Below are 55,558 nucleotides of genomic sequence, written 5' to 3' on the forward strand. Positions count from 1 at the left end.
ACTTCATGGACAAGACCGAGAATGCCGACATGACCCTGAAGGTGATCGGACACCAGTGGTACTGGGAATACCAGTACCCGGATCATGAAGACCTGACCTTCAGCAGCTACATGATCCCGGACGAGGACATCCAGCCCGGCCAGCACCGCCTGCTGGAAACGGACAACCGGATCGTCCTGCCGGTCGACAGCAACATCCGGATCATCATCACGGCCGGCGATGTGCTCCATAGCTGGGCGATGCCGGCGCTGGGCGTCAAGAAGGACGCCATTCCGGGCCGCCTGAACGAGACCTGGGCGCGGATCGACCGCGAGGGCGTCTACTATGGCCAGTGCTCGGAGATCTGCGGCACCAACCATGGGTACATGCCGATCACGATCGAAGCGGTTTCCAAGGAACGGTTCGCTCAGTGGCTTGTCGAAGCCAAGGAAGAGTTCGCGTCGAACTCTGATCGCAAGGCGCCTGCCGTACAGGTTGCACAGAGCGTCGGCGATCAGGTTCCGGCGGCAGCGACTCCGTCGGCGAAGTAATGAAAAGGGGCGCTCGGCTGCGCGGCACCGGACGAGGGGTGCGGCGTATCGCCGGGGCCAATGACAACCCGAGGGTAAGGGACTGACACCATGGGTCACGGAGCGACCGGGGCATCCGCCCACGACGACCACGGCCACGATCACAAGCCGGGATTCGTGGCGCGGTGGTTCTTCTCCACCAACCATAAAGATATCGGCACTCTCTACATCATCTTCTCGATCATCGCCGGCCTGATCGGCGGCCTGTTCTCCGTCATCATGAGAATGGAGCTTCAGAGCCCCGGCACCCAACTCGTCACCGACGGTCAGCTCTGGAACGTCATCATCTCGGCCCACGGCCTGATCATGGTGTTCTTCGTGGTCATGCCGGCGCTGATCGGCGGCTTCGGCAACTGGTTCGTGCCGCTGATGATCGGCGCGCCCGACATGGCGTTTCCGCGACTGAACAACATCAGCTTCTGGCTGCTGGTGCCGGCCTTCTTCCTGCTGCTGAGCTCCGCCTTCGTCGGGACCGGCGCCGGCACGGGCTGGACCATTTATCCGCCGCTGAGTTCGGCGGTCGGACATCCGGGGCCGTCGGTCGATCTGGCGATCTTCGCGCTGCACCTTGCAGGTGCGTCGTCGATCCTGGGCGCGATCAACTTCATCACGACCATCTTCAACATGCGCGCGCCGGGTATGACCCTGCACAAGATGCCGCTGTTCGGTTGGTCGATGCTGGTCACCGCGTTCCTGCTGCTGCTGGCCGTGCCCGTCCTGGGCGGCGCCATCACCATGCTGCTGACCGACCGCAACTTCGGCACCACCTTCTTCGACCCGGCCGGCGGCGGTGACCCGGTGCTGTTCCAGCACCTGTTCTGGTTCTTCGGCCACCCCGAAGTCTACATCATGATCCTGCCGGGCTTCGGCATCATCAGCCACGTGATCTCGACCTTCTCCAAGAAGCCGATCTTCGGCTATCTCGGCATGGCCTACGCCATGGTCGCGATCGGCGTGGTCGGCTTCGTCGTGTGGGCGCACCACATGTTCACGGTCGGCCTGGACGTCGATACCCGCGCCTACTTCACGGCAGCGACGATGATCATCGCGGTCCCGACCGGCATCAAGATCTTCTCGTGGATCGCCACCATGTGGGGCGGCTCCATTGAGATGAAGACGCCGATGCTGTTCGCGGTCGGCTTCATCTTCCTGTTCACCGTTGGCGGCGTGACGGGCGTGGTGCTGGCGAACGGCGGCATGGATATCGTGCTGCACGACACCTACTACGTCGTCGCCCACTTCCACTACGTGCTGTCGCTGGGCGCGCTGTTCTCGATCTTCGCCGGTTTCTACTACTGGATCGGCAAGATGTCGGGCCGGCAGTATCCGGAGTTCTGGGGCAAGGTCCACTTCTGGATGACGTTCGCGGGCGTGAACCTCACGTTCTTCCCGCAGCACTTCCTGGGTCTGGCCGGCATGCCGCGCCGTATCCCGGACTATCCGGACGCCTATGCCGGCTGGAACATGGTGTCGTCGCTGGGTGCGTACCTGTCGTTCGCGGCGGCCGTGCTGTTCGTCGGTATCGCGATCTACACGATCACCCGCGGCCAGCGCGTCGGCGCCAGCTACTGGGGCGATGCGGCGACCACGCTGGAATGGACGGTCAGCTCGCCGCCTCCGTTCCACCAGTTCACCGAACTGCCGCGCGTGAAGTAAGTAAGTTAAAAGAAGACCGGGGAAGAAGTACGAGACATGACGGACATCACCATGCGGCCCGACGCCGAGGCGTCGGTCGGCGGCGTCGCTACAGGCAGCGTCCGCGACTATTTCGAACTACTGAAGCCCCGTGTCATGTCGCTGGTGGTGTTCAGCGGCTTTGCCGGGATGATCGTGGCTCCCGGCCACCTCCATCCCGTCTTGGCCCTGACCGCCATCCTCTGCATCGCGGTGGCCGCCGGGGCGTCCGGCGCCATCAACATGTGGTACGAGCGGGATATCGACGCCGTCATGCACCGGACGTCGAACCGTCCGCTGCCGGAAGGCCGGGTCGATCCGGACGAGGCGCTGTCGTTCGGCGTCGTCCTGACCATTGGCTCCATCGCCCTGATGGGGCTGGCGGTCAACTGGGTGGCGGCCGGGCTGCTGGCACTGGCCTCATTCGTCTATGTCTTCGTCTACACGATCTGGCTGAAGCGCCGCACGCCGCAGAATATCGTGATCGGCGGCGCTTCCGGCGCCTTTCCGCCGATGATCGGCTGGGCGGCGGTGACTGGCGACGTCAGCGTCGCATCGGTCCTGCTGTTCCTGCTGATCTTCATGTGGACGCCGCCGCATTTCTGGGCGCTGGCCCTGTTCCGGAACGGCGACTATACCCGCGCCGGCGTTCCCATGCTTCCGGTCGTGGCCGGCGAGCGCGAGACCAAGAAGCAGATGCTGATCTACACGCTGCTGCTTCTGCCGATCGCGGTGTCGCCGTACTTCGTCGGCATTGCCGGACTGCCGTATCTGGCAGGCTCCACCGTGCTGGGTGTTCTGTTCGTCGTGTTCGCGGTGCAGGTCTGCCGCGACAAGACGGACCGTTCGGCCAAGCAGATGTTCGGCTTCTCGATCCTCTACCTGTTCCTGCTGCTTTCCCTGCTGATCGGGGAACAGCTTTACGGACCGCTGATCCGGTTCGGCTGATCCGCCCGACCAAAGAAGTGCAAGGACTACCACCATGAACGCCGACCGTATTCAGATCACCCGGCTGACCGATGAGCAGAAGCGCAAGCGGCGCGGCAAGAACATCGCCGTGATGGTGGCGCTGCTGGCGCTGGTGGCGCTGCTCTACGTCATCACCCTGGTCCGGATCGGGGGGAACGCATGAGCGAAAACCGCGACCCGCGGGACATGCGCCGGCGCAACCTGACCGTGATGGTCAGCCTGGTCGGCTTGGTGTTCGGCATGATTGGGCTGTCGTTTGCGTCGGTGCCGCTCTACAACCTGTTCTGCAAGGTTACCGGTTTCGGCGGGACGACGCAGGTGGCGGAAGGTCCGGCGGGCGAGATCCTGGACCGCACGGTCAAGGTGCGGTTCAACGCCGACGTCAACGGGGCGCTGCCCTGGGGCTTCAGGCCGGACACCCACGAGATGGAAGTCCGGATCGGCGAGTCCGCCATAACCAGCTACCGCGCCACCAACCATTCCGACCAGCCGATCGTCGGCATGGCGACGTACAACGTGACGCCCGACAAGGCCGGGATCTACTTCAACAAGATCCAGTGCTTCTGCTTCGACGAGCAGCGGCTGGAACCGGGGCAGACGGTGGACATGCCCGTCTATTTCTTCGTCGATCCGGCAATGGCCGACGATCCCAAGCTGGACGACGTCTCGACCATCACCCTGTCCTACACCTTCTTCCGGGCACATGACGATCCGGGGCTGGTGTCCAAGGCGGGGCCTAATCCCAATGCAGTCAACTGACTGAAACGTCCAACTGACTCAAACGTCATCCAACGATAAGAGCAAAGAACGAGGGTTACACAGCATGGCCGAGTTGAACGCGCACAATCCCGGCGTCTACCCCGGAGGCGTTTCGGCCGCCGACGGCCATGGCGCCGAGGGCGGTCACACGCACCAATACCATCTGGTCAATCCCAGCCCGTGGCCGCTGCTGGGCGCATTCTCCGCCGGCCTGATGGCGGTCGGCGGCGTCATGTACATGCATGGCAGCGGCTGGCTCCTGGCGGCCCTGGGCTTCCTGTGCGTCCTGACCGTGATGGCCGGGTGGTGGCGCGACGTGGTCCGCGAGTCGGTCCACGAGAAGGCCCATACTCCCATCGTCAAGCTGGGCCTGCGCTACGGCATGTCGCTGTTCATCGCCTCTGAGGTGATGTTCTTCGCGGCGTTCTTCTGGGCCTTCTTCGACGCCAGCCTGTATCCGAAGGAAGCGATCGGGGGCGTCTGGCCGCCGGAGAACATCGAGACGTTCAACGCCTTCCACCTGCCGCTGATGATGACCCTGATCCTGCTGCTGTCGGGCACCACGGTCACCTGGGCGCACCATGCGATCGTCGAGGGCGACCGGAAGACGGCGAGCGTGGCCTTGGGCCTGACGGTGATCCTGGGCATCCTGTTCAGCTGCTTCCAGGTCTACGAATACAGCCACGCCCATTTCGGCTTCTCGGATGGGATCTATCCGTCGACCTTCTTCATGGCGACCGGCTTCCACGGATTCCACGTCCTGATCGGGACGATCTTCCTGGCGGTCTGTTGGTTCCGGGTAAGGTCGGGCCACTTCACCCCGAAGAGCCATTTCGGGTTCGAAGCAGCCGCCTGGTACTGGCACTTCGTCGACGTGGTCTGGCTGTTCCTGTTCGTTTCGATCTACTGGTGGGGAGCCTGACGCCCTGACATCGAACCCTTACCCCAAGTTCTCCCCGGTCGCGGCGGCGCTGAAATGCCGCTGTCCGCGATGCGGGAAGGGCCGGCTCTACAAAGGGTTCCTGACCGTCGCCGACCGGTGCGAGTGCTGCGGCCTCGCACTGGCGCGGGGCGACAGCGGCGACGGTCCCGCCGTTTTCATGACCTTCATCCTGGGCTTCACGGTTGTCCCGGTGGCCCTATGGGTCGCGATGTCGGTCGATTGGCCGCTCTGGCTTCACGCCGTCGTCTGGACCGTCGTCATCCTGGGCTTGTCGCTGGGCATGCTGCGGCCGGCCAAGGCCTACCTGATGGCCTTGCAGTTCCGCCACCGGTCCAGCGAATACGATCTGCCCGACCTGCCGGGCGATTTCCCCCGTAAAACTCCCCCGAACCCGCGGGACTGACCCATGCCTGCGCTGGTTGAGAAAGAACAAGACGGACGCCGCTTCCGTCCCGGTCTGGCCGCAACCCTCTTTACCCTTGCCGCCGTCGCCATCATGCTGGGTCTCGGCACCTGGCAGGTCGAGCGGCTGGCCTGGAAGAGCGCGCTGATCGAGCGGATCGAGAGCGGCCTGCGCGCCGCCCCAGCGCCCCTTCCGACCGAAATCGAGAACCCCGCCGACTGGGACTTCCGTCGCGTCGCCGTCACCGGCCGGTTCCTCCACGACTTTGAGCTGAACCTTGCCGCCCGCAGCATGAACGGCCAGATCGGCTACCAGATCGTGACGCCGCTGAAGCGCGACGACGGGTCGCTGGTGCTGGTCAACCGGGGTTGGGTGCCGCTAGACAGGCGCGCTCCCGAGTCCCGGACCGAGGGGCTGCCGGAGGGCACCGTCACCGTCGAGGGCGTCGCCCGTGTCCCGGCACCCCAGGGCTGGATGCAACCCGACAACGATCCAGCGGCCAACATGTGGTTCTGGTACGACGTGCCCCGGATGGCCGCCCAGGTCGGGCAGGCGGGAGCGGACCCCGGAGCCGGCGTCGGCGAGCCGCTTCCTGTCATCGTCGAGGCGGGAGACGCCCCGAACCCCGGCGGGTTCCCGATCGGCGGCCGGACCAACGTGAACATCTCCAACAACCACCTGCAATACGCCTTCACGTGGTACAGCTTGGCGGTTACGCTTATCGTGATCTACTTCGTGTTCCACTGGCGGCGCGGCTCCGAGGATAGGGAGCCCTGACCGCCGGAACACCCCCAACGAACGACTTCAGGGAGGCTCGGATGTCCGCCTATCAGACGCTGGAACGGCGCTTCGCCCGGCTCGCCGCGATCAACGACGCGCTCGGCATCCTGCACTGGGATACCGAGACGCTGATGCCTCCCGGCGCCGCCGACGGCAGGGCGGAGCAGCTTGCGACCCTGAAGGTCCTGAGCCACGAGTTGCTGACCGACGACGACAACGCCGACCTGCTGGCCGACGCCGAGCACGAGCGCGAGCTTTCCAACTGGCAGGAAGCCAACCTGCACGAGATGCGCCGCGCCTATCTCCATGCGACGGCGGTGCCGGGCGATCTGGTCGAGGCAAGCTCCCGCGCGATTTCCCGCTGCGAGATGGTCTGGCGCGAAGCCCGCCCAGCCGGCGACTTCGCGATGCTGCTGCCCAGCCTGTCGGAAGTGCTGAACCTCCAGCGCCAGATCGCTGCCGCAAAGGCCGAGGCGCTGGGCTGTTCCCTGTACGAGGCGCTGCTGGACAGCTACGAGCCGGGCGGCAACACCGACCATATCGACAAGGTGTTCGGCGACCTCCGGGCCTTCCTGCCGGGCTTCATCGGCGAGGTGCTGGAGCGCCAGAAGAGCCGACCGGACATCCTGCCCCTCCAGGGGCCGTTCCCCATCGAAACCCAGCGGGCGCTGGGCGTCCGGATGATGCAGGCCGCCGGCTTCGACTTCAACAAGGGCCGGCTGGACATCAGCCTCCACCCGTTCTGCGGCGGCGCCACCCATGACGTGCGGCTGACCACCCGCTACGACGAGGACGACTTCACCAAGGCGCTGATGGGTGTGATGCATGAGACGGGGCATGCCCTGTACGAGCAGAACCGCCCGGCGGATTGGCTGGGCCAGCCGGTCAGCGAGGCACGCGGCATGAGCCTGCACGAGAGCCAGTCTCTCATCATAGAGATGCAGGCCTGCCGCAGCCGCGCATTCCTGGAGTTCGCCGCTCCGGTGATGCGCGACAGCTTCGGCGGGACGGGACCGGCCTGGGACGCGGCCAACCTTCACCGGCTGTACACCAAGGTCGAACCGGGCTTCATCCGGGTCGATGCCGACGAGGTGACCTACCCCGCCCATATCCTGATCCGCTACGACCTGGAAAAGGCGCTGATCGCTGGCGACATGATCCTGGCCGACCTGCCCGGCGCCTGGAACGAGGGAATGCGCGACCTGCTTGGGCTGAAGGTCACGACCGACCGGCTGGGCTGCCTTCAGGACATCCACTGGCCGGGCGGCGCCTGGGGCTATTTCCCGACATATACGCTGGGAGCCATCACGGCGGCCCAACTGTTCGACGCCGCGACCCGAGCCGACGACAACGTGCTGCCGGGGCTGGCGCGCGGCGACTTCTCCCCCCTGGTCAACTGGCTGCGGACCAACATCCATTCCCAGGGCAGCCTGCTGCCAGCCGACCAACTGCTGACCAAGGCGACCGGGCGTCCGCTGGACGCCAGCGTCTATGAACGTCACCTGCGGCGGCGGTACCTGGAGGAAGCCTGAGGGCAGGGGGCTTGCTGCTTGGTCCGAGAGCCGATGTAGACACCCCCTACAAGGCCGCAATTGTCATCAATTGTTGCAAAATGTGATGGGCTGCGGTGCTGTGACGAGGTTGGCCGGTGGGATGACAGGGGCAGGTCATCCGTGGAAAAACGCGAGCGAGTGATCGAATGTCACTATCGCCCGCGCGCGGCGGCGGGCCGGTGCTGTGTGTGCTGTTCACGATGTCGAAAATCCGGCGCTGTAGCGCTTTGGTCTTGTAGCACGAGCCGGTTAAGGAATTATGTCCTGGTGCTTGTTCGTGTTCATTTCCCAGGAGAGCTCCCCTTGCAAAACGTAACGCTAAACGTTACGTTCATCGCAATGATCAAGTCCTTTGCCGATAAGCGCACTGCCGCTCTTTTCTTCGACCTTCCGACAAAGGGTTTGCCAGCGGATATTCGAAAGCGGGCGCGTGCAAAGCTGATCGCAATGGATCAGGCACAGGCGCTGGATGATCTCAGAGTACCTCTCGCCAATCGGTTGGAGGCGTTGCGGGGTGGCAGGGCTGGTCAATACTCGATCCGTGTCAACGACCGATGGCGCATTTGCTTTTTCTGGCAAGAGGGCGATGTTTACGACGTAGAGTTCCTGGATTATCACTGACTTAAGGGAGACAACCCAATGACCATTTCCCGTGCGGACCTGGACGCTGGCCGGGTCGATCTGACCGATGTGATTGACCCTGAAGCGCAACCGGTTGGTCCTATTCACCCCGGCTACATCCTGCATGTCGATTTCATGGAGCCGCTTGGGCTGAGCGTCTACGCTCTTGCGCGGGCATTGAGCGTGCCACGGACCCGGCTGAACGAGATCGTCAATGAGCGGCGGTCGGTCACTGCCGACACGGCGCTCCGGCTGTCGAGGCATTTTGGTACCAGCGCCGATTTCTGGATGGGATTGCAGGCTCAGTACGATCTGGAGGTCGCGCGCCGTGACCTGGGTGAGCGGCTGATGTTGGAAGTGGCGCCGCGAGCCGCATAGGCAATCCATTTCGCGCAGGCGCCACGCATGGATCAAACCAGATCGTCGAGGCCGATCCGGAGTGCTTCCGCGATCCGCTTCAATGCTTCGACTGAACCGGGGTTCTTGCCGCTTTCGATTTCCCTGAGATAAACCCGGTTCACGCCGCTGGCGTCGGCAAGGGTAGTCTGTGTCATCTCCCGATATTCGCGCCAGACCGGCACCAGACTTTTCCCGGCTCGTTGGGCGTCGGTCAGCTTCACGCCCAATTCGGCAGGGAACGCTTCTTCATTTCGGCTCGTCGCGGCATCGAAGGCTTGGATATCGGTCAGCATTTCAGCGTCTTTCTGCAAATCTTCGTAGACGTCTTCCGGGACGAGAACGAAGGTTCGACCATCCTTGGTCAGGCGTTCGAAGTTCCTACCCATAAGGTCGTCTCGTCAAGCCTTGTGAGCAATGCATGTAGCGCTACTCCGGGAAACGCTCGATGTGGGTCTCGGCGGTGCGGCCAAAATAGACGACGCGGCGGCCGAGGAACGAGACGAGATAACCCGCGCATCCCGCCCCCTTCGCCTTTTCGCAGAAGCCGCTGTAACTGTAGTCGGGCTCGCCCCGCTGTGCCCATCGCACCAGTCCTTCGATGGCTGCCGCATCGAAGGTTGCCGCAGTGATCCCGTCCGAGTGCGGCATGTCCAGCGCCACGCTGTCGCCGTCGGGCAGGTAATAGGTCTGGGTGTTGCGGCGGTAGTCGACCGTGTATCCCTCGAACCGGGCGGCAATCAGTTTGCCGACGATGGCGGGAAAGCCGAGGCTGCCATCGTGCGCCGCATCGAGGCATGATTGAGCAATAGAGATCCGTTCCGCGTCCATGGCGCGTTTCCTTATCCGATCTTGAGTTGCTACGGACCCGGCGGTCAGTCCACCGGGATAGTCTTCAGCCCACGCCTGTCGGCGAGAGTTCTTAAGAGGCGATGGAGCATCTCGCGCTCCTCCGTGGGCAAGATGCCGAAATACTCTGCATCGTTCTTATCGGCGAGCGCCGCCAGAATCGGCACCTTGCTCCGGCCTGCTCCCGTCAGGGACAGGGTGTGCGCCCGCTTGTCACCCGGATTGTCGGCGCGGGTGATCAGCCCCTTGCCGAGCAGCCGGTCGGCAAGCTTGCTGATGGCGCCTTTCGTCATTCCCATCTTCTCGGCGAGCGCCGATGGCGCCATCGCGTCGGCGTCGTAGAGGGCACGCATGAAACTCCACTCCGCCACCGTCACGCCTTCATCGGCAACCTTGCGGGCGAAGTCTTGCGAGACCGCGTTGGACACCATGCGCAACCAGTAGCCGGTGTGGGCAGTCAGGTCAGAGGCCGGCGGCATAGGTAGCTCCATTATGTTGACTAGGAAACTACCAGCGTTATTATTTCCTAGTCAACTTGATTCTGATCGGCTGAGGAAGGTTCTCGTCAATGTTTCGGGGTGACGTGTCAGCTTCCCTGAGAGCGTCCGTACGTAGACGCGGCTGGAAGCCGCGTCTACGATGCATGTCACCGCGAAACCCGATATGAGCCTTTTTTCCTGCTTGGCGTGAGATTGCCCTTTGGTGCCGGAGCCGCTAATCTGACCAGCAATCTGCTCAGGAGCCGCCGCCATGAACACCGTGAGCCTAACCGACGCCAAGGCTCATCTCAGTGAACTGGTCTCGCGGGCAGATTCAGGAGAGGCCGTTTGCATCACGCGCCGAGGCAAGCCGGTTGCCAAGCTGACGGCGGTTCAGGCTCCGCGTCGGTCTATCGACCTTGCCACACTCCGAACCCTTACCGACTCCATGCCGATGCAGGCGGAAACCGCCGGCGAATTCATCCGCCGGATGCGGGACGGCGAACGGTACTGATGCTGCCGGTTGTCCGATAGCTTGCCGTCAGACCAGATATCGATGGTACATCAAATTCTATTTTGTCGATCCAAATACGGTCTTTATCTGCGTGCATCGCTAATGGGTGATTATGAAAATCTACCACGAAGCCGACAAAAGCCGGGCTATGTGCGAAAACGACGGGCTGGTCACTACGACCTTTGCCTACCGCGACGTACCGTTTCGTGACGGCTCGGGCATTGTTAAGGACATCCTTGTCGCCGTTTGCGACAAATGCGGCGATGTCGTCGCAATCCCCCCGCAATCTTCACTTGCGATCAAGGCAACTCGCGAAAAGGCCGCCGTGTCGGTAGAGGCCAATTTGCCTGCCATCTACATCGACACGCTTGACCTTGCAGCTCTCCGTATCGATCCGAACCTGACGTTGGATTTCCGCAAACGCCTTCTCCTGTACTACGTCCACACCTATGCGGCGAACAGGAAACTCCTTGCCCAGCTTATCGAGAACCTGCGGGAGGAGAATATGTTCGTAACCGCAGACAAGAACAGCATGCGCAAACGGTTGTCGATGAAGGTTACACCAGCCATGTCGCGCGAGATCGAGGCTGTGATGCAGGCTACCTCGCTCAGCAAAACCGAATTGATCAAATCAGTCATAAGTCAAATCCACAAGGACATCGTCCAACCCGATAGACCCAAGCAGATGAAGCTGCTTAAAACGCTGGCTGCCGTCGCGGCCTGATACCGTCACTCGATATCTTCATCAGTGACTTGGCCGGTTCGTAGTCTGGTTCGTGATGCATCATGCGGAAGTCGAGGAGCCCTTGGGAGCGGCGTACCTGTCCCAAGGGCCATGCTGCGCCTTGGACTGCGACAGCAACTCGGCGGCATCAATGCTGCGGTTTCATCACCACAAACAAACGCGGCGGGCCGAGGCCCGCCGCACATCTTGTGCTGCAAGGAACTTGCGTTCCCGAGCGTGTTAACGGAAGGACCCCGATCCCCCAGCGGCTACGCAAAGGTGATTGTCTTTCCGCAGCAAGAATGCGGGATGCATTTTCGCGTGTCAATAGTCAGTGGTGACTTTGCTGGTCTTTTTTAGCGCCAGTAAAACTTACATTTCAAAGTAAATGATCAGTAAACGATAGCCGGCTTCCAAAGCTTAAGTGCTCGGCATGCAGGGAAATTTTCTTGCAATCCTACTCCTGAAATTCCCGTAATGGTAGTTTTGTGAGCCACTGCCGTCCTCCCGATCCCTCAACCTCCCATTTCCGAGCCTTTCCATGTCGAACCGCGTTCCCTATCGCCTCGCTCTCGATCTCGGTACCAACAGCATCGGCTGGTGCCTGCTGGACCTCAACGGCAACGGGGACCCCTGTGGGGTCCGGCGCATGGGGGTCAGGATCTTTCCCGATGGGCGCGATCCGAAGTCGAAGGAGTCGCTGGCGGCGGACCGGCGGCTGGCGCGGTCGATGCGCCGCCGCCGCGACCGTTACCTGCGTCGCCGCTCGGCGCTGATGAATGCGCTGGTAGCGGCGGGGCTGATGCCGGCCGATCGGGCCACGCGCAAGGCGCTGGAATCGGAAGATCCTTGCGAACTGCGGGCGCGGGCGCTGTTCGAGCCTTTGACGGCCGGGCAGGTCGGGCGGGCACTGTTCCATCTCAACCAGCGCCGGGGGTTCAAGAGCAACCGCAAGGCCGCCGGGGAAGAGAACGAGGCCGGCAAGATCAAGGCCGGCATCTCCGCGCTGAAGGCGGAAATCGAGGCCAGCGGCGAAACCACCCTGGGCGCGTGGCTGGCCGCGCGGCACCGCAAGCGCGAGACCGTGCGTGCTCGGCTGGACGGCGCCGGGGCCAAGGCGTCGTACGAGTTCTATCCCGAACGTGGCCTGGTCCATGACGAGTTCCAGGCTATCCGGACGGCGCAGGCGCTGCACCATCCCGCCGTCACGGCGGAGCAGTGGGACCGGGTCGAATCGGTGATCTTCCGCCAGCGTCCGCTGCGCCCGGTACGTCCCGGCAAATGCACGCTGTTCCCCGATCAGGAACGCGCGCCCTGGGCGCTGCCGGTCGCCCAGGAGTTCCGCATCCTGACGGAGATCGGCAACCTGAAACTCTATCGCCCCGGTGAGGAACCGCGCGAACTGTCCGCCGACCAGCACGCCCAGCTTTTCGCCAAGCTGTGCCGAAGCGCCGACCTGACCTTCGAGAAGATCAGGAAGGAGCTGAAGCTCGACCCCGGCCTGAAGGTCAACCTGGAAGGGGAGAAGCGCGACCGGCTGAAGGGCGATGCGGTGACCAGCGCGCTTTCGGCCAAGAAGCGTTTCGGGCCGAAGTGGAACGCGCTGACGCCGGACGACCGGCGCGATATCGTCGGCCGCCTGATCGAGGCCGAGGACGAAGCCGAACTGGCCGGCTGGCTGGAATCCGTGCATGGGCTGCCAAGCGAAAACGCCGCACATACCGCCGCGTCTCCCGGTTTGCCCGACGGCTATTGCCGCCTGAGCGAGAAGGCGCTGGTAAAACTGGTGCCGCTGATGCGCGAGCAACGGCTGCGCTACGACGAGGCCGTTCTCGCGCTCAACCTGCACCACTCCGATTTCCGCCCCGAGGGCTTGCTGGATGAGTTGCCGTATTACGGCGAGCCGCTGGAGCGGTTCATCGCCTTCGGTTCCGGCGAGCCGTCTGACCCGCCGGAGCAGCATCTTGGGCGCTTTCCCAACCCGACCGTCCATATCGGGCTTAACGAACTGCGGAAGCTGGTCAACCGCATCGTCGAGCGCTGGGGCAAGCCGGCCGACATCGTGGTGGAACTGGCCCGCGACCTTAAGCGCAGCCGCGACGAGCGCGACACGATCCAGCGCGAGCAGGCGCAGAACCAGCGGAAGAACGAGGATCGTTTCGCCAAGATCAAGGAGCTGGGGATCGATCCGCGTCCCGACTCGATGCTGCGTCTCCGCCTATGGGAAGAACTGCCGAAGGTCGGTGTCGGGCATGTCTGCGTCTATACCGGCGAACCGATCGGCATCAGGCGCCTGCTGGAGGGGGATGTGGATATCGACCATATCCTGCCGTTCAGCCGGACCTTGAGCGATGGCGCCGACAACAAGATCGTCTGCGTCCGGCGGGCCAACCGCTTCAAGCGCGACCGGTCGCCCTGGGAGGCCTTCGGGGTGACCGCCGTCGATGGATACGATTGGGCCGCCATCGCGCAGCGGGCGGAGGAGTTGCCGAAGAACAAGCGCTGGCGCTTCCTGCCGGACGCGATGGACCGGTTCGAGGGCGAACGGGGCTTCCTGGACCGCCAGCTTGTCGAAACCCGCCATCTGTCCAGGGTGGCGCGGCAATACCTTGCCAGCATCGTCGACCTGAACAAGGTCCGGGTCGCGCCCGGCAAGCTGACCGCCATGCTGCGTGCCCGCTGGGGCCTGAACAAGATACTGTCCGACGGCAACCTGAAGAACCGCAGCGACCACCGGCACCACGCGATCGACGCCGCCGTGCTGGGCATGATCGATCAGCGGCTTGTCCAGCTTGTGGCGCAGGCGGCGGCCAGGGCGGAGGCGAACGAGCTGGAACGGCTGTTCGACGGTCTGCCCGATCCGTTCGACGGCTTGGCCGCGACATCGTTCGGCGATCAGGTGCGGGAGAAGATACGCGGCATCACCGTGTCGCACCGGGCGGAGCACGGCTGGCAGGGCCGCATGCACAACGATACCGCCTATGGTCCGGTCGAGGCGGTGAACGGCGTCCATACCGTCGTCACGCGGAAGCCGTTGTCGGGGCTGACGGCCAAGGACTTCCCCAATATCCGCGACCGCGTGCTGGCGAAAGCGCTGGAAGACCATGTCGCGGCGGAAGCGGCGGCGGGCAGGAGTTTTGGCGATGCGCTGGGCAGCTTCAAATGGGGCGGCCAGCCGGTCCGGCGCGTCCGCATGCTGGATGTCCTGGGCAACCCGATCCCGATCCAGGACCCGTCGGGCACTGTGTTCAAGGTCTACAAGGGCGACAGCAACGCCTGGTACGAGATCCTGCGCGATCCGCGCGGGCGCTGGACCGGGAAGATCGTCAGCACCTTCGAAGCCTATCGCCTGCACCGGGAATGGCTGGCGGAGACCGGCGGCGATTCGGGCCGGGGCAGCGGGGTGTTCCTGGACTGGGCGGCCAAGCGGGTGGTGGGGGAGGCCGGGACGCCGCTGTTCCGCCTGTTCAAGGGCGACCTGCTGGCGCTGGGCGAAGCGCCGGACCGGCGGATCGTGCGGGTGGTCAAGTTCAGCGAGGGGCAGGTGGCGCTGGCGCTCCATCTGGAGGCCGGCAACCTGAAGGCCCGCGACGCCGACAAGGGCGATCCGTTCAAATACCAGTACTGCTCCCCGGACAGCCTGCGCAAGCAGGCGGCGCGGCCGGCCGGGGTCGATCTGCTGGGCTATGTCCATGACAAAGGCCCGCTGGAGTAGGCCATGGCCGAAGGTGCTGCGGGAGTCGTCATCGAAATCGCCGAGAACGGGCGCCATCTGGCGCTCGACCGGGGTTTCATGGTGGTCAAGGGAGACGGCCGGGAGATCGGGCGCGTCCCCCTGGACGATCTGGCCGTGCTGGTCTGCACGGCCCATGGCCTGACCTATTCCAACAACCTGCTGCTGGCCTTGCTGGAACGGGATTGCGCCGTGGTGCTGTGCGGCAGCAACTTCAGTCCCGCCGCCATCCTGTGGCCGGTGGACGGCCACCATGTCCAGGCGCAGCGCATGCGTGCCCAGGCGGAAATGACGGAGGCGTCGAAGGGCCGGCTGTGGCAGGTGATCACGCGCGCCAAGATCAGGACGCAGGGCGCCGTGCTGGAGTCGCTGGGCGTGCCCGCCGGGGCCTTCGTGGAACTGGCGAAGAAGGTCAGGTCGGGCGACCCGGAAAACATCGAGGCGCAAGCCGCGCGCCGCTACTGGCCCCTGCTGTTCGGGACGGAGTTCCGCCGCGACTCCGATCATCCCGGAACCAACAGCCTGCTGAACTACGGCTACGCCATCCTGCGCGGCGGCACGGCGCGGGCCGTGGCGTCCGCCGGGCTGCACCCGACGCTGGGCCTGAAGCACAGCAATCGCGGCAACCCCATGTGTCTGGTCGACGACCTGATGGAACCGTTCAGGCCGCTGGTGGACATCCTTGTCCACGGGATGGTCCGGGAAGGCCGGGTCGAGGTGGACCGCGACGCGAAGCGCGAACTGGCGGGGGTGCTGGTCCGCGACATGCGGACCGAAGCCGGCGTCACCCCGCTCGCGACCTGTCTGTTCCGGCTGACTTTTTCCCTGGCGCAACTGCTGCTTGGCGAACGCAAGGTGCTTGACCTGCCGCTGTTGCCGCTGCCGCTGGATCTTGTTGTCTCACCGACCGGCAAGGAGGACGCGCATGGCTCTCAGCGCGTATCGGCTGATGTGGATGATGGTGATGTTTGACCTGCCCGTATCCACCAAGGCCGAGCGGAAGGCTGCGACAGGATTTCGCAACTTCCTGCTGGACGAGGGCTTCGAAATGTCGCAGTTCAGCGTCTATATGCGCTTTTGCGCCGGCTCCCCGCAGGTGGACGCGCGGATCAAGCGAATCAGAGGGCAGGTGCCGGCCAAGGGCAAGGTGCAGATCTTGACCTTCACCGACCGCCAATATCAGACGATGGTGTGCCTGGAGGCACGGACAAAACGAGAACCCGGAACCAAATATGAGCAGTTCAAGCTGTTTTGACGGTGGTTTGTCGTTGGGAACTGGAGAAAAAAGGCCGCATAAGCCTTTTGGGATCAAAGGCTTATGCGGGGATCTATTGTAGCCGCTGGGGGATCGGGGTCCAGCCGCAACTGATCTCGACCTACGCCGCGCGAACGAAAGATTGTAGCCGCTGGGGGATCGGGGTCCAGCCGCAACTCGATCTCCTGTGCGTATCTCTGGTCGGACATTGTAGCCGCTGGGGGATCGGGGTCCAGCCGCAACTCTTCGGCGACTACATCGCCAACGGCACCAATTGTAGCCGCTGGGGGATCGGGGTCCAGCCGCAACCGGTCAGGATCTCGGCCGCGCTTGGGTGTGATTGTAGCCGCTGGGGGATCGGGGTCCAGCCGCAACCGCTTAGGATGGTGAGGTTGGTTTGCATGGATTGTAGCCGCTGGGGGATCGGGGTCCAGCCGCAACTACGGTACCGTCAAGACCATGCTGAACCGCATTGTAGCCGCTGGGGGATCGGGGTCCAGCCGCAACTGCACTACTGAGGGTATGTACGGTGATGAGGATTGTAGCCGCTGGGGGATCGGGGTCCAGCCGCAACACAGGTTACAGGCGGTCAGGGTAACGTTCGATTGTAGCCGCTGGGGGATCGGGGTCCAGCCGCAACTGACCGCAAAGACTACTGCATCACCCATAAATTGTAGCCGCTGGGGGATCGGGGTCCAGCCGCAACGCGGTTCGGCCTTGTTCGGGCGGTGAAGGCATTGTAGCCGCTGGGGGATCGGGGTCCAGCCGCAACTCTCAAGAGTTGCGCGTTATGGACGGCCCCATTGTAGCCGCTGGGGGATCGGGGGCCGGCCGCAACTGGGGCGTCGAACGTCGTCCCGGACGGGGACTGCCTTGCCTGCTCTCCGGTAATGACGGAAGCTCTCGGCGTGCTCGACGTCATCAGGAGGGCCGGGCTGGTGGTGGTGCCACCCGATCCGACCGATGAGATGGTGGAAGCCGGAATTGCGGTTTCCGGCATCGGGGCGGACCGGGTCCGCGCCGTCTTCCAGGCGATGCTCGCGGCGGCGCCGTAGAAGCGGCGGTTCCCTCCCGTTCGGGGTTACAGCGGCGCAGCACCGCCGTCGCCGCCGGTCATCCGGCGGGCCGCCGCGCGCATCGTCCTCACCAGGGCTTCCCAGGGGGTGACGCCGGCGCCCAGCAGGCGGCGTTCGACCCGCGCCGCTCCCAGGATGGCCCCAGGGCGGCCCTCGGCGTCGAACTCCTGGACCAGGACGGCGACGCCGTAGCCGGCGGGGGCCATGGGGACGCGCAGGTTCCGGGCGGAGCCGGTCCAGGCGCCCATGTCGACGATCTCGCGCACGACGTTGCTGTGGCGCAAGCGCTGGCCCCGGTTCTCGCCGGCCTTGACCGACTTGCCGCGCCCAAGCTGGTAGCGGACCATCAGGACGCGGGCTTCGCCGCCGTTGGGGCCGCGCGGGATCGGGCCGCGCGGGATGCCGACGCCGATCATGCCCTTGCCGGCCTCGACCGCGATGTTCAGCCGGCGGGCCTGGGGCTGCCCAAGGCTTTCCGCCATCGCTTCGCCGACCGCGCGCGGGCGGTCTCCGGCGGTCTCGAAACGGCCGTCGACGATCATCTGCGGAGTGTAGACGCTGTCGCGGCCAAGGGCTTCGTTGTAATCGCGCTGGCGCCGCGTGTTGTTCTCCGTCGCGAACGGGTCTTTCCAGCCCATCCGGTCCCAATAGGTCACATGAAAAGACAGCGCCAATACATCGGGCCTGCCCGCCAGTTCGCTCAGAAGGGCGTCCGCGACACGGGACTTCGAGCATCCTTCCGACGTGAACAGTTCCACGACGGTCGGCTGGTCGGCAAGAGCCGAGTTGAACAGGCGGCCGAGCGGCAGGGCAAACAGGATCACGCCCAACATTACTTATTCCTCTTCAGGTACCTGGCGGTCATTCATCTTGCGGACGACGGCTTATAGCGGGCCGATACACGGCTGGCATACTTGATCGTTGTATTAAGACCGAAGATAGAAATTGGCGTCGGCGGCCCGAGTTTTACGGGTCATTCAGGTGGCATCTGAGAATTCTTCCCACTGCGACCGGGATGTCACACTTTTGACACCCGTTTGAATCATTTCCATAACTAGCATCGGACTTCGAGCGGGAGGGATCGAAATGAATAACCAATTCGAAGTGAACGAGATGCTGCGCCGGATCGCCGGCGACCGCTTGATGTCCCGGTTTTCCGAGGGACCCGAAGAACAGCTGCCCGTCCAGATGCAGGCGATCCTGGCGCTGACTGCCGCCGTCGCCTGCTGGGGGTTCGTGGGAGCCGTGCTTTACCTGGGGTTTTCAGCGCTGCGGACCGCGCTGGGACCGCTCAGCGCCTTTATGGCCTGAGCCGGCTTGCCGGCGGCGGGCGGCTGGATCGCCGGGATCGCGGTCGGTACGATCGCATCCGCCATCAGCCGAGCAAGGCAGTGGTAGCTGGCGTCGGTCATGTGAAGCTGATCGGATGACAGCATGGTCGCCGGCGTGAACTGCCGGGTGTCCAGCCAGTATTTCATCACCTCGCTCCGCCGGAACACCGGCAGCCCATGGGCGGCGCCCAGGGCGCGGACCGCATCGACATAGGCGGCGTAGGTCGCGTTGCCTGCCTGCTTGGGCAGGAACTGCGGCTCCAGCAGGAGCAGGTCGGCGCCGCTCTCCCGGATGCGCCGGATACCTTCGACCGCCTGGGCGCCGAAGGCCTTGGCGTCGACGTTGCGCAGGGCGTCGTTGGTGCCGAGCTGCCAGATCACCAGATCGGGATGGAGCGACAGCACGTCGCGGTCCAGCCTCGCCAGCGTGCCGGCCGCCGTCTCGCCGCCGATGCCCTTGTTGACGACGTCGATCCGAGTTCCGGGGAAGCGCTGCTCCAGGATGGCGTCAAGCTGGGCCGGGTAGGTCCGGGACGGAGCGGACGCGCCGATGCCCTCGGTGCTGGACGACCCGACCGCGACGACGCGTAGGTCGTGCTTCTGGCTGAGCGCCACGCTGGTGTGGGGCAGCTGCCGCACGGACGCCGCCGAAACCAGCGCCGGGGCGGCGCACATGTCGGCGGCCGGCGCTTGCGCCTGAGGCTGGGCCGGCGCCTGGGTCGGCGATTGGGCCGATACGGGCGCGGTCCCCGTCATCAGGCCGGCCAGACCAGCGCCGATGCCGGCAGTTCCAAGGCAGAAGGCGACGAAAGCTCTTTTAACCATAATCCCGGATCACTCGCTCGGTTGCCGTTGCAACGGACGCCAACCGGCGCCGACCATGCGTATTGATCCACAATATGGTTAAAATGTGATTTCAGGGGCAAGGAAAAGCGTTCGCCCGGCCGGTGTGGCCGAAACGCAACCGCTCGAAGGATGCAAACGCATTTCCTTGCGGCAAGGTTCCTTCGAAAGCGCACAATTATCGTTTTTATCATTCGGGGGAATGGTTGTCTATTTGTGGTATTGAATTACCATTCCCGGAATAAACATGAACAACATCCGTTGAAACTGCTGTGTTGCCGGCGTGTCGAAGGGCCGGAACATGATTCTATTCGGCCGCGGAGAGAGAGCCATGAAGCGTTTTACTGTCCTGGACGGACTGCGCGGTTATTTTCTTGTATTTATGATGCTTAATCATCTCCTTTTTCAAGGTGATCTTTTGTTGCAGAAGATCAACCATGGAGAACTCGGTTATGTCCAGGACGCGCAGGGGTTTGTCTTCCTGTCCGGCATCATCATCGGGCTGTACTACACGCGGATGATCGGGCAGGGCCGCACTGGCCTGATGGACGCCAAGATCCTGAGACGCGCCTACGACCTTTACGTCTATGCGGTGATGGTGCTGGCGGTGATCCTGATCCTGGCCATGGTGGTGCCGAATTCCCGGCCGCTGTGGGGCCAGTTCATGTGGGAGATGTACCAGACGCCGTCGGTAACCGCCGTCTCGGCGTTCCTGCTGCTCTACCAGCCGATCTTCATGGACATCCTGCCGCAATACATCGTCTACCTGGTGGCGTCGCCGCTGCTGCTGCGCTGGGTGGCGCGCGGCTATTGGCGGGAAGTGCTGGGCGGCAGCATCCTGATGTGGCTGGGGGTGCAGCTCGGCTGGCACCTGCCGGCGGTCCGCATCGTCGAGCAGTCGGTGGCGGAGATCGTGCCGGGCTTCGTCCTGCAAAGCCACTTCAACCCCATGGCATGGCAGGTCGTGTTCGTCACCGGGCTGCTGCTGGGGGCCGCCGATACGCGGGGCGGGATGGACTGGAACCGCTGGTTCTCTCCTGAACGGACCGACCTGCTGAAGGCGTCGATCGTGATCGTTGTCCTGTTCCTGTTCTACAAGCTGGGCTTCACCTATGGCTTCATGCCGGACAGCATGGCCCTGCGGTTCGACGGGTTCAACAACCGGACCGAACTCAGCCTGGTCTATCTGCTCAACTTCGTGGCGCTGGCCTATCTGGTGACGTGGCTGCTGGTCGCGGGCCGGGACAGCGCCTTTCCGGCGGCGCGGCGGGCGGGGGACCTGCTGAACCGGCTGTTCCGCTGGCGCTTCCTGACCTTCCTGGGCAAGCACTCGCTCCAGGTCTACGCTTGGCACGTGGTCGTGGTCTATGTCGTGCTCGGGTTCGACGCCCGGATCGGCCCGTTCTCCGAACTGACGAAGACGCTGATTGCGCTGGGCGCCATCGCCAGCCTGATCATCCCGGCCTGGATCCACGCCAACTATGCGAACTGGACGGAAGCGGGGCGTCTGGCGGCCCAGCCGGAGCCGGCCCAGGGGCGGTCGCGGAACTAACCCCGAGGCGTTCGGGTTGCCATGGGGTGCGGGACCACCGCACCACATTGCTATTCGATGGAAGGCTGGAGATGGCGAACTCGGACGACAGGACCCCCGAACAGATCGAACGCGAGATCGAGCAGACCCGCCGCAACACCGCGGCAACCCTGGCTGCCATCGAGGACCGGCTGGCGCCGGGCCGCCTGATGGACGAAGCCTGGAGTTATCTGCGCACCAGCGGGCAGGGTCAGACTTTCGTCTCGAATCTCTCGGCGACGGTACGCGACAACCCGATCCCGGTCGCGCTGCTGGCGATCAGCCTGGCATGGCTGGCGATTGCCAGTTCGAAGACCGGTACGCGGCGCGAGGAATTTTACGGTGATGGCTACCGGGGCGACGGCTACCGGGGCGATGGATACCTTGGGGAGGACGACGCGATCCTGACCGAGGATGCGTTCAGGTCGTCGCATGCGCCGGCGCATTCCCACAAGGTCGAGTATGTCGATCCCGATCATCACCACGAGCATGTTTCGCGCTCGCGCGCCGATGCTCCGGAAGGCGTTTCGCCCAGTGCCGACACCCTGCTGGGACGCGAACGCGGCACCTTGTCGGCGAGCGAGGCGGCGAAGGTGTTCCAGGCGCCGGGAAGCGGTGCCTGAGCGCCGGCTGAGAGAGCGGCTGACGAGGCAGACAAGGCTGACATGAAAAAGGCGGCAGGGTGAACCTGCCGCCTTTTTCTTTTGCCGGCGTGTGCCGGGTGGACGCTTACTGCTGGGCGGGAGGCGCCGGCTGTTCCGGAGCGGCTTCGGGGGCCGGCTCGGCGGCGGGGGCGTCGCGGCGCTGTTCCAGCGCCTGGAGTTCGGCCGATTGCCGGGCGATCTGCTCGCGGAGCTGGGCGAGGCCCTGCTGCTCGTTCAGAAGGTTCTGGCGGGCTTCCTGGATGCGCTGGTCGACCTCCTGAAGCTCCGTCGTCCGCTGCGTCACCTGTTCCGACAGGTCGGCGACGTCGCGGCGGGCGGTGACTTCGGTGTCGCGGGCCTGCGCCGCGGCCTGGGTCAGTTCCTCGACCCTAGCCTGCGCGGTCTCGGCCTGTGAGGTCAGGTCGGCGACGCGCTGTTCGGCCTGGGCGGCCTCGGCGGTGCGCTGCTCGATGGTCTGGGTGACCTGGGCCAGTTCCTGCTGCCGCTGCTGGAGCTGGGCTGCGGCCTGGGTGCTCTGCTGGGTGACGTCGGCGAGCTGGCGCTGGGCGTTCTCGAGTTCCTGGCGGGCGCCCGTGAGCTGGTCGTTGGCGGTGGCGAGTTCCTGGCGCGACTGGGCGAGGTCCTTGCGGATCTGGTCGAGCTGGGCGGCGGCTTCCTCCGCCTGCTGGCCGGCCTGCGCGGCCTGATCGGCCTTGGCCGCCGATTCCTGGCTGAGGGCGGCGATGCTGTCGCGGAGCTGGGCTTCCTGCGCGCGGACTTCCTGCACCCGCTGGGCGATCTGCTCCGTCTCGGCGGTACGCTGGGCGATCTGCTCGGTGATCGTGGCAAGCTGGTCGCGCGCGGCGGCCTGCTGCTGGCTGGTCTCGCCAAGCTGAGCCGTGCCGCGCTCGATCTGCTGCGTCTGCTGGCGGATCTGCTCGGCGAGTTGGTTCGCCTGCTGCTCGGCCTCGGCGCGCTGCTGCTGGAGCGTCTGGGTCTGCGCCTGGGCGGCTTCGGCCTGGGTGTTGAGATCCTGCAAGGTCTGCTGGCGGCCTTGGATCTCCTGGCCCAGCCGGTTGACCTCGCCGGTCAGGCGCTGTTCGTCCTGGACGGTGGTGCGCAGGCGTTCAAGGTCGGCTTGGAAGGTCTGGCGTTCGTCGCGGGCCGTGTCCCGTTCGGTCGTGACCGCGGCGAGGGTCTGCTGGTGTTCGCGCTGGCGCTGGGCCAGCTGTTCCTCGAGGTTGCCGTTCTGGACCGCGTACGAGATCGCCGCGATCACGGCGATGACCGCCACCACGGCCAGTCCCAACAGGTAGTATCGCAGGTTTCCCTGGCCAGCCGCCGGGCGGCTGTCGGGATTTTCGTGCGAGCTGGTCATGGATATCCTCTTTGCTCACTGGCATATCACCCGAGAACGCGGCGGCCATCGGACTTGTTGCCGGCCTTCAGGCGCCCCGAACGGAGCGTGCCAGAAGATCCAGCCACAGCTTGCCCGCCGCCTCCAGGATGTCGGCGTTCGATCCATGGACGAAGGCGAAGCCGGAGACCATCCGGCCGGCCACGCTGTCGCGTCCCGTTCCCAGCCGCTCCAGCGAGTCCCAGGCCCAGCGGTGATGGGTCTCCTCGTCGCGGGCGGCCCGGTGTAGCACCGCCGCGACATCGGCGGGATGGCCGGCGGTCCGGGCGTGCCGCTCGTACTTGTCGCGCGCCTGGGTCTCGTTGGCGACGAAGGCGAGCAGGACGGCGCGGTCGCCGCCGGCAAGGCCTCCCAAGGGTCCGAAGCTGGCCATCATGCCGCCGCCGGAGCCGGCCGCCTGGACCAGCAGCTTGAAGATGCCGGTAGGGAAATGGGGCATCCGGACCGGCAGGCCGCCGCGCGCCCGGATCATGTCGACCAGTTCGCCGATGTGCCGTTCGTGGTCCTGCCGGAAGCCGATCAGGGTATTACGCAGGTTCCTGTCACGCAGTGCCGAGATCGCCAGCGTATAGGCGCCGACCGCGTCGTAATCGAGCTGGAGAAGGTCGTTCAGCTCGCCGATCAGGGCCGCTTCGCGGACCGTCGCGGAATGAACGAAGGGCAGGGGCGAAGCTTCGCCGGCGAAGGAAGCGATTGGGCTGGTCATATCGGCAGGCTCATCTGGCAATTCCCCATAAATTCGGCCCTGGTCCAATCATCTGGCCCCGGTATCCGGGGAGTTAAACATCTGACTGCGACAATGGTCCCACCACGGATACGCTACCCGGCTCTTGCCGATTAAAAATGATATGGCATTCTTGTTTTTGTTGAAGTGTCTAGAAAAGCCGGACGCGAATGTGCATCCCTTGAAGCTTTCAGCCACCTGTCAGTGCGGTATGGGATGAGCGGATGATCGCGAGAATATACAGGCCCAAGATCGGCATCCTGATGGGAGAGGGTAATCTTTCCGTCCGGATCGCGCTGAAGTCCCTGCTCCAGGCCGAGGGTTTTTCCAACATCGTCGACGTTCCCGACGTGAAGAACCTGCGCTCGCTGCTGGAGGAAAGGCGCGAGCCGCCCGACGTCGTGATCCTGGACGCCGACCTCGAGGACGACAACCCGTGCGAGATGGTCCGGTCGATCCGCCACGGCAGGCTCGGCACCAATCCGTTCCTGACCGTCGTCATGACGACCTCGATCGCCAGCAACGACCGGGTCCGCGCCATCGTGGAAAGCGGCGCCGACGGGCTGCTGCTGAAGCCGATCTCGCCCGCCGCCGTGATGGAGCGGCTGGCCGGGCTGGTCCGCCAGCGCAAGCCGTTCATCGTAACCTCCGCCTATATCGGACCGGACCGCCGCAAGGACCCGGCGCGCGGTCCAAGCTCCATCCCGCTGTTCGACGTGCCGAACACCCTGCGCGCCAAGGCGGAGGGGCGCCCGCCCCGGCTCGACGAGCTGGAAGCGACCATCGCCCTTGCGCAGAAGGCGATCGACGAGGAGAAGCGGCGGCGAGACGCCTTCCAGATCACCTTCCTGGCCGGGCTGATCGTTTCCGGCACACCCGGTCTCAACGACGACGCCACCAACCACGACTATCTGGAGTCGCTGATCGACGCCTGCTCCGACTTGCTGGAGCGGATTTCGGGCACGCCCTTCGCCCGGCTGGCCGAAATCTGCACCGAACTCCGCAACCTGGCGCAGCGGATGGTGTCCACGGGCAGGGTGAGCGAACCGCAGGCGCTGAAGATGCTCCGGCCGATGTCGGACGCGCTGATGGCGGGACTCAATCCCGGCACCGCTTCGGCCGAGTTGGCGGAGCAGGTCAACGCGGCGATCCGGGGATACCGGGAGCGGATGCGGGTCGGTTGAGCGTGCCGGACGGTTCCGGTCAGAACATGTCCGACAGCCAGGGTTTCGGCCCGGCGAACAGGGTGGCGGCGGTATCGAGCGCCGCCGGCCGTGCTTCCAGCAGGCCCAGGTCCGCCATGGTCCGGGGCGTCAGGTGGCCGGTATACAGCGTCGCCAGCGCATCGACGCCGAGCGAGATGCCGGCGGCGCTCTGACCGGAACCGGCGCCGGAAGCGGGACTGGAACCGTGACCGGACAGGCGCTCGACCGTCGCCGCGCCGTCCTCCACCTCCAGCCGGTAGCGGCCGCCGTTGCCGGCAAGCAGGGGATCGTTGACGTCGAGGGTCAGGCCGGCGCGGACTCCCATCGGCCAGCCGCGCGCGGTCAGGGCACCGGCGACGTCTGTGATCCGCAGCATCCACTGCTCCCACGAGGCGATGGCGGCGCCTACTTCCGGCATCAGGTGGATCAGCACGTCCTCCGGCCCTCCCGCCCAGGTAACGGCCTGCGCCTGGGAATGCCAGCCGGCCAGGAAGGCCAGGATCGCCCGCCCGGCGCGGGGCGTCAGGGCGGCCCAATCTTCCACATGCAGCGTGCGGTCGGACGACTTGGGACCCAGGGTCAGGTAGCCTTCGGGACCGCCGGCGCCGGGGATCAGCCACGTGTCGAGCGGCTTCGCCGCCGAATCCAGCGCCCGCTGCCACAGCAGTTCGCAGCGCGCGAGCAAACCGTTGGTCCGCCGCGCCCGCTCCGCCTGCATGTCTTCCAGGGTGGAGCGGACGACCGGCGCCATCAGTTCGGGTCCGAGATCGGAGCGAAGGCCGCGCAGGACGCCGAACGGCAGCCGGTAGGTGATCCTGTCGCCGGCGGTGCCGTAGCCGGCCTTGGCGTAGAGCGGCCGGGTCGCCGGATACAAGGTCGAGACCGGGAAGCCCGCCGCCCGCGTCTCCTCCAGCATGGCCGCCATCATGCGGCCGCCCGTGCCGCGTCCGCGCTCGCCCGGCTCGACCATGACGGCGGAGATGCCCCGGCACCGCACGACGCGCCCGCCGAAATACTGCTTCATGTCGAGCAGGCCCAGCCCGGCCACGGCGGACCCGTTCCGCCGCATCACCCGGAAGTTCTCGGGCCCGACCGTCTCGACATAGTGGCGCGTCCCGGCCGCGGTGGAGGCGAAGGCGTGCCGGAAGAGCAGCAGGAAGCGGTCCATGTCGGATGGGCCGTAGGAGGTATAGGCGGGTTGGTCGGACATGACCGACGGTTTACTCCAGGGCGGCCCGGACGGGCAAGACCGTGCAGGGCCGAGGCTCGCCGGTCAGCTCGCCTCGCGGGCGCTGAAGGCGGCCAGGAAGCGGTCGCGGAAGGCTTCCATCGGCAGGGTCGCGGGGCCTGTCCTGGGCACCATGCCGGGGATGAAGCCCCATTCCTCGAACGGGGCGAGCAGTTCGGGGTCGCGGCTGACGATGTGGACGGGCACCGACCGGGACGCGCCCTCCCCGGTGATCAGCGGGGCCGGCTGGTGGTCGCCCAGGATGATGATCAGGGAGTCGTCGGTGACGTAGCGCGTCAGGTATTCCTGCAAAGCCTTCAGCGTGTAGTCGACGGAATCGACGTATTTCCGCGTGATGTCGCTCCACATCGGCTGATAGCGGGAAGAGGCGGCGGCCGGGGGAAGGGGTGCTGTTTTGTAGACTTCCCCGTCGCCGAGGCTTTCCCAGTCGTCGAGCAGCGGCGGCAGCGGCTCCCACGGGCCATGGCTGCTGATCAGCGCGTATTCGATGAAGAGCGGCCGGTCGCGTCGGCGTTTCTCCTGACGATGGATGAAATCCAGCGTGTACTGGTCCGGGATCGCGGCCCAGCCGAAATGGGGACCCGCATAGCCCATGTCCTCGGTCCGCCAGATCCTGTCGAAGCCCCAGAACTCGCCTTCCGGCCAGGGGCGGCTGAGGGCTGGCATCACGGCCAGGGTGCGGTAGCCGGCGCGGCCGAAATAGCGGGCCAGCGATTGCCGACCGCTGGTCAGCATCAGGTTGTAGAGTCCCTGGTCGCCCAGCCGGGCGCCGCTCATGAAGGTGCCGTGGGCCAGCCAGGACTGGCCGCCCTGGATCGGCGATTCCATCAGGCCGGAGCGTACGCCGAAGCCGTGTTCGGCCAGGGCCGACTGAAACCCCTCGAGGGTCGGCTCGACCACGGCGCGGTACTGGGGGTTGGTCAGGACGGTCTCGCCGTAGGATTCAAAGAACATCACGTAGACGTCGCGCCGCCCCAGATGGGCCAGCAGGGCATCGTCCGGCGTTCCGGCGAAAGGGTCCTGCCGGAACCGGCTGAGATTGTCCGCCCGCAGCGCCGAGGCCTGCATCGCCTCCCTCGCCTGAGCGGCGAGAAGCGCCACGGCGCCCTGGTCCAGCGGCGCGAAGGCGCGGGCGCCGCCGAGGCTGAGCAACACCATCGCCGCCGCCGTCCCGGCGAAGAGACGGCGGTTGAGCCGCTTTTCCAGGAAACGGGACGCCGCGGCGACCGCTCCCAGGTTCAGCGCGAACAGGACGGCCAGCGCCGTCGGCACCGCGACAAGGGCCAGCGCCAGTTCCAGCCGGGAGGCGGACCCTGTCAGGACTTCCAGGATGGCCGGAAGCAGCATCAGGTCGAGCGAGAGGTTGACCGGCCGTCCGATCAGCGTGTTGCTGGCGAGATCGGCCAGACGGAACGCCGCGACGACCATGACGAGCGCGGTCAGGGGGATCGTGACGCGCCGGCCCGCCCGGACTCCGAATGCCGCCGCCAGCGCCAGCAAACCGAACAGGATGGCGATCTCGGCGGAAGGCCGCAGGTGATCCGGTCCCAGCAGGTTGCCGGCCCAATTGGGCAGGCCGGTCACAAGCCCAAGCCAGATCCAGGCGAGCAGGAACACGGCAATCGATCTGATCGTTCCTGACACGCGGGGACACCTGCGGCTACGGGAAAGTGCTTCAGAGAAATCGGCATCAAGACTAGCTTGGCGCCGGCTCTAGTCAAATCCGCGCGAAAGGCGGATCGGCGGACGATCCGGAGGACGATGGATCTTCATACGATCACACCGGTTGGGGAAATGGCGCTGCGGCTGGCGCTTGCCTGCGCCTTCGGAATGGTGCTGGGCCTGGACCGCGAGGTCCGGGGCAAGTCGGCCGGGTTGCGGACCCATATGCTGGTGGCGCTCAGTTCGGCGGCCACGACCCTGGTGACGCTGGAAATCTTCGAGACCCTGAAGGCGGCCGGTCACACCGACATGGACCCGCTGAGGATCGTGCAGGGACTGGCGCAGGCGATCGGCTTCATCTGCGCCGGGGTCATCATCCAGTCGCGCGGCGATGTCCACGGCCTGACCACGGCCGTCAACATCTGGCTGTGCAGCGCCATCGGGGTCGCCGCCGGCGCCGGGCTGCACACGCTGGCCCTGCTTGCCACGGCATTCGCCGCCCTGGTGCTGACGGGAATGCATTTCGTCGAGAAATGGCTGTTCCGGGGCAACCGCTCGTGAAATCCGGTGTGCCTGACATCCGGTCGGGTGACCGTTCTTGATAAGGATCAATGCGGCATTTCACGGGTTTTGCGAGCTTCCGGCGATACCGGAGAAATCGATGCTAATCAAAATCCTGTTCGCCGCGATCGTCAAGCTGGCGATCGTCGTTGCCGCCCTCTACTGGTTCTGGCCGACGCCCAAGCCGGTGACGCCGCCTCAGCGCGTCGACACCGGCATCGTCCTGCCGCAGTCAGGCTGAGGGCGGTCCGGCTGAGGGCGGTCCGCCGGGCCATGGCAAATCGCTGGCTCTCTCGCCATATTGTTCGGGCGGGACGGTCAAAGGGGCATGGCGGCGTGATATCATCGTGAGTTCAGGAAGAGCGCCGCCGGGGTTTCTGCCCCGCGTGACCCTTGCGATCATCGGCCTCTGCACGCTCGTCTTTGCGGTCCAGGCGCTTCTGGGCGAGTCAGCGCGATGGGACATGCTGCTGGGGTTTTCGATGATCCCGGCGGTCGTCACGGGCGACCGCGTCCTGCCGGACGCGATCCCGACCTTGGGCGCCGCGTTCAGCCTGCTGTCGGCCATGTTCCTCCATGCGGATTTCTGGCATCTGGCCGGCAACATGATGCTGCTCTGGCTGTTGGGCGACGGGGTCGAGGGAGCGATGGGCCACCTGCGGTTCATCGTGTTCTACCTGCTGTGCGGCCTCGCCGGAGCCGGAGCGCAGATCCTGTCCGATCCCGGATCGCTCGACCCTGTCGTGGGAGCCAGCGGCGCAATTTCCGGCGTGCTCGCCGCCGCCCTCGTGCTTCATCCGAGGACAAGGCTGAGCCTGCCGCTGGGGCGGCGGCGCGTCGTGCTGCCGGTGTCGCTGTACGCGGCGGTCGCGGGCTGGGTCGGCGTGCAACTGGCCGACGCGATGTCCGGCGATGCGGAAGAAACCGTGGCTTGGCTGTCGCATCTGGGTGGTTTCGTGGCCGGAACGATCCTGGCGCTGCCGTTCGCGCGGCCCGGGGAAGGGGTTCCGCCGATATCCCCGCCTTGACATACATCATAGCCGTACGCGCCAGCGTGCTTCAGCATCGCCGGTGGACTCAAGGGGGCTTGCCCCGGTTTCCGCCGGGGATGGGGTCGAGGGACGGGCATGGACCAGCACACGGTACTGACGCTGATCGATACGGGTCTGCAACAATGCAGCCTGGACGTGGCGCGCGACGGCGGGCTGTTCGGCAGCCTGTTCATGGCGGGGCTGGTGGGAGGCTGGTCGCACTGCGCCGGCATGTGCGGCCCCTTCGTGCTGGCCCAGGTCGCGACGCGCCTGGAAGGCGTCCCCGCCAGCCGCATGACGGAGCTTCACCGGCTGGCCGGCGCGGCGGTCCTGCCATACCATTTCGGACGCGCAACGACCTATGCTGCGATCGGCGGCATGGGCGCCCTGCTAACCGGCGGCGCCGCCAGCCTGCCCGGACTGCGCTGGATCTCGGTGGCGCTGCTGGTGTTTGCGGCGCTGTTCTTCCTGAGCTACGCGGTCGGCGGGCTGGTGCGCCATCTGCCGCAGGCGCAGTCACCCGGCTTCGCCATGCGGGCGCAACGGCGCTGGGCGGAGCGGGTCAGCGGCTTCGCCAAGCCGCTGTTCGGCAGCCCGACCGGCTGGCGCGGCTATGCGCTGGGGCTGGCGTTGGGCTTCATCCCGTGCGGCTTGCTCTATGGCGCGGTCGCGGTGGCGTCGGCCAGCGGCAACCCGGTGTCCGGAGCGCTGGGAATGGCCGCTTTCGCCGCCGGAACGATCCCGAGCCTGCTGACGGTCGGCCTTGCCGGCCACGCCGCCGGCCGCAGCTTTCGCGGTGTGATGTCCAGGGTGGCGCCGGTCGTCATGGCGGTGAACGCCGGCGTGCTGGGCTATATGGCGTGGCGCCTGATTGCCTGACAGCCTGATCCCGGGTCACCTGACTTCCGCCCCTTAGCCGCGCCTGGCGCACTCCTTCGCGCCCGACCCATACCGAAGGCATAGCCACTCGCGGGTTTGTGACGAGACCGCTGCGTGCCTGTTCGGGTACCCGCATGGCTGCTTTGCGGCGATGCGGCATTAAGACCCGGCGAAAAACGAACTTTTTTGTTGCGTCCGGGCGTTGCTTGACGCAATTTTCTGCCCCCGGACTGTACTATCTGTGTGAGCGGGGTCACAATAGTTCTAAAGCACACTATTTACGACTATGAAACAATTGCTACATCAAGCTGTTCGTACAGGTAAGCGGCGATAAGTCGCAGGACCGTGATGCAGTCAACTGTCAGTTAGCTGAATGTCGCGGCGTCCATTCAAACGGTGTATGTGAGGGGAATCTTGCTCTATCAGCTTTACGATCTCCAACACGCTGCTTGGTATCCTCTGCGCCTGATGGCGGAAGCTACCCAGACTGCGTTTCAGAACCCGTTTCTTCCTGCTTCGTACACCCGCGTAGGGCGCACCATCGCCGCTGGCGCCGAACTGGTCGAACGCACGACGCGGCGCTTCGCCAAGCCGGAATTCGGGTTGCCCACGACCAAGGTCGACGGCGTGGAGGTGGCGGTCCGGGAAGTGCCCGTGCTCCATAAGCCGTTCTGCGACCTGATCCATTTCGAGCGGGCGACCGACAAGGTGCATCCGCCGGTGCTTCTCGTGGCGCCGATGTCGGGTCACCACGCCACGCTGCTGCGTGGTACGGTCCAGGCGCTGCTGCCCGAGCATGACGTCTATGTCACCGACTGGCTCGACGCCCGCAAGATCCCGCTGGCGCGCGGCAAGTTCGACCTGGACGACTACATCAGCTACCTGATCGAGTTCATGGGGCATCTGGGGCCGCATACCCACGTGATCGCGGTCTGCCAGCCGACCGTCCCGGTCCTGGCCGCCATCTCGCTGATGGCTCAGAACAACGATCCCAACCAGCCTGCCAGCATGATCCTGATGGGCGGCCCGATCGATACCGGCGCGGCACCGACCGTCGTGACCAAGCTGGCCGAGGACAGGCCGTTGAGCTGGTTCGAGCGCAACGTCATCCAGACGGTGCCGGCTTACCATCCCGGCGGCCTGCGTCAGGTCTATCCCGGCTTCATTCAGCTTACCGGCTTCATGTCGATGAACTTGGATCGCCATGTCGGCGAGCACATGAAGATGTTCCAGCATCTGGTCAAGGGTGACGGCGACAGCGCGGAGCAGCACCGCAAGTTCTATGACGAGTATCTTTCGGTCATGGACCTGCCGGCGGAGTTCTATCTGCAAACCGTCTCCACCGTGTTCCAGCGGCGAGCCTTGGCGACCGGCACGATGAAGTGGCAGGGCGAGAAGGTCGATCCCTCGGCCATCCGGCACACCGCCATGCTGACGGTCGAAGGCGAGCTGGACGACATCTCCGCTCCCGGCCAGACGCGGGCGGCGCACCAGATCGTATCCAGCCTGCCGGCCGAAAAGCGCGGCGACCACTTCCAGAAGGGCGTCGGCCACTACGGCATCTTCAACGGCCGCCGCTGGCGCGAGCAGATCGTGCCGCGCGTGCGCGACTTCATCCTGACCCACGACACATCCGGCCGCTTCCAGGCGCCGGCTGAGTCGGCGGCGCCATCGGTGGCGGCGGAGTAGACGCGGGACTGGGCTGCAAGCCAAGGCTTGAACGTATCGTGCCGGGCGCCGCGATCCATCAAGGGTCGCGGCGCCCGACGCGTTTTTGGCTATTCGATCAGTCGGTGTTCAGCGCGGCGATCATCTTAGGCAGGCAGTCGATGAGATGAGGGATGAAGACAGTCGCCGTCTCAAAGACCCGCTAAAGCCGAATTCCGAGATAGTCGTGCGCAATGACGTTTCGCATACCTATGATCTGGCGCCAAGGAGTACTGGGGAAACGCTCCTGCGTTTCTAGAGGCACCCGCTTTGCGGCTTCGCCAATAACTTCTAGCGCTCGCAAAACCGCATATTGGGTCTTGCGATCCTTCGCGAATGACTCGAAATCCATACCGGCTACGAAGGTTTGAACATCTCGGGCGTAATCCAGCATGTCGCCGAGACATGCGACGGGATCGCGAGTCACAACGGTACGACTTCGGCCAATACCTTGGCGGCTAAGCGGGGACGGAGGGCCTCACGCTCAACCAGATCGACCGGTACACCCAATGCATCGCTGAGTTCTATCTGAAGTCCAGCATAACCGATCAGGTCGATTCCATCTCCCAACTCGACCAGCAGGTCCAAATCGCTGTCTTCGCGTTGTTCGCCGCGAGCATAAGAGCCGAAAATCCCCGTGGAGCGTATAGGATAACGGCCACGCAAAGCGGGCTGAATGGTGCGTAGTTGTGTCAGAATATCGTCCAGGGTGCGCAAGGCGGCCTCGCTTTGAGCGGTTATCTATCCATCATAGCGCATTGAGGCCAGTTTCGCACAGGCGTGGGGATGCCGGTCCGTGTCATGACAGCCTCCGCCCGCTTTCGCGGTCGAACAAGTGGACTTCGCCGGGGGTGATTGCGAAGTGGAGGGTGTCGCCGGTCTTCACGTTGGCGCTGCCTGGCAGGCGGGCCAGCAGGGGATCGCCGCTGGAGGTCAGGCGGGCGTGGACCACCGTGTCGGCGCCTAGGGCCTCGACCAATTCGACCTGTACCGCGATGTCGCCGATGCCCTGGCCGGTCTCGTGGGTCAGGTGCTCGGGGCGGATGCCTAAAGTGACGTCGCGGCCGGTGCTGCCGGTACTGTTTCTGCCAGTGCCGTTGGAGAGCGGGACCTTGTGGCCGCCGCGCAGTTCGACGCCTTCGGCGGTCAGGACGGCGGGGAGGAAGTTCATCGCGGGGGAGCCGATGAAGCCGGCGACGAAGGTGCTGGCCGGACGGTGGTAGACCTCCATCGGGGTGCCGATCTGCTCGGCGACACCGCCGTTCATCACCATCATGCGGTCGGCCAAGGTCATCGCCTCGACCTGATCGTGGGTGACGTAGAGGCTGGTGATGCCGAGCCGGTCCTGAAGCCGGTGGATCTCCACCCGCATCTGGGTCCGGAGCTTGGCGTCCAGGTTGGACAGCGGCTCGTCGAACAGGAAGACCGCCGGCTCGCGCACGATGGCGCGGCCCATGGCGACGCGCTGGCGCTGGCCGCCGGAAAGCTGGCGCGGGCGGCGTTCCAGGAAGGGGCGGAGTTCAAGGATGTCGGCGGCCTTGTGGACCTTGCTCTCGATCTCCGACTTGGAATCGCCGCGTATCTTCAAGCCGTAGGCCATGTTGTCGTAGACGGTCATGTGAGGATAGAGCGCGTAGTTCTGGAACACCATGGCGATGTCCCGGTCCTTCGGCTCCAGGTCGTTGACGACGCGGCCGCCGATGGAAACCTCGCCGCCGCTGATCGTTTCCAGCCCGGCGACCATGCGCAGCAGGGTGGACTTGCCGCAGCCCGACGGCCCGAGCATGACCAGGAACTCGCCGTCGCCGACGGCGCAGTCGATCCCCTTGATCGCTTCGAACCCGCCCGGATAGGTCTTCCGGACGCCGCGGATACCGACTTCAGCCATGTACTTCACTTCTCCGTTTCGACCAGGCCCTTGACGAACCAGCGCTGCATGAAGACCACGACGGCAATCGGCGGCAGCATGGCAAGGATCGTGATCGCCATGATCAGGTTCCATTGCGTGTCCGCATCGACGAACGAGATCATCTTCCGCAAGCCGATGATGATCGTGTTCATGTTGTTGTCGTTGGTGATCAGCAGCGGCCACAGGTACTGGGTCCAGCCGTAGATGAACAGGATGACGAACAGCGCCGCGATGTTCGTGTAGGACAGCGGCAGCAGGATGTCGCGGAAGAACCGCATCGGGCCGGCGCCGTCGATCCGCGCCGCTTCCACCAGTTCGTCCGGGATCGTCAGGAAGAACTGGCGGAACAGGAACGTCGCCGTGGCGGATGCCATCAGGGGCAGCGTCAGCCCGGTATAGGTGTCGATCAATCCGAGATCGACGATGACCTGATATGTCGGCAGGATGCGGACTTCGACCGGCAGCATCAGCGTGATGAAGATCATCCAGAAGAAAAACATCCGGCCGGGGAAGCTGAAGAACACGATCGCGAAGGCGGACAGGATCGAGATCACGATCTTTCCGCACGCGATGGCGAGCGCCACGACCAGCGTGTTCAGCAGCAGCCGGTCGACACCGACGCCGCCGATGGTCGCGACCCCGGCGAAGGCTCCGCCGTAGTTCTCGATGAAGTGGCCGCCCGGCACCAGCGGCATGGGCGGAGCCATGATCTGCTGCGTCGTCAGGGTGGAGGCGACGAAGGTGTAGTAGATCGGGAAGGCGACGATGACGATGCCGACGATCAGGATGAAATGGGCGAGCAAGGCGCCCAGCGGTCTGCGCTCGATCATGCGTAGTGGACCCGGCGCTCGACGTATTTGAACTGGATGACCGTCAGCGCGATGACGATGACCATCAGGATTACGGACTGGGCGGAGGACGCGCCCAGGTTCAGGTTCACGAAGCCGTCGTTGTAGACCTTGTAGACCAGCGTCTCGGTCGATTTGCCGGGGCCGCCGCCCGTCACGGCATGGATGATGCCGAAGGTGTCGAAGAAGGCGTAGACGGTGTTGACCACCAGCAGGAAGAAGGTCGTCGGCGACAGCAGCGGGAACACGATGGTCCAGAACCGGCGGGCCGGGCCGGCACCGTCGATGGCGGCGGCCTCGATCAGGGATTTCGGGATCGCCTGGAGACCGGCCAGGAAGAACAGGAAGTTGTAGCTGATCTGCTTCCAGGCGGCGGCCCCCACGACCATCGCCATCGCCTGGTCGCCCCTCAGCAGCGGGTTCCAGTCGATGCCCAAATCGCGCAGCATCACCGCCAGCGTCCCCATGGCAGGGCTGAACAGGAACAGCCAGAGCATGCCGGCAATAGCAGGCGCCACGGCGTAGGGCCAGATCAGCAGCGTCCGGTAGATGCCCTTGCCGGCGACGACGCGGTCGGCCATCACAGCCAGCAGGAGGGCGGCGACCAGGGCCACGACCGCGACCGACAGGCTAAAGACGACGGTGACCTGGAGCGAGTTGATGTAGGCGGGGTCGGACAGGACCATCTCGAAGTTGTCCAGCCCGACGAAGCGGCTGCTGAACCCGAACGGATCGTCGCGGTAGAGGGACTGGCGGACGGCCTGGAACGCGGGCCAGAAGAAGAAGACCGACGTGATGGCAATCTGCGGCGCCACCAGGAGGTATGGCAGGAGCTTGTTGGGGAAGACGACGCGACGGTTCATGAAGGTCCGTGGGGGAGGGGGTCTTTAAGGGGAATTATTGTGCGGAAAATCCCCCTCTCCCTGAGGGAGAGGGTCGGGGTGAGAGGGCCGGTGCGGGTGCGGGACGTTCCTGGATTGCACCCCCTCACCCTAGCCCTCTCCCTCAGGGAGAGGGGACAGAGTCATGGGCGTTTTTGGTTTTAGGGGGCTCGTTATTGATATGCCTTCGCCGCTTCCTTGATCGCCGCGTTGGACCGGCGGACTGCGTTGTCGAGAGCCGTCTTGGCGTCCTGCTTGCCGTTCAGCAGGGCCTCGATCTCCTCGTTCTGGATGTCGCGGACCTGGGGCAGGTTGACGGTGCGGACGCCCTTGGAGTTCTCGGTCGGCTCCTTGCCCATCATCTGCTTGATCGGGATCTCGCGGCCGGGGTTCTTCTCGTAGAAGCCGTCCTTCTTCGACTGCTCATAGGCGGCCATGGTGGCCGGCAGGTAGCCCGACACCTGATGCAGGCGGGCCTGCACGTCCGTCTTGGACAGGAAGGTGAAGAACTGGGCGACGCCCTTGTAGTCGGCCGCCGGCTTGCCGGCGAAGACCCAGAGCGATGCGCCGCCGGGGATCGTGTTCTGCGGAGCGCCGGCCGCTTCCGGGTAGTAGGGCAGGGAGCCGATGCCGAAATCCATGCCGGCCTTGACCATGTCGCCGATGCCGCCGGACGATTCCGGCATCATGGCGCATTCGCTGTTGAGGAACTTGGCCTTGGCTTCCGACGTACGGCCGCCGTACTGGAAGGTGCCGTCCTTCTGGAGTTCGGCCAGCGTCTGGAAGTGCCGGATGTTGAGCGGACCGTTGATCTTCAGTTCGGGCGTCAGGCTATTGAGGCCGTTCTGATCGGTCGCGTAGGGCAGGTTGTTCCAGGCGCTGAAGTTCTCCAGGTGAATCCAGGTCAGCCACGTGCTGGTCATGCCACAGGACTGGCCGGACGCCTTGATCTTCTTGGCGAACTCGAAGGCTTCGGGCCAGGTCTTCGGCGGGGTCTCGGGGTCGAGCCCGGCTTTCCGGAAGCTGGCCTTGTTGTAGTACAGCACAGGCGAGGAGCTGTTGAACGGGAACGACAGCATCGTGCCATCGGCGGCGCTGTAGTACGAGACGATGCCGGAGAGATAGTCCGACTTGTTGAAGGTCTGGCCGCCTTCCTTCATTACGTCGGCGATCGGCTTGATGGCGCTCTTCGCTCCCATCATTACGCCGGTGCCGACGTCGAAGACCTGGATGATGTGAGGCGGCTGGCGGGCGCGGAAGGCGGCAATGCCGGCGTTCAGGGTTTCCGGGTACGTCCCCTTGTAGACCGGAACGACCTTGTAGTCGCTCTGGGTGGCGTTGAATTCCTTCGCGAGGTTCTCGACCGTCTCGTTGTTGGCGCCGGCCATCGCGTGCCACCACTGGATCTCGGTCTGGGCCTGGGCCGGAACCGCCGTGGTGCCCGCCATGGCGACTAGGGCGAACGCCGATGCGGCGAGCGTCGCGTGAATGCGGTGCATTTATCTCGTCTCCCTGATTTGCGGATCGTGGTCATGGTTAGCGACCCGCAATGACTCCGCCGTGACGGTCACGTGAAGCTTCGGTGACCATCCGCCGGTTGATACGTACTCTAAGCCTTTTTAAGGAGTTACGCCACATCGCTTCTCACGCGCCGGACTGCACGCCGCCAGCCTTCGTAGAGGCGGGTACGGTCCGCCGGGACCATGGCCGGCTCGAACAGCCGTTCGCGGTGCCAAGCCGCCGCGACGCTGTCGAGAGAGGCGTACACCCCGGTATGGAGGCCGGCGAGGTAGGCGGCGCCCAGCGCGGTGGTTTCGGTAACGATCGGGCGCTCGACCGGCAATTCCAGGATGTCGGCGAGGAACTGCATCAGCCAGTCGTTCCTGACCATGCCGCCATCGACCCGGAGCGCGCTGGGCTGTGTGCCGCCGTCGGCGGCCATGCATTCCATCAAGTCGCGGGTCTGATAGCAGACCGCCTCCAGCGCCGCGCGGACGATGTGGCTGACGCCGGTGTCGCGCGTCAGGCCGAGCAGTGCGCCGCGCGCGTCCGGGTCCCAGTGCGGTGCGCCGAGACCGGTGAAGGCCGGCACCATGTAGACACCCTGGGTGTCGGGCAGGTCATTGGCGTGGCGTTCCGACGCCGCCGCGTCTCCGATGACGCGAAGGCCGTCGCGCAGCCACTGGACGGCGGCCCCTGCCACGAAGATCGAGCCTTCGACCGCGTAGGTCGGCTTGCCGTTCAGGCGGTAGGCCGTGGTGGTCAGCAGGCGGTTGGCCGAACTGACCGGCTTGTCGCCGACGTTGAGCAGGGCGAAGCAGCCGGTGCCGTAGGTGCTCTTGATCATGCCGGGTTCGAAGCAGGCCTGACCGACGGTGGCGGCCTGCTGGTCGCCGGCCATGCCGGTGATCGGCAGGGGGGCACCCAGGAATTCCGGCTCGGAAGTGCCGAAAAGCGCGCTGTTGTCCTTGACCTCCGGCAGGAGCGCTCGGGGGATGTCGAACAGGCGCAGCAGGTCGTCGTCCCAGTCCTGTTTGTGGATGTCGAACAGCAGCGTCCGCGACGCGTTGCTGGCGTCGGTCGCATGGACCTTGCCGCCGGTCAGGCGGAACAGCAGGAAGCTGTCGATCGTGCCGAAGCACAGCTCGCCCCGCTCGGCGCGCTGGCGGGCGCCGGGCAGGTGGTCGAGCAGCCAGCCCAGCTTGGTCGCGGAGAAGTAGGGATCGATCAGCAGGCCGGTGCGCTCGGCCACCAGTGGTTCGGCGCCGTCGCCGTGGAGACGGCGGCAGACTTCCGCCGTGCGCCGGTCCTGCCAGACGATGGCGTTGTGCAGCGGCTCTCCCGTGCGGCGGTCCCACAGGGCGGTGGTTTCGCGCTGGTTGGTGATGCCGATGGCGGAGATGGCGGAGGCGGTCAGGCCGGCGTCCTCGAGGGCTGTCCGGCAGACGACTGTTGTGTCGCGCCAGATGTCCTCCAGGTCGTGCTCGACCCAGCCGTCATGGGGGTAGAACTGCCGCAGCTCCCGCTGGGCAGTCGCGACCGGCAGCCCGTCGCGGTCGAACACGATTGCCCTGGTCGATGTCGTCCCCTGGTCGATCGCCAGCACATGGACCGGAGTCACCGCCATGATTCCCTCCCCCTTCGCATTTTTTCGTCTTGGCCGAAGCTTGTTGCCGCCGACTCTGGCGGAGTTGCCCTTGAGGTGTCAACCGGCCGCAAAGCGGATGTTTCGGACCAATTCTCAAGGCAGCGCGCCCGAACTCGCGGAGGATGTCCTTGTGGGCATTTTCGGCTAACGCCGGTGTCACAGGGATCAGAATGGAATAAATGCAAAAAGTGGAAAATACGGCGCAACTTTGATCTCCCCTTGCCGGTTGAATATCGTTACGGTGGAAGAACAATCCGGAATTGCAGCGTTTTCTTGGCGCCACGACGGGAGCCGTCGGCGGCCCTTTTTCGCAACCCTCTTCTTTCGTGCGGAGAACCGCCTGCGCTACACTCCTGCCCTTGCGCCGTAAAGAGGCCACGATGGCAGACGAAAGAGTATCGGATCCCGAACTGGAGGATCTGATCCAGCACCTTCAGCAGACCCACAAGCTCGATTTCCGGGGTTATAAGCGGACCAGCCTGCGGCGGCGCATCCGGCAGCGGATGGAGGAGGTCGGCTGCGCGGACTTCGCGACCTACCGTGCCTATGTGGACGCCAATGCGCAGGAATTCTCCGACCTGCTCAACACGGTGCTGATCAACGTCACGTCCTTTTTCCGCGATACCGACCCATGGACGGTACTGAGCCGGGATATCATCCCGCAGATCGTCGAGCGCAAGAAGGAAGGCCAGCCGATCCGGATCTGGAGCGTCGGCTGCGCCTCGGGGCAGGAGCCCTATTCCGCCGCGATGCTGTTCGCCGAAGCGATGGGAGTCGAGTGGTTCTGCAACAACGTCAAGGTCTATGCCAACGACCTTGACGAGTCGGCGCTGCGCGCGGCGCGGAGCGCCACGTATACGGCGCGCGAAGTCGACGGTGTTCCGCCCGATCTGCTCGCCAAATACTTCGAGCATGTCAACAGCCACTACGTCTTCCATCGCGACTTGCGGAAATGCGTCATCTTCGGCCGTCACAACATCGTCAACGACGCGCCGATTTCCCGGATCGACCTGCTGATCTGCCGCAACCTCCTGATCTACCTGGACTCACCGACCCAGAACACCGTGCTGCCCAGGCTCCACTACGCGCTCAACCCCGGCGGCATCCTGTTCCTCGGCAAGGCCGAGACCCAGCTTGCCCGGTCCAAGCAGTTCGAACAGGTCGATCTCAAGAGCCGGCTGTTCCGCAAGGTTCCGCTGGAATGGCAGCGCAGCCGGGGCGGCACGCTGAGCGCCTCGCCCAGCGTCACCATGAACCACAGGAACAGCCAGACGCGCCTGCTGGAGGCCATTGTGGACGGCAGTGCCACCGCCTACATCGCGGTGGGGCTGGATGGTCAGGTCATGCTTGCCAACGCCATGGCGCGGCGGCTGCTGGAAGTCGGGCCAACGGATATCGGCAAGCCGTTCCATGAACTGCCGGTTTCATACCGTCCGGCCGAACTGCGCAGCCGGATCGAGGAGGTCCAGGCGACCAGCCGGGCGCTCCGCCTGGAGAACCAGAGCTACCACCGTCCGCCGGCCGAGTCGATCTGGCTGACCATCGACATCACGCCGATCCATGGCGACGACGGCAAGCTTCTGGCGACGCTGCTGGGTTTCAACAACACCACGCGCGCCCATCAGCTTCAGACCGAACTGGAAACGACGCAGGAAACGCTGGAGACGACCGTCGAGGAACTCCAGTCGGCGAACGAGGAACTGGAGACGACCAACGAGGAGCTTCAATCGACCAACGAAGAGCTGGAGACGACCAACGAGGAGCTTCAGTCGACCAACGAAGAGCTGGAGACGACCAACGAGGAACTTCGCTCGACCAACGAGCAGCTCGAATCCATGAACGACGAGATGCGGCGCCAGTCGGACGAGGCGACCGAGTACCGTTCCTATGCCGAGGCAGTGCTGCGCAGCATGGATACCGGCGTCATCGTGCTCGATCACGAGATGAAGGTGCGGTCGTGGAACCGCTGGAGCGAGAACACCTGGGGGCTGCGGAGCGAGGAGGTGCTGGGACAGCGGCTGTCCAGCGTCGATATCGGCCTGCCGGTGCTCAGGCTGACCGCCAATATCCAGCGCGTGCTCAACGGCGAAGAACGGCAGATCTTCATCGAGTTCAGGGCGCTCGACCGGCGGGGACGTATGCTGGATTTCCGGGTGCTCCTGCTGCCGCTGCTGTACGGATCGCAGGATGCCCGGGGCATCGTGCTGATCATGGAGGACATGACCGATCTGCGCCGATCGGAGGCCTTCAGCGCCTATCTCGGCCGCATCGTCGCCGGCCTGATGAACGAGGTCTACTTCCTGGATCCCGAGACGCTCCGCTTCAAGGAGGTCAACGCGGGCGCACAGCGGAAGCTTGGAATGAACATGGACCGGATCAGGGAAACCACGCTGATGGACTTCATGCCGCTGGTGCCGGAAGAGGACCTGCGGGCCTTCCTGACCCCGCTGATGGACGGCAAGAAGCAGGAAGTGGTGTTCGAGACGGTCCTTGGCGTCAAGGCCGACTACTCCTACCCGGCCGAGATCTGCATGCAGTACCTGAAGCACGAAGACCCGCCGATCATCGTGGCGATCGTGCATGACACGACCGACAGGAGCCAACTCGGCAAGGTCCCCCGGGAGATGCCGGAAGAAAGCGAAGACGAGGCGCGTAGCGCGGACTGACATCCGGGAGCCGGAGAGATCGGCTGGGCTGGACCGTGCTTGTTGAGCCACGGCCCAACCTACAGGCTCCTGCTTCGTAAGTTGGGCCGTGGCCCAACATTTGCCGGCCGCCGGTCGAACTCTTCGGCTCGTGGTGTCAATCCGGCAGGGACGCTTCGCCGCTGGACGGCCCATGCTTCGTCAGGATGGTCCGCAACAGGTCGACGTGCCCCTGCGCCTCGGTCATGGCTTCCGACCACTTGGCGGCGGTATGCGGCTTGCCCTGAGTTTCGGCGCTTTCCTTCATCCTGGTGAACAGCTTGATGCGTTCGTTGTGGGTGCGGAGCGCCATCCACAGGGCATGCTCGAATGTCTCGCCCTGGGCTTCGACCAGGGTGGCGGGGCTGTAGGCGTGTCCGACATGGCAGCGGAACCGCAGCAGCGGACCGTCATGGACCTCCATCAAGGCGCCGCCGCAGTCCGGGCAGGTCAGCATCGATGGCTTTGCCGAGAGGGAGTTGCCGCTGTGTTCCTCGATCATCGCTATCATCTCCTGCTCGGCGATATGCGCTTCCAGTTCGATTTCCTCAGGAATTGGGACGGACGGTCCCGTACCTTGCCGGCTCAGACGCGCGACCAGGGAGGAGAGCTGGTCCATGGGCAGGCAGAAGTCGACGGTGACCTTCCGCATCGCATGGCGCGGCATGTCCGGCCATGCCGCGTCGTCGGGGTCCTGAACGACGGCGACGCCGCCGCAGCGCTTGACCGCCAGCAACCCGGCAGTCCCATCGTCGAGCGTTCCGGTCAGCACCATGCCGACCACGCGCGGCCCGTACGACACCGCCGCCGAGCGGAACAGCGGATCCGCCGCCGGGCGGGTCCTGTTCTCCTTGGGCCCGCGGCGGACCAGCAGGTGGCCGGGTTTGACCAGCATGTGGTGATCCGGCGGAGCCACGTAGACATGGCCGGCGCGGATCTCCTCTCCTTCCTGCGGGCTGCTTACCGGAAGCGCCGAGACGCGGGCGAGGATGGCAGGCAGCATGCTGCGCGACGCCGGGCTGATGTGCTGAACGATGAAGATGCTGGCCTTCAGGTCTCCGGGTAGGCCCTTGCATAGGGTCTGGAGCGCTGTCACGCCTCCAGCCGATGCGGCGACCACGAAGATATCCTGCATGTTGGCGTGCTGCATGGTATCCAATCTTTTCGCCCAGGGGCGCGCGTCCGTTCAGGTTCCTGTCCAGAGTGAACATCGGGCAAACCGATTAGTCCCATTGCCGCACCGCAAGCCGCACAGGCGGGAACCTTGGCGCTGTTTCGGCGGTTGCTACCTGACCATTGCCTGCAAAGCATTCCGGACGCCGAGGTTCCGGTTTTGCGCGGCCGATGCATCTGCCTCGCTCCGACGTCTTGTCGGCCTTTACCGACGGCGGCGCGGTCAGTACGCCGAAGCCGCAACAGGTGAACCGATCTACGGCGGGACGGAGAGCAGGTCGCTTTGTCACAGAAGTTCGAACTCAGCCAACCCATTACACCGACCTGCCCGAACTGCGGCGGTTCCATGCGGGAAACGGCTGAGGGTTCCCCGCAATCCCATGCCTGCAAATTCGGCCATGGTTTCAACGTCGCCGATATGGATCCCAGCGAGTTGGAGCGAATGTGGAATGCCGTCGCGATCGCGTTTCGTACGCTGAACGAACGTGCGGAACTGTGCCGCCGCATGGCCAAGGTGTCGAAAGCCGGCGGACAAGTCTATTCCTCTGAAAGATGGGAAAAATCGTGGCGTGAAGCGGAATACAGGGCCGGCGTTTTGCGCAGATTTCTTGATAAGAGTTGAATATGTGAATAATAAGATGTTATAGTCAAATATATTGATCTAATTATTATGCCATGAATTATCTAAACCATGTTTCGGAGTGTCGTTCGCTTATGAGTAATTCTCAACAACACCCTGAGCGACTGATGGAGCTTGATAGCCGATTGGTTGCGAGCGAGCAGGAGTACGAACAGCTTCGGACGGCGTTTGAGGATGCCGAGCAGTCGATCGGCAATCTGACGGCCGAGAATGCTCATTTACAAAATCACTCGACACGACTGTCCAGTGAGAACGCCCGTTTGCGTCACCTTCTTGCGCTGAACGGCCCGATCTCCTGAAATCGGCCCTGAGCGAAGGCCGGTCGCCGCAGCCGGTATCCGTGCTGGAAGAAGAGGTCTCGCTGCTCAATGAGGAATCGCAGGTCTCGATCGAGGAATTGCAGGTGATCGCCGAGGAGGTGGAAGCGTCGAATGCCGCCCTTCTCGAGGCCAACATCCATCTCGAACAACAGGTGGCGGAACGGACGGCCAGCCTGCCCAAGGCCCTGGCCGAGCGCGACGCCCTGATCCAGCGCAAGGAGCTGCTGATCTGCTAGGTCGATCACCGCGTCAAGAACAGCCTCCAGATGGCGCTGAGCCTGCTGCGCATTCCGGCGGACAAGCAGGCCGACAGCCGGATCCGCCAGGTCCTTCAGACAGCTGGCATGAGGATCCAGGCGATCGACCAGGTCCACAGCCTGCTGTATGCCCACAACAATGCCGAGTCCGTACGCTTCGACGATTACCTGGAGGAGATCTGTACCTTCCTGGGGACGACCTTCGACATCGGCCGTCAGACCGGCGCGCGCTTCACGCTGACGCTGCCGAAATAACCACTACGGCCGGATCGGGAAAGGTCCGGCGGGGTTTGGCAAAACCGGCATCCGCCCCTATAACGTCCCCCATGTCGAAATTCAGTCCTTCCGCCATGACGCCGCTGGTGGCCGCCATCACCGCGCTCGGCGCACTTACCATGTCCATGTATACGCCTTCCATGCCGGCCATCGCCGATGCCCTGGGGGCGGAACCGGGCATGGTACAGGCGACGCTGAGCATCTATCTGATCGGCTTCGCGGTCGGTCAGCTGTTCTATGGTCCGCTGTCCGACCGCTTCGGACGCCGCCCGGTGCTGATGCTGGGGCTTGTCGTCTTCATCGCCGGGACGGCGGCGTGCGGGCTGGCGCAAAGCATCGAGTCGCTGATCGCCGCCCGGCTGGTCCAGGCGCTGGGCGCCGCCGCCGGCGCCACGCTGGGGCGGGCCATGGTGCGCGACCTCTACGCCCGCGATCAGGCGGCCCGCGTGCTCTCGGTCATCGGGATGTCGCTCTCGGTGGCGCCGGCGGTCGGGCCGGTGATCGGCGGCTATCTTCAGATATTGTTCGACTGGCACGCCATCTTCGCCGCACTCGGCGCCGCCGGGCTGGCGCTGCTGCTGACGATCGCGTTCTTCATGCCGGAAACCAACCGCGCGCCCGATCCCAAGGCGCTGGTGCCCGGGCGGATCGTCTCCAGCTTCGCCGAACTGGTGCGGAACCCGGCCTATATCGGCTACATGGCGGTGGGCGCCGTCTCGCTCGGGGGGCTGTTCACCTTCCACGCCGCGGCTCCCTTCGTCCTGATGGGACTGGCGGGGCTGACGCCGGAGCAGTACGGCTGGTCGATGAGCATCACGGTCGCGGCCTATCTGGCCGGCGGCGTGATCGCGAACCGGCTGGTCGGCCGGCTCGGGCTGGACCGCCTGATCTTCGCCAGCGCCTTCCTGCTGCTGTCCGGATCGTCGCTGATGCTGGCGCTCAGCCTCGTCCATATCGTCACGGTCGCCAGCGTATTGGGGCCGATGGCGCTGTGGACGATGGGCATCGGCATCTCGCTGCCCAACTCGATGGCGGGCGCGCTGAGCCCTTTTCCGCGCATCGCCGGATCGGCTTCCGCCCTGATGGGCTTCATGCAGATGGGTGTGGGAGCGGTCGGCAGCATCGCGGTGGCGCGGCTGCATGACGGGACGGTGACGCCGCCCGCTTCCGCCTTGCTGTGCTTCGCCGTGGTGGGGTACGGGTTGTGGTGGCGGCTGGTCTGGTGTCGCCGCAAGCGTCCGGAGGCCGGCGAATGAACATGATCGGGAAACCCGCCGCCGCCCGGCCGCCGCGTCCGCTGGCGGTCGCCGGACTGCCGCACGACGCGCTGGAACTGCGCGAGAGCGTCCGGGCCAGCCGGCTGACGTTGCGGGTCGATCCCGGCCGCGACGTCATCCAGGTCGTGGTGCCGGTAGGCGTCAGTGAGACGGAGGCGGCGCGTTTCGTCACCCGCCATGCCGAGTGGATCAGGACGCGGCTGGACGCGATGCCGCCGCGCATGCCGTTCGCCGTCGGCGCCGTGGTGCCGGTGCTGGGGGTCGACCATGTGATTCGGCACGCCGCCGGTTTCCGGGGAGCGGCGCACCGCTCGTCCGGGGAGATCCGGGTCGGCGGCGAGCCGGAATTCGTCGCCCGCCGGGTGCGCGACTGCCTGATAAGTGAGTCCCGCGACGAACTGGCGCGGCGGGCGCGGATCAAGGCCGCCACCATCGGCAAGAAGGTCGCCGCCGTCACCGTGCGCGACACCCGCAGCCGCTGGGGAAGCTGCGCTTCGAGCGGACGGCTGTCCTTTTCGTGGAGGCTGATCCTGACGCCGGAACCGGTGTTCGACTACGTCGTCGCCCACGAGGTCGCCCATCTGCGGGAAATGAACCACAGCGCCCGATTCTGGGCGCTGGTCGCCACGCTGACGCCCGAGGTGGAGGCGCCCCGCGCCTGGCTTCGGGCCAACGGCGCCCGGCTGCTCCGGTTCGGATGAGCCGGTTCGGATGAAGTGGCATTCCGCCGGCGCTTGCCTGTAAACTCGGCGCGTCGAAGCCTACCCGTTGTGTTTGGAAGATGATGCGATGAAGAAGATACTGGTCCTGTGCCTGCTGGCGCTTGTCGCGGCCGCTCCCGCCCATGCGCAGACCAAGCTGTTCCAGGCGACGCCGATGATCAAGGCGGCGACCGAGAACAACTTCGAGGACATGCGCTCGCTGCTGCTCAAGGGTTCCAGCGCCAATACGACCGACGCCAACGGCAAGACTGCCCTGATGTATGCGGCGAATGCCGGCAACGCCGACATGGTGCAACTGCTGCTGGAGAACAAGGGCAACCCCAACCAGCCGGACAAGAACGGCAACGCACCGCTGTTCTGGGCGGCGGGACAGAGTGATCCGGCCATCGTCGACCTGCTGCTGAAGGCGGGCGCCAAGATCGACTACGAGAACCGGCAGGGATTGACGCCGCTGATGGAAGCCGCGCGCGCCGGCAACCTGGAGGTCGTCCAGCGGCTGATAAAGGCTGGCGCGCAGGTCAACCGGCTCGACTTCACCGGGCGCAGCGCCCTTGCCTGGGCGCAGGACGGCCGCAATCCGCGCGTGACGTCGGCGATCCGGCAGGCGGGAGGCGAGTAGGACCCGGCGCCTGAAGACCGAGGCCGCGGCCCGATCCCATGCCGTTCTTCCCGCCGCTGCCCGTACCGGGCGCCCCCGACCTTCTTCTGCTCCTGCTGGCGGCCATGGTCTTCGACGCCGTGGCGGGCGACCTGTCCGCGCTGGAGCGTGTGATCGGACTGCCGCGCCGGACCGTCCTGGCCGCTGCCGGCTGGTGCGACCGACGGCTGAACCGCCTGAACCGAAGCGCTTCCGCCCGCGCCGTCCGAGGTTTCATCGTGACGGCCGTGTTCGCCGCGGGCGCCGTCCTGGCGGGGCTGGCGCTTACAATCGTCGTGCGCTGGGTGCCGGACGGACACCTCACATACGGGTGGCTTCCCTATGGCCGGCTGATCGAGGTGCTGGTCGTCGCCGGAGCGCTCGGGCTGCGCCGGCCCTGGAACCTGCTGCGGGCCACTGCCGGCGCCCTGGAGTGGCAGGGACTTACGGCGGGGCGCGAGGCGGTGCGGCCGCTGACCGGGCGGCATGTCTACAGCCTGGACGACCATGGCGTCGTCCGCGTCGCGATAGAGGGCGCCGCCGAGGCCCTGGAGCGCCGGGTCGTGGCGCCGGCGCTGTGGTACGCGCTGCTGGGCCTGCCGGGACTGATGCTCTGGACGGCATCGGACGGTCTGGCCCATGCCATCGGCGGCGGCCCCCGGCACGACCGGTTCGGCCGGGCGGCTGCCATCCTTCATCGGCTGCTGGGCTATGGTCCGGCGCGCCTGACGGCGCTTCTCGTGGTGCTGGCCAGTCCCTTCGTCCCGAACGCCCGCCCGGTCGAGGCGGCGCGCACCGCATTCGGCGCGGGTCCTCCCCCGGTCGCCGCTTTCGCCGGCGCCCTCGGCCTGTCGCTCGGCGGACCCAGGCGGGAGGGAGAGGTGCTGATCCGCGACGCCTGGATCGGCGAAGGCCGGGCACGCGCCGTCCCCGCCGACCTCCGCCGCGCCATGGCCGTCTACGCCGTCGCCTGCCTGCTGCTGACGGCTATCGTGGCGCTGGCAGCGATAGTGCCTCGGTACGTTTGAGCCTAATCAAATCCGATCAAGACAGTTGCGCTACGCGGCTGATGTGTTTTCAGCCGTCAATTTCTCCAGCTCCTTGTTCGAAAACACTTGCTTGTCGCGTACTGCGCCGTTTCAAGCCAGCTATCACGGATAGGGACATGTTACCTGCATTTCAGATGTCAGCCGATTGCAGTACGCGCGGCTGATGCTTATAGTCCGGCCCTCTCGATCCACCGGAAATCCACCGCATGCCCGATCCGATAAGCTGGGAGCTTTCCTGGCCCTACCTGCTCAGCGCCGCGCTTGGCGGTTATCTGCTGGGGTCGATCCCGTTCGGCCTCGTCCTGTCCAGGCTCGCCGGCTACGGCGACATCCGCAAGATCGGGTCCGGCAATATCGGCGCGACCAATGTCTTGCGGACCGGCAACAAGCTGCTGGCGGCATTGACGCTGATCCTGGACAGCGGCAAGGGTGCCTTCGCCGTTCTGATCGCCCAGCAATTCGGCTCGGATGCCGCCGTGCTGGCGGGGGCCGGGTCGATGCTGGGGCATACGTTTCCCATATGGCTGGGGTTCAAGGGCGGCAAGGGGGTGGCGACCGCGCTGGGCGTGCTGCTGGCGATTTCATGGCCGGTCGGGTTGATCGCCTGCGCCACATGGCTGCTGGTCGCGGCGGTGCTCCGCTATTCGTCGCTGTCGGCGCTGGTGGCGCTGGGGATCTCGCCGGCGATAGGCTGGTATTTCGCGGGACCGCAGGTGGCGCAGCTCTGCGCCTTCATCGCTGTACTGGTGTTCATCCGCCACCATGCCAACATTCGGCGCCTCTTGCGGGGGGAGGAGCCTAAGATCGGATCGAAGAAGAAGGCCGAGCCGGCAACCTGAGTTGCCAGCGGGACGCCCCGGCCCTATCGTAGCGAAAATACCGTCGCAAAGATGCAATGGGGAGTGCGCCGCCATGCCGATCAAATCGATCCTGCTCCACATGGCCAACGACGAGCACCATGCCGAACGCCTCCGGCGCGGCATCGAATTGGCGACGCGGTTCGACGCTTATCTCGAAATCCTCTACATCGCGACGCCGGTCAGCATGCCGGCCGGAATCACCGGGCGCGGCGCCTCGTACGCCTATCTGGCTGAGGCGACGGCCATCGCCCATGAGAAGGCGGAGGAAGTCGAGCACGAGGTTCGCTCCAACTGCGCCGGCCTGACTTATTCCTTCACCATCGAGGAAGGCGACCACGTCGAGCTGCTGGCGAGGAGGACCCCCTTCGTTGATCTGGCAGTGGTCAGCCAGTCGCATCCGGCTCACCTGGAAGACCGCGTCCGGCTCCAGATCCCCGACCAGCTTCCGATGCAATCGGCCTGCCCGACCATCGTGCTGCCATGGGAGCGCCGCATCCAGAACTCCGGCCACCATACGTTGATCGCCTGGAAGAACACGCGCGAGGCCGGTCGGGCGGTCCGCGACGCGATCCCGTTCCTCGGCGACGCGGCAGCCGTTACCGTCCTGAGCATCGAGCGGCCGGGCTCTCCCGATCCGACCGGCGAGCAAATCTGCGATTTCCTGTCGAAGCATGGTGTAAATGTCGAGTTGCGGACGAACATCAACGACAACGACGCCAGCGTCGGCGAAATCATCCTGGACGTGGGCCGCGAACTGGATTGCGACTCATTGGTGATGGGCGCCTATGGTCACTCCCGGCTGAGGGAGCTGATCATCGGCGGCGTCACGCGCTACATCCTTGGCCACATGGACCTGCCGGTCCTGATGTCGCACTGATCCCAACGGCATTGAAGATTGACCGATCTGGAGCGTTGGATGTCGGGCTGAAGAGGCCCGACCTACGCCAGCGTGCTCTTGCCCGCGCTTGGTTTTGTAGGTCGGGCCTCTTCAGCCCGACATCTTTGCCGGAACTCACCGATCAATTTTAAAGGCCGCTGGTGTGATCCGGACGGCCAAATTCCGCTACGGAAGACCCGCTACAGGAAGAACACCAGCGTCGTCAGGACGAACAGCGGCACCAGGATCAGCCCCGACCATGCCATGTAGCCGAAGAAGCTGGGCATCTGGATGCCGCGCTCCTCGGCGATGGCCTTCACCATGAAGTTCGGCGCATTGCCGATATAGGTGTTGGCGCCCATGAACACGGCGCCGGCAGAAATCGCCAGCAGGGTCGTCGGCAGGTCATGCATCAGATGCTGGGGATCTCCCCCCGCCGTGTTGAAGAACACGAGGTATGTCGGCGCGTTGTCCAGGAAGCTGGACAGCACCCCGGTCGCCCAGAAATACATGTAGTTGATCGGCTGGCCGTCCGGTGTCGTCACGGCGGATACCACGCCGCTCAAGGCGCCCGAAGTACCGGCGCGAAGGATCGCGATAGCCGGGATGATCGTCAGGAAGATGCCGGCGAACAGCTTGGCGACCTCCAGTATGGGGAACCAGCTGAAGGCGTTGAGCTTGCGGCTCTCGTTGTCGGTCAGCTTCAGGGACAGCAGGGAGATACCAATCAGCAGGACGTCGCGGGCGATGTTCTGGATCTCCACCGGCACGTGATAGATCTCGATGCTGATGCCGGGCTTCCAGATGCCGCTCAGCAGCACGGCGCCGACCACGCCGACCAGAAGCAGAATGTTGATGCCGCCTTCGATGCCGATCTTCTCGGGCTTCTTCCTGGGAGCCGGCTTCTTGCGGGCTGGCTCGCGGGCGTAGAAGTAGCTGTCCATGGCGAAGAAGATCGCCAGCAGGAGCACCGAGATCATCGCCATCGGCAGCAGCATGTGCTGCGCCGTCCAGAAGAAATCGACGCCCTTCAGGAAGCCCAGGAACAGCGGCGGATCGCCCAGCGGCGTCAGCGAACCGCCGATATTGGCGACCAGGAAGATGAAGAAGACGACGACATGGACCTTGTGCCGGCGGTCGTCGTTGGCCTTCAGCAGCGGACGGATCAGCAGCATGGCCGCCCCGGTGGTGCCCATCCAACTGGCGATCACGGTTCCCAGAAGCAGCAAACCGGTATTGACCGCCGGCGTGCCCCGCAGGCTGCCGGTCATCCGAACGCCGCCCGCCACGGTGAAGAGGGCCAGCAGCAGGATGATGAAGGGAATGTATTCCAGGAGGACGGTATGCAGCACCTCGTACAGGGCGAGGTCGAAGCCGAACCGCAGAGCGAAGGGAACCAGGAACGAGAGCGCCCAGAACGCCGATATCTTGCCGAAATGATGATGCCAGATGTTGGGAGCCAGCAGCGGAAAGAGCGCTATCGACAGCAGGATTCCGGCGAACGGCACGACCCAGAACAACTCCAGCTCAGCACCGTCGAGATGCGGCGCCGCCCCGTGACCAACCGCTTCGGCCGCCCAGGCGGCGCTGGGGCCGAGCAGGAAAAACAGACTCGCGGCGAGAACCGTCAGGATCACGAGTGTTGCGTGCGTGGCGTGGCGGTGAATCCAGGACGCCTTGTTATTCTTCATTTCTGGCAATTTTCGACAAGCCCTTGGAATGGACGGCGAGTATGCCGCCTGTCTTGGGTTAGGCCAAGCTGAAAGCCACAGGCCGGCGGTCGTCGGGTGGTCGAAGTATTTGCCCTATAAGACCTGGCTATGCAACGCCGCTTGTCGGTTCCTACCCCTCGCATTAGGGTCACGACACGAAGTCCGCTCCGGCGGATATGGCAGTTCAGCGCGATACGAGGAACGACAACATGGAAATGACCGGAGAATACAGAATCTCCGCCCCCCGTTCGCGGGTTTGGGAGGCGCTCAACGACCCGGAGATCCTGAAGCAGTGCATCCCCGGCTGCGAGGAAATCCAGAAACAGTCCGACACCGAGATGACGGCCAAGGTCGTCGCCAAGGTCGGCCCGGTGAAGGCGAAGTTCGCCGGTAAGGTTACCCTCAGCGACATCGATCCGCCCAACGGCTACACCATCAGCGGCGAAGGTAGCGGCGGGGCCGCCGGATTCGGCAAGGGCGGAGCCAAGGTCAGTCTGGTCGACGACGGCGCTGATACGGTGCTGTCCTATACCGCCAGCGCCCAGGTCGGCGGCAAGCTTGCCCAGATCGGCTCCCGCCTGATCGACGGCACGGCGCGCAAGATGGCCGACGACTTCTTCGCGAAGTTTACCCAGGTCGTGGGCCAGCCGGTCGAGACCGCTGCACCCGAACCCGGTGTAATCTCGGCATCCGGTGCGATGGAAGCGCCTGAACCGGCGCTTCAGCCAGCATCCCCGCCAGCACCCCAGCCGTCCCCCGCGGCTTCGGCGGAAGCACCTGCGCGCGAGGCTCCCGTGTTCCTGAGTTCGGAGACCGCGGCCGCCCCGCCGCCGACTCCCTCGGCCGGCCCGACCGTCGGCCCCACTCCTCCGGCCGGCACGGAGCAGAGCAAAGGGCTACAACCCATGGTTTGGATACCGCTGATCATCGTGGTAGTGGGGATACTGCTGTGGTCGTTCACCTGAAATCAGCTTTGATGCGGTGCAGCATCTTGATTCAAGTGAAGTTCTTATGGATGCCGCCGGGATGGCTTGACCTGTCCGGGCGGCTCTCTTAGCCTATATCAGACAAATGTTGTCGGTTGCACAAGGCGGCGGAACAAGCTGCCATCCGGCAAACGGCAGGAACATCGAGCCGGCGAAAAGGGGAGAGAACGATGACATCCGTTTCCTTGAAGGTTAACGGCAAGTCCGTAACGCGCGAGGTCGAGGGACGCACCCTTCTGGTGCAATTGCTCCGAGATCACCTTGGCCTGACGGGCACCCATGTCGGCTGCGACACCAGCCAGTGCGGCGCCTGCGTCGTCCATGTCGACGGCGAGTCGATCAAGAGCTGCACCATGTTGGCGGTCCAGGCCAACGGCCTGGAAGTCACCACGATCGAAGGCCTTGCGGCGGCTGACGGCACGCTCCACCCGATGCAGGCGGCCTTCCGCGAGCATCACGGCCTGCAATGCGGCTACTGCACGCCCGGCATGGTCATGAGCGCCGTCGATCTCGCCAAGAGCCACGAGCACCTGGACGAGAAGACCGTCCGTGAAGGGCTGGAAGGCAATATCTGCCGCTGCACCGGCTATCACAATATCGTCAAGGCCGTCCTGGCGGGGGCCGAAGCCATGCGATCCCAGCCCGCCCAAGCCGCAGCCGAATGACGGGAGCGCAGACATCATGTCGAACTCTCCCGCGAATGCCCCGGTAAACGCCACGGGCATCGGCGCCTCCGTCAAGCGACGCGAGGATTTCCGGTTCCTGACCGGCCAGGGCACCTATACGGACGACATTAACCGCCCCAACCAGACCCACGCCTACATCCTGCGCTCGCCCTATGCCCATGCCCGGATCAACGGCATCGACACGGCGGCGGCCCTGGAAGCGCCAGGCGTCGTCGCCGTTTTTACCGGCAAGGACATCGCGGCGGACAAGGTCAACGGGCTGCCCTGCGGCTGGCTGATCCATTCCAAAGACGGCAGTCCGATGGTCGAGCCGCCGCACCCGCCGCTGGTGCTCGACAAGGTCGTCCATGTCGGCGATCAGGTCGCCGTCATCATCGCCGAGACGTGCGAGCAGGCCAAGGACGCGGCCGAGCTGGTCATGGTCGACTATGACGAGCTGCCCGCCGTCACCACCAGTCCCGAAGCCCTTAAGGACGGCGCGCCGCTGGTCCACGATCAGGCGACCGGCAACCTGTGCTACGACTGGCACCTGGGCGACAAGGCCGCGACCGACGCGGCCTTCGCCAAGGCGGCCCATGTCACCAAGCTGGACCTGATCAACAACCGGCTGGTTCCCAACGCGATGGAGCCGCGTGCCGCGATCGGCGAGTTCGACCGCGCCACGGGCGACTACACGCTGTGGACGACCAGCCAGAATCCGCACGTCATCCGACTGCTGATGGGCGCCTTCGTGCTCGGCATCCCCGAACACAAGCTCCGCGTCATCGCCCCGGATGTCGGCGGCGGCTTCGGCTCCAAGATCTACCACTACGCCGAGGAAGCGATCGTCACCTGGGCGTCGCGGAAGATCGGCCGCCCGATCAAATGGGTGGCGGAACGGTCCGAGAGCTTCGTGTCCGACGCCCACGGCCGCGACCACGTCACCCACGCCGAACTGGCGCTGGATGCCGACGGCAAGTTCCTGGGCCTTCGGGTCCAGACACTCGCCAACATGGGCGCTTATCTGTCCACCTTCGCGCCGTCGATCCCGACCTACCTCTACGCCACGTTGCTGGCCGGACAGTACACAACTCCGGCGATCTACGCCGAGGTCAAGGCGGTCTTCACCCACACCGTCCCGGTCGATGCTTATCGGGGCGCCGGGCGGCCTGAAGCTTGCTACCTGATCGAGCGCATCGTCGAGAACGCGGCGCGCGAGCTTGGCATCGACAAGACGGAGCTACGCCGTCGCAACTTCATCCCGCCGTCCGCCATGCCCTACGATACGCCGGTGGCGCTCCAGTACGATTGCGGGATGTTCGAGAAGTGCCTGGATCAGGCGTTGAACCTGATCGATTACAAGGGCTTCCCGGCCCGCAAGGCGGAAGCGAAGGCGCGCGGCAAGCTGCGCGGCATCGGCCTCGCCAGCTACATCGAAGCCTGCGGCATCGCCCCCAGCAATGTCGCGGGAGCGCTGGGCGCCCGCGCCGGGCTCTACGAGTCGGGCGAGGTCCGCTTCCACCCGACCGGCTCCGTGACGGTGTTCACGGGATCGCACAGCCACGGCCAAAGCCACGAGACGACCTTCGCCCAGCTCGTTTCCGACCGTTTCGGCATCCCGATCGAGAACGTCGAGATCGTCCACGGCGACACCTCCAAGGTGCCGTTCGGCATGGGCACCTACGGTTCCCGGTCGCTTGCCGTCGGCGGCTCGGCCATCTCCAAGGCGATGGACAAGGTGGTCAACAAGGCGAAGAAGATCGCGGCCCACATGCTCGAGGCGGCCGAGACCGACATCGTCTTCGAGCAGGGCAAGTTCACCGTGGCGGGCACCGACCGCAGCTTGACCATCGGCGACGTGGCGCTGTCGGCCTATGTGCCGCACAACTTCCCGCTCGACGAGCTGGAGCCGGGGCTGGACGAGCAGGCCTTCTACGACCCCAAGAACTTCACCTATCCCAATGGCACCCAGATCGCCGAGGTCGAGATCGACCCGGAGACCGGGGTGGTGCGGATCGAGAAGTTCGTGGCGGTCGACGACTTCGGACGGGTGATCAACCCGATGGTGGTCGAAGGTCAGGTCCATGGCGGCATCGTCCAGGGCATCGGACAGGCGCTGATGGAAAACTGTGTCTATGATCCGCAGACCGGCCAGCTTCTGACCGGCTCGTACATGGACTACTGCATGCCCAGGGCCGACGACGTGCCGAGCTTCATCGTGCAGTACCACGAGGAAGCGCCGTGCACGCACAACCCGCTGGGCGTCAAGGGCTGCGGCGAAGCCGGAGCCATCGGCGGCAGCGCCACCGTGATGAACGCCGTCGTGGACGCGCTGGCGGACCTTGGCATCAAGCACCTCGACATGCCGGCGACGCCGCTGCGCGTGTGGCGGGCGATCCAGGACGCATCCGTGCCGCTGGCGGCGGAATAAGGGACGGGGAGGAAAGAACGACATGTACGCATTCGAATATCATCGCCCGACTTCGCTGAGCGAAGTGACCGGACTGGTTTCCGGCA

General features: G+C 64.9%; 58 protein-coding genes, 1 pseudogene and 1 CRISPR repeat array (2 of these 60 running past the window's edge). Of the genes and pseudogenes, 41 read left to right on the plus strand and 18 right to left on the minus strand.

Translation table 11 applies throughout. The annotated features are described in order from the left end of the window. The 11 genes from coxB to N826_RS25130 form a co-directional block, all read left to right on the plus strand. On the plus strand, positions 1-530 hold the 3' portion of the coding sequence (coxB, locus tag N826_RS25085) for a cytochrome c oxidase subunit II (RefSeq protein WP_308518234.1). Its footprint begins 337 nt before the window's first position; 530 of the gene's 867 nt are visible here — the last part of the coding sequence; its start codon lies off the left edge, out of view; it ends in the stop codon at positions 528-530. A gap of 90 nt (positions 531-620) precedes the next feature. Then, positions 621-2,225 carry a cytochrome c oxidase subunit I gene (ctaD, locus tag N826_RS25090; protein ID WP_044433209.1) on the plus strand — a complete coding sequence of 535 codons (1,605 nt, stop codon included), beginning with the start codon at positions 621-623 and terminating at the stop codon, positions 2,223-2,225. A 36-nt stretch (positions 2,226-2,261) separates the two neighbouring features. Further along, entirely contained in the window at positions 2,262-3,191 is a 930-nt protein-coding gene (gene cyoE, locus N826_RS25095; RefSeq protein WP_044433210.1) for a heme o synthase, read from the plus strand. A 34-nt stretch (positions 3,192-3,225) separates the two neighbouring features. After that, a complete protein-coding gene (locus N826_RS43335; RefSeq protein WP_157599365.1) occupies positions 3,226-3,375 on the plus strand; it encodes a hypothetical protein in 150 nt (49 codons plus the stop codon). Beyond that, positions 3,372-3,971, plus strand: a complete 600-nt coding sequence (locus N826_RS25100; RefSeq protein ID WP_044433212.1) for a cytochrome c oxidase assembly protein — start codon at positions 3,372-3,374, stop codon at positions 3,969-3,971. Before N826_RS43335 ends, N826_RS25100 begins: the two co-directional genes overlap by 4 nt. A gap of 64 nt (positions 3,972-4,035) precedes the next feature. Next, positions 4,036-4,893 carry a cytochrome c oxidase subunit 3 gene (locus tag N826_RS25105; protein ID WP_044433213.1) on the plus strand — a complete coding sequence of 286 codons (858 nt, stop codon included), beginning with the start codon at positions 4,036-4,038 and terminating at the stop codon, positions 4,891-4,893. 100 nt (positions 4,894-4,993) lie between these two features. Then, positions 4,994-5,317: a DUF983 domain-containing protein gene (locus tag N826_RS25110; protein ID WP_308518236.1), complete on the plus strand. Its 324-nt coding sequence runs from the start codon at positions 4,994-4,996 to the stop codon at positions 5,315-5,317. A gap of 3 nt (positions 5,318-5,320) precedes the next feature. Further along, on the plus strand, positions 5,321-6,094 hold the full coding sequence (locus tag N826_RS25115; RefSeq protein WP_044433218.1) for an SURF1 family protein: 774 nt from the start codon (positions 5,321-5,323) through the stop codon (positions 6,092-6,094). A 41-nt stretch (positions 6,095-6,135) separates the two neighbouring features. After that, positions 6,136-7,629, plus strand: coding sequence for a carboxypeptidase M32 (locus N826_RS25120; RefSeq protein WP_044433220.1), 1,494 nt, complete (start codon positions 6,136-6,138; stop codon positions 7,627-7,629). A gap of 324 nt (positions 7,630-7,953) precedes the next feature. After that, complete coding sequence (locus N826_RS25125; protein WP_308518235.1) at positions 7,954-8,271, plus strand: type II toxin-antitoxin system RelE/ParE family toxin; 318 nt, start codon at positions 7,954-7,956, stop codon at positions 8,269-8,271. Between the two features lie 18 nt (positions 8,272-8,289). Further along, complete coding sequence (locus N826_RS25130) at positions 8,290-8,649, plus strand: HigA family addiction module antitoxin (RefSeq protein ID WP_084721175.1); 360 nt, start codon at positions 8,290-8,292, stop codon at positions 8,647-8,649. 32 nt (positions 8,650-8,681) lie between these two features. Here the strand turns inward: N826_RS25130 and N826_RS25135 are convergent, their stop codons facing one another. The 3 genes from N826_RS25135 to N826_RS25145 are packed head-to-tail and all read right to left on the minus strand — an operon-like array spanning position 8,682 to position 9,995. Next, positions 8,682-9,056 carry a helix-turn-helix domain-containing protein gene (locus N826_RS25135; RefSeq protein ID WP_044433222.1) on the minus strand — a complete coding sequence of 125 codons (375 nt, stop codon included), beginning with the start codon at positions 9,054-9,056 and terminating at the stop codon, positions 8,682-8,684. A gap of 40 nt (positions 9,057-9,096) precedes the next feature. Further along, positions 9,097-9,498 (minus strand): DUF1398 domain-containing protein, encoded by a 402-nt coding sequence (locus tag N826_RS25140; protein ID WP_044433224.1) that lies wholly within the window; start codon positions 9,496-9,498, stop codon positions 9,097-9,099. A 44-nt stretch (positions 9,499-9,542) separates the two neighbouring features. Continuing rightward, positions 9,543-9,995 carry a MarR family winged helix-turn-helix transcriptional regulator gene (locus N826_RS25145; RefSeq protein WP_044433319.1) on the minus strand — a complete coding sequence of 151 codons (453 nt, stop codon included), beginning with the start codon at positions 9,993-9,995 and terminating at the stop codon, positions 9,543-9,545. 271 nt (positions 9,996-10,266) lie between these two features. Between N826_RS25145 and N826_RS25150 the strand changes: the two genes are divergently transcribed. The 6 genes from N826_RS25150 (at position 10,267) to N826_RS43340 (ending at position 17,276) form a co-directional block, all read left to right on the plus strand. Next, positions 10,267-10,509 (plus strand): type II toxin-antitoxin system Phd/YefM family antitoxin, encoded by a 243-nt coding sequence (locus N826_RS25150; RefSeq protein WP_044433225.1) that lies wholly within the window; start codon positions 10,267-10,269, stop codon positions 10,507-10,509. 112 nt (positions 10,510-10,621) lie between these two features. Beyond that, on the plus strand, positions 10,622-11,233 hold the full coding sequence (locus N826_RS25155; RefSeq protein ID WP_044433227.1) for a hypothetical protein: 612 nt from the start codon (positions 10,622-10,624) through the stop codon (positions 11,231-11,233). A gap of 541 nt (positions 11,234-11,774) precedes the next feature. Further along, positions 11,775-14,948 (plus strand): type II CRISPR RNA-guided endonuclease Cas9, encoded by a 3,174-nt coding sequence (cas9, locus tag N826_RS25160; RefSeq protein WP_044433229.1) that lies wholly within the window; start codon positions 11,775-11,777, stop codon positions 14,946-14,948. A 3-nt stretch (positions 14,949-14,951) separates the two neighbouring features. Further along, positions 14,952-15,938 carry a type II CRISPR-associated endonuclease Cas1 gene (gene cas1 / locus N826_RS25165; RefSeq protein ID WP_044433230.1) on the plus strand — a complete coding sequence of 329 codons (987 nt, stop codon included), beginning with the start codon at positions 14,952-14,954 and terminating at the stop codon, positions 15,936-15,938. Then, positions 15,892-16,221, plus strand: coding sequence for a CRISPR-associated endonuclease Cas2 (gene cas2, locus N826_RS25170; protein ID WP_211099382.1), 330 nt, complete (start codon positions 15,892-15,894; stop codon positions 16,219-16,221). Before cas1 ends, cas2 begins: the two co-directional genes overlap by 47 nt. Positions 16,222-16,296: 75 nt before the next feature. After that, positions 16,297-17,059: a CRISPR direct-repeat array (repeat unit 36 nt; unit sequence ATTGTAGCCGCTGGGGGATCGGGGTCCAGCCGCAAC). A gap of 52 nt (positions 17,060-17,111) precedes the next feature. Continuing rightward, positions 17,112-17,276, plus strand: coding sequence for a hypothetical protein (locus N826_RS43340; RefSeq protein ID WP_157599366.1), 165 nt, complete (start codon positions 17,112-17,114; stop codon positions 17,274-17,276). 26 nt (positions 17,277-17,302) lie between these two features. On the opposite strand, the gene N826_RS25175 is transcribed toward N826_RS43340, so the two are convergent. Beyond that, entirely contained in the window at positions 17,303-18,130 is an 828-nt protein-coding gene (locus N826_RS25175; RefSeq protein ID WP_052832019.1) for a DUF1223 domain-containing protein, read from the minus strand. 253 nt (positions 18,131-18,383) lie between these two features. Here N826_RS25175 and N826_RS42020 point away from each other — a divergent pair, with 253 nt between their 5' ends. Next, positions 18,384-18,608: a hypothetical protein gene (locus N826_RS42020; RefSeq protein WP_044433234.1), complete on the plus strand. Its 225-nt coding sequence runs from the start codon at positions 18,384-18,386 to the stop codon at positions 18,606-18,608. On the opposite strand, the gene N826_RS25185 is transcribed toward N826_RS42020, so the two are convergent. Beyond that, a complete protein-coding gene (locus N826_RS25185) occupies positions 18,548-19,453 on the minus strand; it encodes an SGNH/GDSL hydrolase family protein (RefSeq protein WP_052832020.1) in 906 nt (301 codons plus the stop codon). The genes N826_RS42020 and N826_RS25185 overlap by 61 nt on opposite strands. Positions 19,454-19,802: 349 nt before the next feature. Here N826_RS25185 and N826_RS25190 point away from each other — a divergent pair, with 349 nt between their 5' ends. Both N826_RS25190 and N826_RS25195 read left to right on the plus strand, forming a co-directional pair. Further along, a complete protein-coding gene (locus N826_RS25190; protein WP_044433236.1) occupies positions 19,803-21,023 on the plus strand; it encodes an OpgC family protein in 1,221 nt (406 codons plus the stop codon). Positions 21,024-21,094: 71 nt separating this feature from the next. Further along, positions 21,095-21,664 carry a DUF3618 domain-containing protein gene (locus N826_RS25195; RefSeq protein ID WP_044433238.1) on the plus strand — a complete coding sequence of 190 codons (570 nt, stop codon included), beginning with the start codon at positions 21,095-21,097 and terminating at the stop codon, positions 21,662-21,664. A 106-nt stretch (positions 21,665-21,770) separates the two neighbouring features. Here N826_RS25195 and N826_RS25200 read toward each other — a convergent pair whose 3' ends face one another. Then, positions 21,771-23,063 carry a coiled-coil domain-containing protein gene (locus N826_RS25200; protein WP_044433240.1) on the minus strand — a complete coding sequence of 431 codons (1,293 nt, stop codon included), beginning with the start codon at positions 23,061-23,063 and terminating at the stop codon, positions 21,771-21,773. Positions 23,064-23,130: 67 nt separating this feature from the next. Continuing rightward, positions 23,131-23,808 (minus strand): DUF2383 domain-containing protein, encoded by a 678-nt coding sequence (locus N826_RS40495; RefSeq protein WP_052832022.1) that lies wholly within the window; start codon positions 23,806-23,808, stop codon positions 23,131-23,133. Between the two features lie 242 nt (positions 23,809-24,050). On the opposite strand from N826_RS40495, the gene N826_RS40500 reads away from it, so the two are divergent. After that, entirely contained in the window at positions 24,051-25,010 is a 960-nt protein-coding gene (locus N826_RS40500) for a response regulator (protein ID WP_052832024.1), read from the plus strand. A gap of 19 nt (positions 25,011-25,029) precedes the next feature. Here N826_RS40500 and N826_RS40505 read toward each other — a convergent pair whose 3' ends face one another. Together N826_RS40505 and N826_RS25220 are read right to left on the minus strand one after the other, a co-directional pair. Beyond that, positions 25,030-26,241, minus strand: coding sequence for a GNAT family N-acetyltransferase (locus tag N826_RS40505; protein ID WP_052832025.1), 1,212 nt, complete (start codon positions 26,239-26,241; stop codon positions 25,030-25,032). A gap of 63 nt (positions 26,242-26,304) precedes the next feature. Next, positions 26,305-27,924, minus strand: a complete 1,620-nt coding sequence (locus N826_RS25220; protein ID WP_147040425.1) for a sulfatase-like hydrolase/transferase — start codon at positions 27,922-27,924, stop codon at positions 26,305-26,307. 117 nt (positions 27,925-28,041) lie between these two features. Here N826_RS25220 and N826_RS25225 point away from each other — a divergent pair, with 117 nt between their 5' ends. The 5 genes from N826_RS25225 to N826_RS25240 all read left to right on the plus strand — a co-directional run bounded on the left by N826_RS25225 (position 28,042) and on the right by N826_RS25240 (position 32,102). Next, positions 28,042-28,503: an MgtC/SapB family protein gene (locus N826_RS25225; RefSeq protein WP_044433241.1), complete on the plus strand. Its 462-nt coding sequence runs from the start codon at positions 28,042-28,044 to the stop codon at positions 28,501-28,503. A gap of 100 nt (positions 28,504-28,603) precedes the next feature. Next, positions 28,604-28,744, plus strand: coding sequence for a hypothetical protein (locus tag N826_RS43345; protein WP_157599367.1), 141 nt, complete (start codon positions 28,604-28,606; stop codon positions 28,742-28,744). Positions 28,745-28,850: 106 nt separating this feature from the next. Beyond that, positions 28,851-29,531, plus strand: a complete 681-nt coding sequence (locus N826_RS25230; protein ID WP_147040427.1) for a rhomboid family intramembrane serine protease — start codon at positions 28,851-28,853, stop codon at positions 29,529-29,531. A gap of 99 nt (positions 29,532-29,630) precedes the next feature. Continuing rightward, a complete protein-coding gene (locus N826_RS25235) occupies positions 29,631-30,413 on the plus strand; it encodes a sulfite exporter TauE/SafE family protein (RefSeq protein WP_044433244.1) in 783 nt (260 codons plus the stop codon). A gap of 414 nt (positions 30,414-30,827) precedes the next feature. Further along, entirely contained in the window at positions 30,828-32,102 is a 1,275-nt protein-coding gene (locus N826_RS25240) for a polyhydroxyalkanoate depolymerase (protein ID WP_044433246.1), read from the plus strand. Positions 32,103-32,283: 181 nt separating this feature from the next. Here the strand turns inward: N826_RS25240 and N826_RS46000 are convergent, their stop codons facing one another. The 7 genes from N826_RS46000 to glpK all read right to left on the minus strand — a co-directional run bounded on the left by N826_RS46000 (position 32,284) and on the right by glpK (position 38,885). Then, complete coding sequence (locus tag N826_RS46000) at positions 32,284-32,514, minus strand: HepT-like ribonuclease domain-containing protein (RefSeq protein ID WP_044433248.1); 231 nt, start codon at positions 32,512-32,514, stop codon at positions 32,284-32,286. A 29-nt stretch (positions 32,515-32,543) separates the two neighbouring features. Further along, a complete protein-coding gene (locus N826_RS25250) occupies positions 32,544-32,837 on the minus strand; it encodes a nucleotidyltransferase family protein (protein ID WP_044433250.1) in 294 nt (97 codons plus the stop codon). An 82-nt stretch (positions 32,838-32,919) separates the two neighbouring features. Continuing rightward, positions 32,920-34,008 (minus strand): sn-glycerol-3-phosphate import ATP-binding protein UgpC, encoded by a 1,089-nt coding sequence (locus N826_RS25255; protein WP_044433251.1) that lies wholly within the window; start codon positions 34,006-34,008, stop codon positions 32,920-32,922. A gap of 5 nt (positions 34,009-34,013) precedes the next feature. Continuing rightward, complete coding sequence (ugpE, locus tag N826_RS25260; protein ID WP_044433253.1) at positions 34,014-34,859, minus strand: sn-glycerol-3-phosphate ABC transporter permease UgpE; 846 nt, start codon at positions 34,857-34,859, stop codon at positions 34,014-34,016. Next, positions 34,856-35,740 carry a sn-glycerol-3-phosphate ABC transporter permease UgpA gene (gene ugpA / locus N826_RS25265; protein ID WP_044433255.1) on the minus strand — a complete coding sequence of 295 codons (885 nt, stop codon included), beginning with the start codon at positions 35,738-35,740 and terminating at the stop codon, positions 34,856-34,858. The genes ugpE and ugpA overlap by 4 nt, the downstream gene beginning before the upstream one ends. A 191-nt stretch (positions 35,741-35,931) precedes the next feature. Next, the gene (gene ugpB, locus N826_RS25270; protein WP_044433257.1) at positions 35,932-37,257 is read right to left on the minus strand and encodes a sn-glycerol-3-phosphate ABC transporter substrate-binding protein UgpB; all 1,326 of its coding nucleotides are present in this window, start codon (positions 37,255-37,257) and stop codon (positions 35,932-35,934) included. Positions 37,258-37,385: 128 nt separating this feature from the next. Beyond that, positions 37,386-38,885 carry a glycerol kinase GlpK gene (glpK, locus tag N826_RS25275; RefSeq protein WP_044433259.1) on the minus strand — a complete coding sequence of 500 codons (1,500 nt, stop codon included), beginning with the start codon at positions 38,883-38,885 and terminating at the stop codon, positions 37,386-37,388. A 401-nt stretch (positions 38,886-39,286) separates the two neighbouring features. Between glpK and N826_RS25280 the strand changes: the two genes are divergently transcribed. Continuing rightward, positions 39,287-41,572 carry a CheR family methyltransferase gene (locus N826_RS25280; protein ID WP_044433330.1) on the plus strand — a complete coding sequence of 762 codons (2,286 nt, stop codon included), beginning with the start codon at positions 39,287-39,289 and terminating at the stop codon, positions 41,570-41,572. Between the two features lie 136 nt (positions 41,573-41,708). Here N826_RS25280 and N826_RS25285 read toward each other — a convergent pair whose 3' ends face one another. Further along, the gene (locus N826_RS25285; protein WP_052832030.1) at positions 41,709-42,740 is read right to left on the minus strand and encodes a chemotaxis protein CheB; all 1,032 of its coding nucleotides are present in this window, start codon (positions 42,738-42,740) and stop codon (positions 41,709-41,711) included. A 306-nt stretch (positions 42,741-43,046) separates the two neighbouring features. On the opposite strand from N826_RS25285, the gene N826_RS43350 reads away from it, so the two are divergent. From N826_RS43350 to N826_RS25330, 10 genes and pseudogenes are all read left to right on the plus strand, one after another. Beyond that, a complete protein-coding gene (locus N826_RS43350; protein ID WP_147040429.1) occupies positions 43,047-43,385 on the plus strand; it encodes a hypothetical protein in 339 nt (112 codons plus the stop codon). Positions 43,386-43,510: 125 nt separating this feature from the next. Beyond that, positions 43,511-43,702, plus strand: a complete 192-nt coding sequence (locus N826_RS25290; protein ID WP_044433261.1) for a hypothetical protein — start codon at positions 43,511-43,513, stop codon at positions 43,700-43,702. A 41-nt stretch (positions 43,703-43,743) separates the two neighbouring features. Further along, on the plus strand, positions 43,744-43,959 hold the full coding sequence (locus tag N826_RS25295; RefSeq protein ID WP_044433263.1) for a hypothetical protein: 216 nt from the start codon (positions 43,744-43,746) through the stop codon (positions 43,957-43,959). 12 nt (positions 43,960-43,971) lie between these two features. Beyond that, a pseudogene (locus N826_RS25300) lies at positions 43,972-44,235 on the plus strand (histidine kinase dimerization/phosphoacceptor domain -containing protein); the annotation flags it as partial. A gap of 71 nt (positions 44,236-44,306) precedes the next feature. Further along, complete coding sequence (locus N826_RS25305) at positions 44,307-45,512, plus strand: multidrug effflux MFS transporter (protein WP_044433267.1); 1,206 nt, start codon at positions 44,307-44,309, stop codon at positions 45,510-45,512. Continuing rightward, positions 45,509-46,234, plus strand: coding sequence for a M48 family metallopeptidase (locus N826_RS25310; protein WP_052832032.1), 726 nt, complete (start codon positions 45,509-45,511; stop codon positions 46,232-46,234). The genes N826_RS25305 and N826_RS25310 overlap by 4 nt, the downstream gene beginning before the upstream one ends. 88 nt (positions 46,235-46,322) lie before the next feature. Then, complete coding sequence (locus tag N826_RS25315) at positions 46,323-46,874, plus strand: ankyrin repeat domain-containing protein (RefSeq protein WP_044433271.1); 552 nt, start codon at positions 46,323-46,325, stop codon at positions 46,872-46,874. Positions 46,875-46,912: 38 nt separating this feature from the next. Further along, complete coding sequence (locus N826_RS25320) at positions 46,913-47,920, plus strand: cobalamin biosynthesis protein CobD/CbiB (protein WP_044433273.1); 1,008 nt, start codon at positions 46,913-46,915, stop codon at positions 47,918-47,920. A 227-nt stretch (positions 47,921-48,147) separates the two neighbouring features. Then, a complete protein-coding gene (gene plsY, locus N826_RS25325; protein ID WP_044433274.1) occupies positions 48,148-48,780 on the plus strand; it encodes a glycerol-3-phosphate 1-O-acyltransferase PlsY in 633 nt (210 codons plus the stop codon). Between the two features lie 73 nt (positions 48,781-48,853). Continuing rightward, on the plus strand, positions 48,854-49,678 hold the full coding sequence (locus N826_RS25330) for a universal stress protein (RefSeq protein ID WP_044433276.1): 825 nt from the start codon (positions 48,854-48,856) through the stop codon (positions 49,676-49,678). A gap of 200 nt (positions 49,679-49,878) precedes the next feature. Here N826_RS25330 and N826_RS25335 read toward each other — a convergent pair whose 3' ends face one another. Beyond that, complete coding sequence (locus N826_RS25335; protein ID WP_052832034.1) at positions 49,879-51,369, minus strand: sodium:proton antiporter; 1,491 nt, start codon at positions 51,367-51,369, stop codon at positions 49,879-49,881. A 230-nt stretch (positions 51,370-51,599) separates the two neighbouring features. Here N826_RS25335 and N826_RS45420 point away from each other — a divergent pair, with 230 nt between their 5' ends. The 4 genes from N826_RS45420 to N826_RS25355 all read left to right on the plus strand — a co-directional run. Next, on the plus strand, positions 51,600-52,355 hold the full coding sequence (locus N826_RS45420) for an SRPBCC family protein (RefSeq protein WP_084721177.1): 756 nt from the start codon (positions 51,600-51,602) through the stop codon (positions 52,353-52,355). Between the two features lie 191 nt (positions 52,356-52,546). Then, positions 52,547-53,041: a (2Fe-2S)-binding protein gene (locus N826_RS25345; protein WP_044433278.1), complete on the plus strand. Its 495-nt coding sequence runs from the start codon at positions 52,547-52,549 to the stop codon at positions 53,039-53,041. A 16-nt stretch (positions 53,042-53,057) separates the two neighbouring features. After that, positions 53,058-55,472, plus strand: a complete 2,415-nt coding sequence (locus N826_RS25350) for a xanthine dehydrogenase family protein molybdopterin-binding subunit (protein ID WP_044433280.1) — start codon at positions 53,058-53,060, stop codon at positions 55,470-55,472. A 22-nt stretch (positions 55,473-55,494) separates the two neighbouring features. Continuing rightward, positions 55,495-55,558, plus strand: partial view of an FAD binding domain-containing protein gene (locus N826_RS25355; RefSeq protein WP_044433282.1) — the start only. The gene runs 734 nt beyond the window's last position; 64 of the gene's 798 nt are visible here — the first part of the coding sequence; it begins with the start codon at positions 55,495-55,497; its stop codon lies off the right edge, out of view.

Source organism: Skermanella aerolata KACC 11604, from assembly GCF_000936425.1.
Lineage (GTDB): Bacteria > Pseudomonadota > Alphaproteobacteria > Azospirillales > Azospirillaceae > Skermanella > Skermanella aerolata.

Excerpts from the sequence above, each read along its gene's own strand:
- ctaD (WP_044433209.1), top strand. The coding sequence starts at position 621 with ATGGGTCACGGAGCGACCGGGGCATCCGCCCACGACGACCACGGCCAC.
- cyoE (WP_044433210.1), top strand. The coding sequence starts at position 2,262 with ATGACGGACATCACCATGCGGCCCGACGCCGAGGCGTCGGTCGGCGGC.
- N826_RS43335 (WP_157599365.1), top strand. The coding sequence starts at position 3,226 with ATGAACGCCGACCGTATTCAGATCACCCGGCTGACCGATGAGCAGAAG.
- N826_RS25100 (WP_044433212.1), top strand. The coding sequence starts at position 3,372 with ATGAGCGAAAACCGCGACCCGCGGGACATGCGCCGGCGCAACCTGACC.
- N826_RS25105 (WP_044433213.1), top strand. The coding sequence starts at position 4,036 with ATGGCCGAGTTGAACGCGCACAATCCCGGCGTCTACCCCGGAGGCGTT.
- N826_RS25115 (WP_044433218.1), top strand. The coding sequence starts at position 5,321 with ATGCCTGCGCTGGTTGAGAAAGAACAAGACGGACGCCGCTTCCGTCCC.
- N826_RS25120 (WP_044433220.1), top strand. The coding sequence starts at position 6,136 with ATGTCCGCCTATCAGACGCTGGAACGGCGCTTCGCCCGGCTCGCCGCG.
- N826_RS25130 (WP_084721175.1), top strand. The coding sequence starts at position 8,290 with ATGACCATTTCCCGTGCGGACCTGGACGCTGGCCGGGTCGATCTGACC.
- N826_RS25135 (WP_044433222.1), bottom strand. The coding sequence starts at position 9,056 with ATGGGTAGGAACTTCGAACGCCTGACCAAGGATGGTCGAACCTTCGTT.
- N826_RS25140 (WP_044433224.1), bottom strand. The coding sequence starts at position 9,498 with ATGGACGCGGAACGGATCTCTATTGCTCAATCATGCCTCGATGCGGCG.
- N826_RS25145 (WP_044433319.1), bottom strand. The coding sequence starts at position 9,995 with ATGCCGCCGGCCTCTGACCTGACTGCCCACACCGGCTACTGGTTGCGC.
- N826_RS25150 (WP_044433225.1), top strand. The coding sequence starts at position 10,267 with ATGAACACCGTGAGCCTAACCGACGCCAAGGCTCATCTCAGTGAACTG.
- N826_RS25155 (WP_044433227.1), top strand. The coding sequence starts at position 10,622 with ATGAAAATCTACCACGAAGCCGACAAAAGCCGGGCTATGTGCGAAAAC.
- cas9 (WP_044433229.1), top strand. The coding sequence starts at position 11,775 with ATGTCGAACCGCGTTCCCTATCGCCTCGCTCTCGATCTCGGTACCAAC.
- cas1 (WP_044433230.1), top strand. The coding sequence starts at position 14,952 with ATGGCCGAAGGTGCTGCGGGAGTCGTCATCGAAATCGCCGAGAACGGG.
- cas2 (WP_211099382.1), top strand. The coding sequence starts at position 15,892 with ATGGCTCTCAGCGCGTATCGGCTGATGTGGATGATGGTGATGTTTGAC.
- N826_RS43340 (WP_157599366.1), top strand. The coding sequence starts at position 17,112 with ATGACGGAAGCTCTCGGCGTGCTCGACGTCATCAGGAGGGCCGGGCTG.
- N826_RS25175 (WP_052832019.1), bottom strand. The coding sequence starts at position 18,130 with ATGTTGGGCGTGATCCTGTTTGCCCTGCCGCTCGGCCGCCTGTTCAAC.
- N826_RS42020 (WP_044433234.1), top strand. The coding sequence starts at position 18,384 with ATGAATAACCAATTCGAAGTGAACGAGATGCTGCGCCGGATCGCCGGC.
- N826_RS25185 (WP_052832020.1), bottom strand. The coding sequence starts at position 19,453 with ATGGTTAAAAGAGCTTTCGTCGCCTTCTGCCTTGGAACTGCCGGCATC.
- N826_RS25190 (WP_044433236.1), top strand. The coding sequence starts at position 19,803 with ATGAAGCGTTTTACTGTCCTGGACGGACTGCGCGGTTATTTTCTTGTA.
- N826_RS25195 (WP_044433238.1), top strand. The coding sequence starts at position 21,095 with ATGGCGAACTCGGACGACAGGACCCCCGAACAGATCGAACGCGAGATC.
- N826_RS25200 (WP_044433240.1), bottom strand. The coding sequence starts at position 23,063 with ATGACCAGCTCGCACGAAAATCCCGACAGCCGCCCGGCGGCTGGCCAG.
- N826_RS40495 (WP_052832022.1), bottom strand. The coding sequence starts at position 23,808 with ATGACCAGCCCAATCGCTTCCTTCGCCGGCGAAGCTTCGCCCCTGCCC.
- N826_RS40500 (WP_052832024.1), top strand. The coding sequence starts at position 24,051 with ATGATCGCGAGAATATACAGGCCCAAGATCGGCATCCTGATGGGAGAG.
- N826_RS40505 (WP_052832025.1), bottom strand. The coding sequence starts at position 26,241 with ATGTCCGACCAACCCGCCTATACCTCCTACGGCCCATCCGACATGGAC.
- N826_RS25225 (WP_044433241.1), top strand. The coding sequence starts at position 28,042 with ATGGATCTTCATACGATCACACCGGTTGGGGAAATGGCGCTGCGGCTG.
- N826_RS43345 (WP_157599367.1), top strand. The coding sequence starts at position 28,604 with ATGCTAATCAAAATCCTGTTCGCCGCGATCGTCAAGCTGGCGATCGTC.
- N826_RS25235 (WP_044433244.1), top strand. The coding sequence starts at position 29,631 with ATGGACCAGCACACGGTACTGACGCTGATCGATACGGGTCTGCAACAA.
- N826_RS46000 (WP_044433248.1), bottom strand. The coding sequence starts at position 32,514 with ATGCTGGATTACGCCCGAGATGTTCAAACCTTCGTAGCCGGTATGGAT.
- N826_RS25255 (WP_044433251.1), bottom strand. The coding sequence starts at position 34,008 with ATGGCTGAAGTCGGTATCCGCGGCGTCCGGAAGACCTATCCGGGCGGG.
- ugpE (WP_044433253.1), bottom strand. The coding sequence starts at position 34,859 with ATGATCGAGCGCAGACCGCTGGGCGCCTTGCTCGCCCATTTCATCCTG.
- ugpA (WP_044433255.1), bottom strand. The coding sequence starts at position 35,740 with ATGAACCGTCGCGTCGTCTTCCCCAACAAGCTCCTGCCATACCTCCTG.
- ugpB (WP_044433257.1), bottom strand. The coding sequence starts at position 37,257 with ATGCACCGCATTCACGCGACGCTCGCCGCATCGGCGTTCGCCCTAGTC.
- glpK (WP_044433259.1), bottom strand. The coding sequence starts at position 38,885 with ATGGCGGTGACTCCGGTCCATGTGCTGGCGATCGACCAGGGGACGACA.
- N826_RS25280 (WP_044433330.1), top strand. The coding sequence starts at position 39,287 with ATGGCAGACGAAAGAGTATCGGATCCCGAACTGGAGGATCTGATCCAG.
- N826_RS25285 (WP_052832030.1), bottom strand. The coding sequence starts at position 42,740 with ATGCAGCACGCCAACATGCAGGATATCTTCGTGGTCGCCGCATCGGCT.
- N826_RS25290 (WP_044433261.1), top strand. The coding sequence starts at position 43,511 with ATGGAGCTTGATAGCCGATTGGTTGCGAGCGAGCAGGAGTACGAACAG.
- N826_RS25305 (WP_044433267.1), top strand. The coding sequence starts at position 44,307 with ATGTCGAAATTCAGTCCTTCCGCCATGACGCCGCTGGTGGCCGCCATC.
- N826_RS25310 (WP_052832032.1), top strand. The coding sequence starts at position 45,509 with ATGAACATGATCGGGAAACCCGCCGCCGCCCGGCCGCCGCGTCCGCTG.
- N826_RS25315 (WP_044433271.1), top strand. The coding sequence starts at position 46,323 with ATGAAGAAGATACTGGTCCTGTGCCTGCTGGCGCTTGTCGCGGCCGCT.
- N826_RS25320 (WP_044433273.1), top strand. The coding sequence starts at position 46,913 with ATGCCGTTCTTCCCGCCGCTGCCCGTACCGGGCGCCCCCGACCTTCTT.
- plsY (WP_044433274.1), top strand. The coding sequence starts at position 48,148 with ATGCCCGATCCGATAAGCTGGGAGCTTTCCTGGCCCTACCTGCTCAGC.
- N826_RS25330 (WP_044433276.1), top strand. The coding sequence starts at position 48,854 with ATGCCGATCAAATCGATCCTGCTCCACATGGCCAACGACGAGCACCAT.
- N826_RS25335 (WP_052832034.1), bottom strand. The coding sequence starts at position 51,369 with ATGAAGAATAACAAGGCGTCCTGGATTCACCGCCACGCCACGCACGCA.
- N826_RS45420 (WP_084721177.1), top strand. The coding sequence starts at position 51,600 with ATGGAAATGACCGGAGAATACAGAATCTCCGCCCCCCGTTCGCGGGTT.
- N826_RS25345 (WP_044433278.1), top strand. The coding sequence starts at position 52,547 with ATGACATCCGTTTCCTTGAAGGTTAACGGCAAGTCCGTAACGCGCGAG.
- N826_RS25350 (WP_044433280.1), top strand. The coding sequence starts at position 53,058 with ATGTCGAACTCTCCCGCGAATGCCCCGGTAAACGCCACGGGCATCGGC.